The organism is uncultured Parasphingopyxis sp., assembly GCF_937129435.1.
Lineage (GTDB): Bacteria > Pseudomonadota > Alphaproteobacteria > Sphingomonadales > Sphingomonadaceae > Parasphingopyxis.
On sequence record NZ_CAKZNF010000007.1, the window covers coordinates 1 to 55,892 of the forward strand.

A 55,892-nucleotide genomic window follows, 5' to 3' on the forward strand; every position below is an offset into this window, starting at 1 on the left:
TTCCGCCAAGGACGTGAAAGAACTGCGCGAGCGCACGGGCGCCGGGATGATGGATTCGAAAAAGGCGCTGCAGGAAAATGGCGGCGACATGGAAGCCGCCGTCGACTGGCTGCGCACCAAGGGTCTCGCCGCCGCCGCCAAGAAAGCCGGCCGCACGGCGGCCGAGGGCCTTGTCGGCGTGGCCGTCGAAGGCACCAGGGGTGCAGCGGTCGAGGTGAACTCGGAAACCGACTTCGTCGCCAAGAACGACCAGTTCCAGGACTTCGTCGCGAAGGTGACCGAGATCGCGCTGAACACCGACGGTGATGTCGAAGCGCTGAAGGCCGCCGACTATCCGGGCGGGACGACGGTCAACGACAAGCTGACCGACAACATCGCGACGATCGGCGAGAATCAGAGCCTGCGCCGCGTGGCGCATGTCGCCGTCTCCAAGGGCGCGATCGTCAGCTATGTTCACAACGCCGCTGCGCCGAATCTCGGCAAGATCGGCGTGCTGGTCGCGCTCGAGAGTGATGCCGGTGCCGACGTGCTCGAACCGCTCGGCAAGCAGCTCGCCATGCATATCGCCGCCGCCGCGCCTCTGGCGCTGACGGGCGACGATCTCGACGCCGACACGATCGAGCGCGAGCGCGCCATCGCCCAGGAAAAGGCCGCCGAATCCGGCAAGCCCGACAACATCATCGAGAAGATGGTCGAAGGCGCCATCGCGAAATACCGCAAGGAAAACGCGCTGATGAGCCAGCTCTTCGTCATGGACAACAAGACAAAGATCGAGGACGTTGTCGCCGCCGCCGCCAAAGATGCGGGATCGGCCATCGTGCTGAAGGACTATGTCCGTTTCCAGCTCGGCGAAGGCATTGCGAAGAAGGAAGAGAATTTCGCCGACGAGGTCGCCGCCGCCGTTGCGGGCTGATCGACCGGCCTTATTCCCTTCTCAAGGCAATCAAATGCTTGGCAGCGGCGCGCACCCTCACTAGGGTGCGCGCCGCTTGCTTATCACCACTGAAAGTCCCGTCCGGCGATGTCCCGCCCGCGCTTTAACCGCATCCTGCTGAAACTTTCCGGCGAAGCCCTGATGGGCGACGGTCAGTTCGGAATCGACCCCGAAACGACGGCGCGACTGGCGCGCGAAGTCGCCGCCGCGCGCGACGCGGGACATGAGCTGTGCCTCGTCGTCGGTGGCGGCAACATCTTCCGGGGGCTCGCCGCTGCCGCCAAGGGCTTCGACCGGACCAGCGCCGACTATATGGGTATGCTCGCCACGGTGATGAATGCGCTCGCCGTCCAGAATGCGCTCGAACAGATCGGGCAGGACACGCGCGTCCTTTCCGCCATTCCGATGGATACGGTCTGCGAGCCCTATATTCGCCGCCGCGCTGTGCGGCACATGGAGAAGGGGCGGATCGTCATCTTCGCCGCCGGCACCGGCAATCCTTATTTCACTACTGATACGGCCGCCGCGCTGCGCGCAGCCGAGATGGGCTGCGATGCGCTGTTCAAGGGTACGAGCGTCGATGGCGTATACGATGCCGACCCGAACCAGGTCGAAGGTGCCAAGCGCTATGACAGCTTGAGCTTCAACCGGGTCCTGTCCGACAATCTCAAGGTCATGGATGCGGCTGCGGTCGCGCTGTGCCGCGACAACGATATTCCGATCGTCGTCTTCAACATCCGCGAACAGAACAACCTCGCCAGCGTGCTGGCGGGAAGCGGAACGGCGACGATCGTTCAGCAGGAAGGAGATGCCTGATGGCACAATATGACAAGGCGGAACTGGAACGCCGCATGGACGGCGCCATCGACTCGCTGAAGAGCGACTTCGGCGGGTTGCGGACGGGAAGGGCGAGTGCGTCGCTGCTCGATCCGATCCAGGTCGAGGTTTACGGGTCGAAGATGCCGATCAACCAGGTGGCGACGGTCAACGTTCCCGAACCGCGAATGATCACGGTGTCAGTGTGGGACGGGTCCAACGTCCAGCCGGTCGAAAAGGCGATCCGCGCGGCCGGGCTCGGCCTCAATCCGCAGCTCGACGGCCAGACGATCCGCCTGCCGATCCCGGATTTGACCGAGGAACGCCGCAAGGAGCTGGCCAAGCTTTCCGGGCAATATGCCGAAAAGGCGAAAGTCGCCGTTCGGAACGTCCGCCGCGACGGCATGGACGATCTCAAGGCCGACGAGAACAAGAAGGAAATCGGCGAGGACGACCGCAAGCGGTCCGAAGCCGATGTCCAGAAGCTGACCGACGACAAGATTGCCGAGATCGAGAAGATCACCGCGGAAAAAGAAAAGGAAATCCTCGAACTGTGACGGCCGAAACGGCCAGGACGGACGAGGAAGGCGGCCCGGAGCCGATGTCGGGCCGGCCCGGGGCCCCGCGCCATGTCGCGATCATCATGGACGGCAACGGCCGCTGGGCGAAACGCCGCGGCCTGCCGCGCGTCGCCGGACACCGAAAGGGCGTCGAAGCCGCGCAGGTGATCGTCAGGGCGGCGGGCGATCTCGGGATAGAGGTACTGACGCTCTATGCCTTTTCCTCGGAGAATTGGCGCCGCCCGGCGACCGAAATCGCCGATCTGATGGATTTGCTACGCCGCTTCATCCGTAGGGAACTGGGTCAGCTCGCCGAAGCGGGGATCAGGATCAAGGTGATCGGCGATTACCATGCCTTCGAGAGCGATGTCGTCGCCCTGATCGACGATGCGATTGCGCGGACGGCGGACAATCGGCGCGCCACGCTGGCCGTGGCGTTGAATTACGGTTCGCAAAGCGAGCTGGCCGCCGTGGCGCGCGACCTGGCGCGAGAGGCGAAGGATGGAACGCTCGATCCGGAGTCGATCGACGAGAGCACTGTCGCGGCGCGGCTGAGCACAACCGAACTGCCGCCGCTCGACCTGCTGATCCGGACCTCGGGCGAAAAGCGGCTGTCGAACTTCCTGTTGTGGCAGGCCGCCTATGCCGAGCTGCATTTCACCGACACACTCTGGCCGGACTTCGATGCCGACGAACTGGCAGCGGCCATTGCGGAATTCGGGCGTCGCGAACGCCGATTTGGCGGCCTGTGACCGAATCTGTGACCGATCTTGCACGGCCCAGCGAATTTCGTCACCTGCTCAAGCGAAGTGCAACGGCAGTCATCCTGATTGGTGTGGCGCTGGCGGCGCTCTACGCCGGTCGAACGCCATTCTGGGCGCTGGCCGCATTGCTGGCGCTGGTGATGACGGGCGAGTGGGCACTGCTCATGGGCGTGCGGCCATGGAAGATGGTCGTCGCGATTGCCGGCATGGCCGCTTTCCTGATCTTCGTCCAGCCGATGATCCGCCCGATCGACTGGATCAGCATCGGGGCGCTCGCGGGTGGAGCGGCAGCCGTGGCCGCCCTGAGCCTGAGTGTCCGGCTGGGCTTCGGCTTGCTCTATATCGGACTGTCGATCGTCGCGATCATGTATCTGCGGGACGTGACAGGTATTCAATTGACGTTGTGGACGCTTGCCATTGTCTGGGCGACCGATATCGGCGCCTATTTCTCGGGCAAGAAAATCGGCGGCCCCAAGCTCGCTCCTTCGCTTAGCCCGAACAAGACATGGGCGGGTCTGATCGGCGGGGTTGCGAGCGCGCTGCTTGTCGGATCGCTGATCATCGTCAATACCGAACTGCCGAACTGGCTCATACCGCTTTCCGGGTTGTTTGCGATTGTCGCGCAGGCGGGCGATCTCTACGAAAGCTGGCTCAAGCGGCGGGCAGGGGTCAAGGACGCCTCGGGCATCTTTCCCGGTCATGGCGGCGCTCTCGACCGGCTCGATGGATTGATGCCGGTCGCGATCTGCGTCGCCGCGATGGCCGCCGGAGGCGTTGTATGAGCCGCAAGAGTATAACGATTTTGGGCGCGACCGGCTCGGTAGGAAGCTCGACGCTCGATCTCATCGACCGTAACCCCGACGCATTCTCCATCGAGGCGCTGACAGCCTATCGCGACGTTGAGGGGCTCGCACTGGCGGCCCGGAACAGTCAGGCGAAACTGGCCGTGATCGGTGACGAAAGCCTATCCGGCGAGCTTGCGGACGCGCTTTCGGGCACGGGCATCGAAACGGCTAGCGGCGCCCAAGGCATTTGCGATGCGGCACAGCGCGGCGCGGACCTCGTCATGGCGGCCATTGTCGGCGCGGCGGGCATTCGCCCGGTCATGGATGCGATCGAAGCGGGATCGACGCTTGCGCTGGCCAACAAGGAATCGCTGGTCTCGGCCGGCGCGATCATGACGCGCGCGGCGAAGGAGAGGGACGTCGCGATCCTGCCCGTCGATTCCGAGCATAATGCAATCTTCCAATGTCTCGATCCGACACGGCCCGAACGGGTCGAGCGTATCGTCCTCACGGCCTCGGGCGGGCCGTTCCGGACCTGGGACCGGGAGGCGATGCGCGCGGTGACACCCGAACGCGCGGTCCAGCACCCCAACTGGTCGATGGGCGCGAAAATTTCGATCGATTCGGCGACGATGATGAACAAGGGGCTCGAACTGATCGAAGCGGCGCATCTCTTCGGCCTGTCTCCCGCACAATATGCGATCGTCGTCCATCCGCAGTCGGTCGTCCATTCGATGGTCGAATATGTCGACGGATCGGTGCTCGCGCAGATGGGCGCGCCGGACATGCGCACGCCGATCGCTCATACGCTGGCCTGGCCGGACCGAATGGAAACGCCGTGCGAACGGCTCGATCTCACAGCGATCGGCCGGCTCGATTTCGAGGCGCCCGACACCGAACGCTTTCCCGCCATCGCGCTGGCACGCGCGGCGATGGAGGAGGGCGGAGCCAAGCCCGCGATCCTGAACGCGGCAAATGAGCAGGCGGTCGCCGCGTTCCTCGCACATAATATCGGATTCCTGCAGATTACCGGCATTGTCGCGGAGGTTCTGGACCGCTACACGCCGCCGGCCCCCGGCAAGCTAGACGATGTTTTCGCGATCGATCGCGAGGCGCGACGTTATGCCGATGAGGCGATGGAGAAGCAGGCGGCATGATCGAAAGCCCGGGCCTCATCTACACCATCCTCATGTTCCTGCTGGTTATCTCCGTGCTCGTGTTCGTGCACGAGATGGGGCACTATCTCGTGGCGCGCTGGCTCGGCGTGAAATCGGATACATTTTCGATCGGTTTCGGCCGCGAGATCGCCGGATGGACCGACCGGCGCGGCACGCGCTGGAAGATCGGCTGGATGCCCTTGGGCGGCTATGTGAAATTCGCCGGCGACATGAACGCCGTCAGCCAACCCGACATCGCGGCGCAAACGCTTCCGGACGAAGAAAAGGCAAAGCTGTTCCAGTTCCGCCCCGTCTGGCAACGTTTCGCCATCGTTGCCGCCGGGCCGCTCATCAATTTCCTTCTCGCCATCGTCATCTACATGGCCGTTTTCGGCACCTACGGGATGCCGCAGAATCCTGCCGTCGTATCGGGCGTTACCGAAGACTCCGTGGCGCAAAGCGCCGGGTTCGAAGTCGGCGACCGGATCCTCAGCGTCGACGGACGTAGCATCGACCGGTTCGAAGAACTTGCCGAAATCGTGATGCTCCGCCCGGATCAATCGATGCGGTTCAGCATCGAACGCGATGGTCAAACGGTGACGCTCGAGGCAGCGCCCGAGGAAACCATCGTCACCGACCGTTTCGGAAACGAGGCGCGGATCGGCAGGCTCGGCGTCGAGGGAAACCTTCTTGAGATCGAGCCGCTCGGCATCCTGGAACTGCCGGGCGCCGCGATCGAGCGCACCGGCGCGAACCTTGAAATGATTCTCGTCGGATTGCGGCAGATCGTCACCGGGCAGCGATCGGTTCAGGAACTCGGCGGGCCGCTCAAGATCGCGCAATATTCCGGGCAAACGGCAAGCCTCGGGCTTTACGCGTTTCTTATGTTCGTTGCGATCATCTCAATTAATCTGGGATTCATCAACCTGTTGCCAATCCCGATGCTCGACGGGGGTCATTTGGTTTTCTATGCCGCCGAAGCGGTGCGCCGGAAACCTGTCGGAGCGGAGGCACAGGAATGGGCGTTTCGCATGGGCCTCGTGGTTCTGCTCGGTTTCATGATCATGGTAACGTTTATCGACTTGAGTTCCTTTGGGCTCTTCTAGCGGCTGTATGGCTTGATAGGTTCACGCCAATCGGGCAGGGCGTGCCGCAGCTTTTGCGGGATTCGCCGCCGCTCAAAGATTACGACAAAAAGGGTTTGACCGCGTGCAGATGAGTAAAAGACCGTATCCTCGCCGTCGGCTGGCAACCGCATTGATGGTGGGAACGATCCTCGGCGGTTTTGCCGCGCCCGCCGCCGCACAGGACGAAGGCGCCGAAGCGCCTGAAGCGGTCGAGCTCACGCCCCCCGCAGTGCCCGCCAATTCGCTGACGGCGCCGCCGCAACCGACCGGTGTCATTCGCGCGATTAATGTCGAAGGCTCGCAGCGCATCGAGCCCGATACCGTGCGCTCGTATATCGATCTGCAGCCGGGCCAGGAATATACCCGCGAGCAACTCGACGAAGCGCTGCGCGACCTGTTCGAAACAGAGCTGTTTGCCGATGTCGAGATCCGGGACGATCAAGGTGTTCTCACGGTGGTCGTACAGGAAAACCCCGTCATCAACCGGATTATCCTCGAGGGCAATCGCCGCATCGACGATGAAGACCTAAGCGCTGAAATCCGTCTCGCGCCGCGCCAGATCTTCACACGGTCGCGTATTCGCGCCGACGTCAGCCGGATTATCGAGCTTTATCGTCGCCGCGGCCGGTTTGCCGCGACCGTCGAACCGCAGATGGTCACGCTGGACCAGAATCGCGTCGATATCGTCTACGAAATCAACGAGGGGCCGCGTTCCAAGGTCCGGCAAATCAACGTCATCGGCAACGAGATATTCTCGGACGGCGAGCTGCGCTCGGAGATGGCGACGAAGCAGGCGCGCTTCTTCCGCTTCTTCACGTCGCGCGACACCTATGATCCCGATCGCCTGGCGTTCGACCAGCAAAGGCTCCGGCAGTTCTACCTGACCGAAGGCTATGCCGACTTCCGCGTGATCTCGGCCGTTGCCGAACTGACGCCGGACCGCCGAGACTTCATCATCACCTATGTGGTGGAAGAGGGCGAGCGCTATCGCTTCGGCAACATCGAACTCGACAGCGATCTGCGCGATTTCCGAGAGGAGCAGTTCTCGCAGTTCATCCCGATCGAGGCGGGCGACTGGTACAATGCCCAGCGCATCGAGGACACGATCGATATTCTCAACGAGACGGCGGGTTTGCTGGGTTATGCGTTCGCAGAAGCACAGCCGGAATTCGCCATCAATCGCGAGGAACGGACCATGGACGTGCGCTTCCGCATCCAGGAAGCGCCGCGCGTCTATATCGAACGGATCGACGTCAACGGAAACACCCTGACTCGCGACAAGGTCATCCGCCGCGAATTCCGCGTTCAGGAAGGCGATGCGTTCAACAGCGTCGCCATCCGCCGCTCGCAGAACCGCATCCGTTCGCTCGGCTTCTTCCAGGAAGGTTTCGAGATCGAGCAGGTTCCGGGCTCCGGGCCCGACCGCATCGTGCTGGCCGCCAATGTCGAGGAACGCGCGACCGGCGAATTGCAGATTTCAGCCGGTTTTTCGAGCATCGAGCAGTTCATCCTCAATCTCTCGGTGCGGCAGCGCAACTTCCTCGGCCGCGGCCAGGAGCTCCGCGCCGGGATCAACTATTCGAGCTATTCCAACTCGATCGAACTCGGCTTTACCGAGCCCTATCTCTTCGACCGCAATATCGCGCTGGGCGTCGACGTGTTCCGCCGCGACTTCGATTCGTTCAACTTCCTGGGGAATGAGCGCAATACGACCTATTCGCAGGTAACGACGGGCTTTCAGGTCCGTGCCGGCATTCCGCTCACCGAATATGTGACGCTCGCCGCCCGCTATGGCCTGAACCAGGAAGACGTGACACTCGACGAGAATACCTTCTTCATCAACGGTGAGTGCAGCCCGCTGCTCGCCGGGCGCTTCCTGTGCGATGCCATCGGCAACCGGATCGTTTCGACGATCGGCTATTCGCTCGTCTACAACAATCTCGACAGCAATATCCGCCCGACGCGCGGTCGGAGGCTGATCTTCAGCCAGGATTTCGCGGGTGTCGGCGGAGACGTCCACTATCTGCGTTCGCGCATCGATGCCGACCAGTATTTCAATCTGGGTTCCGGCTTCATCTTCGGGCTCAGTGCAGAGGCCGGCTATATCCATTCGTTCGACAGTCGCGGCGGCGCGGGCGTCGACGATGTCCGGCTCACGGACCGTTTCTTTCTCGGCGAACCGCAAATCCGCGGCTTCGACATTCGCGGTGTCGGCCCGCGCGTGCAGCGCATTCCCTACATTACCGGCACGAACGACCTCGTGGAGGATCGGAGGCAGATCAGCGACGATGCGATCGGCGGCCGGGCCTATTATCTCGGTCGTGCGGAGCTTGAAATTCCGCTCGGGACGGGCGCACGCGAACTCGGCTTCCGCCCGTCCATCTACGTCGATGTCGGGTCGGTGTTTGGCGTAACCGATCCTGTGCTCCAAACCTTCCCGTGTCTCGACGAGGATGGCAACACGATCGGTCAGACGCCGTGCACCAATGGTGTGCCCGGGCCGCAGCTGATCCGTATCCGCGACGCAAACGGCAATGGACTGTTCATCGGACCTGATGGACAGTTGACGCCCGATGCGGTTACGGATGGGGAGGCGAACGCGCCTGCCAATCAGGCCATCGCGCCATTCCTCGAACGCTTCGTCGGGGATTCGCCTTCGCCGCGCGTGACGATCGGCGCCGGCGTATCGTGGAACTCGCCCTTCGGGCCGTTCCGCGTCGATTTCGCGTACGCCCTCCTCAAAGAAGATGGCGACGACAACAAGATCTTTTCATTCAACGTAGGAACCCAATTCTGATGACCAAAAATCTCGCCCTGATGGCCGGGACCGCTCTGGCGGCCGCCGTCCTTCCCACCGCGGCCTCGGCGCAGCAGCTTCCGCCGGCGGTTATCGCCGTGGTGGATTCGGACCGTATCTTCAGCGAATGCACGGCCTGCGTCGCCGCCAACAGCCAGCTCCAGGCTCAGGGACAGGCGCTGCAGACGCGCTCGCAGACCCTAGCCGCGCCGCTCGAGACCGAACAGCAGGCGATCGCGCAAGCCGTGCAGGCCGCCGGCGGCAATCCGGATGCGGCTCTGCAGCAGCGCATTCAGACCTTCCGCACGAACCAGCAGAATGCACAGCAGGAAATCGGCCAGCAGCAGCAGACGATCCAGCGCAACATCGCCTATGTCCGCCAGCAGATTTCCGAGCGCCTGTCACCGATCATCCAGCAGCAGATGCAGGCCCGCGGCGCCAATGTCGCGATGGACACGGCGGCCACCTATGCGCACGCCCAGCCGATCGACATCACCGACAGTGTGCTGACGGCGCTCAACGCCGCACTGCCGAGCGTCAACGTAACGGCTCCGCCTCCGCCCACGCCGCCGGCACCCGCCGGTTCGACCGAAGGCCGATGAGCGAAAACGAAACGAAGACGGACACCGCCATGACCGCGCTGGATATCCGGCAGGTCATGGCGGCTATCCCGCATCGTTATCCGATGCTGCTCGTCGACCGGGTCGAGGAAATCGTCCCCGGTGAATCGATCACGGCCGTAAAGGGCGTGACGATGAACGAGCAATTCTTCCAGGGGCATTTCCCCGACCGCCCGATCATGCCGGGCGTGATGATCGTGGAAGCGATGGCACAGACGGCCGCGATCATGGCCGTCAACGAGCTCGACCTGCTCGACAGCGGCAAGCTCGTCTATTTCATGGCGATCGACAACGCGAAGTTCCGCGCGCCGGTCGAACCCGGCTGCATGCTGACCTTCAAGGTACGCTATTCGAAGAAGCGCTTCCCGGTCTGCAAGTTCGCGGGCGAGGCCTGGCTCGGCGACAAGCTGGCCGCCGAATGCGAATTTACGGCAATGATCGCCGATCCGCCTGAGAGCTAGATCCGATTCCAGCCGCTCGCATTGCGAGCAACCGAAAAAACATCGCCGATCAGTGCTTCCGTCCCGGCATCCGCCGGCGGCGCATCGCTCACTATTCGGCCACGATCCATGACGATCAGCCGATCGGCATGGGCGAGCGCCAGATCGAGATCGTGAACCGAAATCAGCGCCGTCTTTCCTGATCGGACATAGTCCCGCAGGCATTCGACAACCCCGACCTGCCAATAGGGATCGAGGTTCGAGCAAGGTTCGTCGAGAAGGATGACATTCGGCTCGGCGACAATCGCCCTTGCCAGCATCACGCGGCTGCGTTCGCCGGTTGAAAGCCGATCGATCCGGCGAGACCCGAATTTCTCAGCCGAAAATCTTTTCAGTGCCCGCTCGATACGGTCATGATCACTCCGGCTTGTCAGCCCCAGCGCGACATAATCGCGTGCACGCAGCGGCCATCGGACATCGCGTGACGCTCCGGCGAAAGCCAGAAGCCGGGATCGTCTGGCCGGCGACACCTTCCGCAATGGCGTTCCCGCCAGCACAATGTCTTCGGCGTCACCCTCGATGCCTGCCGCTGCGCGCAACAGGCTCGTCTTGCCCGCGCCATTGGGGCCGACGAGGATAGCCAATTCGCCCGACTTGAGCCTCAGATCCGTCGGCTCCAGACGACCGGCGATCAAAAGCCCCTGCGCGCGATACAAAACCGTCATGGGCCTGCCCTCCACCGCATCGTCGCGATCAGCCAGAGGAAGAAGGGCGTGCCGATCATCGCCGTGAGGACGCCGACCGGGATGGTTCGATCCGGCGGCGCAGCGCGGATCGCAAGATCGGCGGCGAGCAGCAATATCGCGCCGATCATCGCCGCCGGTACGATCGCGCGGCCCGGATGTCCATCCACGAGGCGCCGGGCGATGACCGGGCCGACCAAGCCAATAAAGCCGACGGCGCCGCAAACGGATACCGCGGCACCAACGCCGATCGCCGTTGCAGCGATGATCATAACGCGCATCCGAACGATGCGATATCCCATGGCTTCGGCCGCGTCCTCGCCGAGCGCCAGCCTGTCCAGCGCAGGACCCTGCAAGGCCAGCCAGATGGTGACGAGCGCGGCGGGGATGGCGACGAAGGCGAGCTGCGGCAGGCTCCGGTCGATGAGCGAACCCATCAGCCACTCATAGGCGTCGTAAAAGGCGAAGGGGGAGGGGGCGAGCGCCAGCGCCAACGCCGTCGCCGCCCCGGCAATGGTGCTGATGGCGATCCCCGCCAGGAGCAGCGTCGCGGTTTCGGCTTTCGGTCCGGCGAGCAGCAACAGGGCGGCGAGTCCCACCGAAGCCCCTGCAATGCCGCCGACCGCGAGCCAGAAGGGCGATGCCAGCCCGAAAATATAGGCGAACAGCACAGCGCCCAGTGCCGCCGACCCGGTCGCGCCGGTTATATCGGGCGAGGCGAGGGGGTTCGCAAACAGCGCCTGGATGGCGGCACCCGATGCACCGAGCACAAGGCCGTAGAACAGCGCGAGCAGCGAGCGAGGCAGCCGAAGCTCCACAAGGATGATGCGGGCCACGTCGGGATCGTCGGCCCAAAGGTCGAACAAGCCCTGCGCCGGCACGGCCAGCGATGCCGCCAGCAACAGTGCAGTGAGCAAAATCAGCGCAAGGGCAAGTCGCATCGTCATCCCGCCAGCGCCGCCCGCAATCGCCGGATTTCAGGGATCAGCGATGGCCCCGCGCATGTCCAGCGACGGCCATCGGTCGCGATCTGTCGCACCGCCAACCGGCGCAAGATGCGAAAGCCGGGCCAAAAATTGCCGCGCGACGTCTGGTTCCGGCGATAATCGCTGCGGATCACGAGGCCGGGCGGATCGCGCAGCAATTGCTCGGCCGTCATCCGAAAGCCCTGATCGTCCGGCTGGTCCACCCCGGCAAGCGACAGCCATTGGTCCGCAATGCCGCCCGCCGCCGCGCTCTGCCCGCCACCACTCAGGAAGACGCCCTCGGTTTCGACCTCGGGGCGTGTCCGCATCAAGGCGCCGAATTGGCGCAGGACGCGCCGGCCGCGTGCCGGTTGCTCCAGCCGCGCCGCAACCGTTCCGATCGCTTCTTCGATCGCCGCCAAATCCTGCGGAAAGGGGATCACGACGAGCTCGGCATCGATAGCGCGAGCCAGTCTCTGCTGGTCGCGTCCCGTGCCACCCATCGTCAGAATGATGTCGGGCTGATCGGCGGCGACGGAGGCCACGCTTCCGTCGTTCGCCGTATAAAGCCTTGCCGAACGCCACCAGGGGAATTCGTGCCGGTCCTGCGCCAGATGGGTCACCGAAACGATCTGTTCCGGTTCGGCCAGCAGCAGCACAAACTCGTCGGTGCACAGGTTGAGCGAGGCGACGCGCGGCGCGCGCGCGTCAACATCGCCCGGCCCGGCCGGCGCGGCACTAGCCGCCGAAGCGCAGACGCACGCCGCCATAAACCGCCATACCCGGCGTCGCATAACCGACCACATCCTGATACTCCTCATCGAACAGGTTTTCGCCCCGGGCGAAGATCTCGACTCCCTCCGTCACCTCATAGCCGATCCGGGCCGAGGCCAGGAAATAGTCGTCGAGCGTCACGGTCTGGGACGGGAACAGGTCGAAATCGGTGTCTCGGCGATCGCCGACATAGGCGATGGCCCCGCCGATCGTGAGCGGGCCGGATCTGTAGTCGAAGCTGATATTCGCGCTGTGTCGCGGCCGCCGGACCTCGCGCAATTCGGCGCCGCCGGCGACTTGCTGATCGTCGGCATCGAGATAGGTGTAATTCGCATCGATCCGAAGACCGGGCAGGGGTGTCGCTCCGATGGCCACCTCTATTCCCTGCCTGCCGCTTTCGCCCGTGGCGTTGGCGACCGACGAGAGAAATGTCGTCGAATCGAACACCGAAACGATTTCGTTCTCGAGTTCGGATCGAAAATAGGTGACGGAAAGCGCGACATTTTCGCCCCGCCATTGGCCGCCGATCTCATATCCTGCCGAACGTTCGGGCCTCAGTGCAGGGTTGCCGACGAAACTGCCCGGGAAAAAGCCGAAAAGATCGAAGAAGGTCGGTTGCGCAATGCCTTCGCCATAGGAGGCGAAGACGGACAGACCCGGGGAAAGCTCGGCACTGGCGAGTGCACGGAACGTCGTCGCATCGGCAAAGTCGCTGAAATCGTCATGGCGCACCGTGATATCGGTGGTCAGGATATCGGCCCACTCGGCGCGCCATTCGCCGATATAGGCCGTGCGGTTGCGCGACCGGTCCTGATCGGTCGCGCCGCCGAATTCCTGATCGCGCGCCTGAAAATTCTCGTCCTCCTGCTCGATCGCCGCGATCAGGTTATGCCGGGTGCCGCCAAAAGACAGCCGGCGTTCGACCTGGCCCGATACCCTGAAGCGATCGCCGCTCGTGCGATTCCGGGGAGCTGCATTGAGAAAATTCCGGTTCGATGAGTCGAGATACTGCGCCTCGGCATGGATCGACCAGGGCATGGCCGGATCGACCCCGAGCGTTGCCCATCCGCGAATACCGAACGTCTCCGCGTCAGTCGTATCGGCCGTGTCGGCGCGCAGGAAGGTCACCGGGTCGGAGCCGTCGAACGCGATTTCCGCGTCGATATAGCGTGCGGAAACGCCGATTTCTCCATTGGGCGCCGGACGGATCTTGCCGACAAGTCCGACAGTGCGATTGGTGTACCCGTCACGGTCGCCGGTTCCGCCGCCGAGAATGTCGATCCCGTCGCTTTCGGAGCGGCTCGCGGTCAGCGTGAGGCCATGGCGATCATCGCCGAAGGTACCGGAAAGTACGCCGCGCAGACTGTCCCGCGATCCGTATTCGCCGTATCCGGAAACGCGCGTCCCGCCGAGTGGGTCGGGGCTGTCCAGCGCGATCACACCGCCGATCGCTTCCGAACCCCAGAGCGCCGATTGGGGCCCGCGAACGATTTCGATCCGGCCGAGCCCGCCGGCCAGGATATCTTCGAATCGCGGCTCATTGCCAGTCGTCGGCGCGTTGAACGAAATGCCGTCGATAAAGAGCAGCGTGTGGTTCGCCTCGGCGCCGCGGATCCGGAGCTGCGCCTGCGTTCCGCGCCCGCCCGAGACGGAAATCGCCGTCCCGGGTGTCGTGCGCAGATAGTTGACCACCTGATCTTCGCCGCGCGATTCGATGCGCTCTTCGTCGATCACGGTCGAGGACACGCCGCTGTCATTGGACTCGACCGGGACACGAGCCGCCGTCACGAGGATCGGATCGGGAACGGACAGGGGAACCGCCTGTGCGGCGGCGATCAAAACAATACTCATCGATAAATCTCCTTCGCAATCGACACACAAATGTCGTCACGAAGGGCGCCGGAAGGCTCCCCATGCGATCGGCTGGTCCCGGCCGGGCATGGACGACGGCGAAGGCAGGTCTCCTGACTCGCGGTGTATCGCCGATCCCCGCCTTCCCGGACGCACCGCATCCAGTGGCTGTGAGGGGGAGGGCGCACCGCTTACAGTTGCGGGCACAGCGCCGGATTCGCACCGGCTTCCCTTTTCACCACCCATGCCGGGCGGCACCTTTGCCTGGAAAGGCCGCTAGGGCCGGTGATGCGCCCTTGTCAAGCGCAGGCGCAGTCGCTAGATGCGCGCCTTCGCTTGGAGGCTGGTCGGAAACCAGCCGCAAAGAAAGCCGATTCAATGAAAACCGATACCCATCCCGATTATCACATGATCACGGTCAAGATGACCGATGGTTCCGAGTTCCAGACCCGTTCGACCTGGGGCGCAGAGGGCGAAACGCTCAACCTCGACGTCGACCCGAAATCGCACCCGGCCTGGACCGGCGGCAGCCGCAATCTCGTCGATACAGGTGGCCGGATCGATCGCTTCAACAAGCGGTTCGGCGGGCTTTCGCTCAAGAAGAAATAGGCGGCGCGCGACGCTGTTCGCGCTCCTACTGCTACCGTTGATCGTCCTGCGTCATCGCCCGCAGGCGCTGATAGGCCATGGATGCATGGCGCGGCGGCGGCCCGTCCGGATCCAGCCGCCGTTCCAGCTCGTCCAGCTTTTCGGCGATATCGATGGCGACCCGCATCAGGCGGTACCGTTCGCGCGCATAAGCGTCATCGACACGGATCTGTTCGCGTTCGTCAACCAAGGCTTGCCGTCTCCCGAAATACCGGGCGGCGCCTATCACAGGCCGCGCGATGCCGCGTCGCCAGAATGATCCATTTTCATTGTTGTTGTGGTTAAGCGCGGTACACTGGCCGACGGTGGGGCCGCACGACTTCAAACCATGTTCCTGCTACCAATGCGGCCAGCACGGCATAGGACCAGAATATCAATCCATGGGCGTAAGCCATGGGTGTCGGCACGCCGCCGACATAGACGGCCAGATGCGTCGCGAGGCCCGCCAGATGGAAACCTGCCGCCCATAACGGCCAGAACCGGTCGGCCCTCAAGGAGAGGACGATCAACGCGACGAGTACCAATATGTCGATGCCCGACACCCAGGACTCGAATTTCGAAAAGTCGGCGCCAACGAGCAACCGAACCACGCCCGTGACATGCGATGCGACGAACAACATCGCAATGCCAACCCGTTCCGGCCATCGTCCGTACAGACCGGCAAAAAGGCAAGCGCCCAAAAGAACAGTGTTGTACATCACGGCGTAAAGCATGCCTTGACCGGACCACATGAAAGTGGCCCGGTCAAGGTGGCCTCCATCACGCGGGATCGATGCGCTAGGCGGCCTGACCGACGATGCGAAGTTCACCTTCGCCCGACGGTTTTCCGGTAGTGTCGCCAAACGCCATATGGCGAAGACCGATCTCGGTTTTGGTCACCTCAAGGCGATCGTGCGCGGTGACCAGATGTTCGCGTGCCTCTGCAAGCTTGGGGAGCATGTTGGCGGCACACATAAAGGCTTCCTGTCCGACACAGGCGGCGAGATTGGCACCGCGCCGCGCATTCGGAATCGAAGCGGCGAGTTCGGCGGCGCGGGCAATCGCCACATCCAGTGCAGCTTCAGCCTCGAAAAGTTTGTCGGCAACCTCACGGGCCGCGGCGATACGTTCGTTACGCATAAGTTCCTCCCTTCGCGCAAGCGCAGCTTGCACGTTGTTCCCGCCAAATGACGTTTGACGTTCAGCTCAATCGTGAGAGAGCATCGAGACCTGCGAGAATGGCACCGAATGCGAGCGCGGAACCGAAGGCGATAGCCATGATTACCGCAAGCCGTTGCCATGCGTTGAGGTCGTTATGTCCCCTCGAACGGGGGGGCTCCGCCTCGCCCTCCAGTCCGCTTCCGGCAGCAAGCTCTTCGTGAGCACTGCCTTGAGCGACCGGAGGGTCCGCATCGACCCCGTCGTCCTGAGCCCTGTGTGCAGCCTTTCCGGCGTGCCCGGCAATGTCCGGAGAGGGGTATACCAATCCTTGGTATGACGTGCCGGCCTGTTCGGCTTCGCTCTCACCAAGCAGGCGAGCCGCTTCGGCGCGGCTTTCTACGCCGAGAGTGCGGATTGCTACCTTGATGCGTTGATCCACCGTATGCGGCGAAATATCGAGATCGCGGGCAATTTCCTTCGACGTCTTGAGCTGCGACACGAGGCGCAGGCACTGTTTCTGGCCTTCCGAGAGCCGGCTGATTCTCTCGCCGTCGTCCATATTTCCCCGATGTCGTTGCGCCCTGTTGGCGGCCATACATAGTTGGACATCCCGGAAAATACAGCAGCGAAGCGCGAATTCTTCCGTATCGGACCGGAAGTTCGAAAAGAGTTTCAATCTGCCAGTTGGCGAGAAACCCCTTTTTTAGTGGCGGAAGGGGTGGGATTCGAACCCACGGATGCTTGCACATCGCCGGTTTTCAAGACCGGTGCATTCGACCACTCTGCCACCCTTCCGTTGCGCGATGCGCTCATCCTGCTATCGCAACTTGTACGGAAAGTTCAACGCGCAAACCTGTCTACAGGAGGTGCGCGATGCGAGGTTGCGGAGAGACATGACCATGAAATTTCGCGCTTTGATAGTGGCCATCGCGACGATTGCGGCGACATTGAGCGCTGGCGCGGCCTCGGCGCAGAGCGCGGCAGGCTTTCGCGACTATCTCGAACAGTTGCGCCCCCGCGCCCAGGCCCAGGGGATCACACAAAGCACCCTGAATTCCGTCATCCCGACGCTGGAATTCACCGAAAGCGTGATCCGCATCGACCGCGAGGCGAGCGGCGGTGGAGGTACGGGGCCGATTCCTCGCTTCACCGGCTCCGACGAACAACGCGCCGCGATAGGCAAGGCGCCGCAAGGTCGCGAGCTCGCCGCGCGCTGGCGTACGCTGTTTGCGGAAATTCAGCGCGAATATGGCGTTCCGGCGGGTGTGATCCTCGCCATCTACGGCAAGGAAACCAATTTCGGCGGCTATATGGGTCGCTCCGACGTGCTCAGCGCGCTCGCGACGCTCGCCTATGAAGGACGCCGGCGCACGCTGTTCGAATCGGAGCTGATCGCGGCAATGCAGATGGTGCAGAACGGCGTTCCGCGCTACCGCCTGACCGGCAGCTGGGCCGGCGCGATGGGCCGCCCGCAATTCATGCCGTCGGTCTATCTGCGCCTGGCGCGCGATGGCGATGGCGATGGCGAGGCGAATATCTGGGACAGCGAAGCCGACGCGCTGTTCTCGATCGCGCATTATCTGCACCAGTCGGGATGGCGGGGCGATCAGCCCTGGGGCATCCCCGTGGCGCTCCCGCAGGGCTTCAATCGCGCCGCAGTCGCCAACCGTACCACCCCGACCCGGTGCCCCCGCGTGTTCGAAAGGCACAGCCGCTGGATCACCATGGCGGAATGGCGGGCGATGGGTGTGCGACCGGTCGGACGGACGCTGGGCGACGACGTGCTCGCGACGCTGCTCGAGCCCGATGGCCCGGGCGAAACGGCCTATCTGCTGACGCAGAATTACCGCGCTATCCTCGATTACAACTGTTCCAATTTCTACGCGATGGCGGTGGGGCTGCTTTCCGATGAAATTTCGCGCTAGCCTGACGGCCGCGAGTCTCGCCGCGCTCACAGCCTGCGCGGGCGGTGGCGGTCTCGACCGGTTGCCTCCGGCGGGGTCGGGCGAGATGGCATCGGTCGCCGCCGTTTCCGACATGCCCGTGCGCGTCGGCCCGCCCTATCAGGTCGGCGGCGCCACCTATACGCCGCGCGACGAACGCTATGATCAGACGGGTCTTGCCTCCTATTATGGCAACGAGCTCGCCGGACGACAGACGGCCAATGGCGAGCGCTTCGATCCCGCGCGTATCTCTGCCGCGCACCGCACTCTTCCACTGCCATCCTATGTCGAAGTCACGTCGCTCGACACGGGCCGGACGATCCTCGTCCGGATCAACGATCGCGGGCCATTCTCGCCGGACCGGATCATCGACCTGTCTTATGGCGCCGCACAACAGCTCGGCATCATCGATCGCGGAACCGCGCCCGTTCGCGTCCGCCGCGTCGAACCGCCAGAGGCCGATCGCGCCGCGCTGAGGAGCGGGCGGAGCGCTGGCGATCGCATGAACGCTTCGCCGCAATTGCTGGCCGCGCTACGCGACCAGTTTCAGCGCGGTGGCGGGACGATTCCCGATGCCGCGCCACCGTCCGGCGCCAATGCGGCAAACAGCGCGCCACCGGCAGCGACCAGCCGCCCACCGCCCACTTTTTCCGCGACCAGCCAGAATAGCGGCGTCACGTGGCAAACGCGCGAGCCGATCGAGGAAGTGGCCGGGTCGCGGCCCACGCCTTCAGCGCGCCCCGCTCCCGTGGCGTCGGGCAGCGGCTATTTCGTCCAGCTCGGGGCCTTTTCGAATGCCGCCAACGCGGATCGTCTGGCGCGCCGCGCGGCACAGCTCGGTAATGTCGTTGTCGACACGTCGGGATCGGTCCGGCGCGTTCGCATCGGCCCCTATGCGAATTCCACAGAAGCGCAGCAGGCCCTCGCGCGGGCGCGCTCGGCTGGCTATAGTGACGCCCGCATCTTCCGCGACCGCTAATTCAACCGGAAAATTGTCATGTTTCGAGTATCCGCATTTTTCGCCCTGATCGGGGCGCTTTTCCTTGTTCCAGCGGCCAACGCCCAACGCCCTTCCTATGACGACGGCGCACCGGTCGCATTCCTCTACGATATGACGGCAGGTGCGATACTTTTCTCGCGCAACGCCGATCGCCGCATTCCACCCGCCTCGATGGCGAAGATGATGACGGCGCATGTCGCCTTTGACCTGATCGACGAGGGCGAGATCACGCTGCAGCAGAATTGCACGGTCCGCCCCGAAACCTGGCGCGAATGGCACGGGCCGAGCGCGGGATCGACGATGTTCCTGTCGCCCGGAGAACAGGTCAGCGTCGAAAACCTGCTCTACGGTATCGTCACGGTGTCGGGGAACGATGCGAGCGTTGTTCTCGCCGAATGTATTTCGGGTACCGAGACCGCCTTTGCCGCGCTGATGAATCGCAAGGCCGAGGAACTGGGACTGAGTAACAGTAATTTCGGCAACGCGACCGGCTGGCCCGACGAGGGACGCAGCTATGTCAGCGCCCGCGACCTCGCCCGGCTCGCCGCCGCGACGATCCGCCGCTATCCCGAAATGTATGCGCAATTCTACGGCCGGCGCGATTTTACCTGGGGTGAGACGATGGGCGGAGAGCCGATCACCCAGCCCAACCGCAATCCGATCATGGGTTCGGTCCGCGGCGCCGACGGCCTCAAGACGGGGCACACCGAGGAGGCCGGCTATGGCTTCACCGGATCGGCCGAGCGGGACGGGCGCCGTCTCGTGATGGTCGTGGCGGGCCTCGACTCCTATAGCGGCCGCATCGCCGAATCGCGCCGTTTCATGGAATGGGGCTTCAACGCTTGGCAGCTTCGCCCGCTTGCGAATCGTGGAGCCCGGATCGGATCGGCGCAGGTGCAGCTGGGCGGTGCAGGCGAGGTCGGCCTCGTCGCACCGCGCAATCTTTCGCTCGCCGTCCCGCAGGGCGCCGGCGATATCGAGAGCGCGACGATTGTGTATCAAGGCCCGGTGCGCGCGCCGATTGCACAAGGCCAGCATATCGCCGACCTTGTCATCCGCACGCCGGATATGCCGCCGCAGCGCATTCCGCTGGTTGCCGAGGAAGCGGTGGCCGAAGCAGGCTTTTTCGGCCGCGTCTGGGCCGGGCTGATGTCGCTTCTGGGGCTCGCGTGACCGGGCACTTCGTTACGCTGGAAGGCGGCGAAGGCGCCGGCAAGTCGACCCAGGCGCGCAAACTGGGGGAATGGCTCCGCGAACAGGGCGAAGAGGTGGTCGAAACGCGCGAGCCGGGGGGAACGCCCGGTGCCGATGCGATCCGCGCACTGATCCTCGATCCGGATACGCCGCTCTCCGCGCTATCCGAAGCGTATTTGTTTGCCGCAGCGCGCGCCGACCATGTCGAAAACGTCATTGCGCCCGCTATCGGCGACGGAAAATGGGTGGTCTGCGACCGCTTCATCGATTCTTCGCTCACCTATCAGGGCGCGGCCGGCGGATTGGGCGTCGAACGGGTGCGCGCGATCAATGCCGATGCGATCGGCGACCACATGCCCGACCTTACAATCCTGCTGGCAACCGATGTCGACACCGGAACGCGCCGCGCCGCGCAGCGCGATGGCGAGCAGGATGACCGCTTCAGCGTCCGCGATGCGCAGTTCCACGAGAAGGTCGCTCAGGCCTTTGCCGAACTTGCCGAGACCGAGCCCGATCGCTTTGCCGTCATCGATGCCAGCCAGCCGATCGACGATGTGGCCGAACGGATCCGCGCTACTGTGCGCGAGCGGCTCCTATGACGCTGTTCGGCCATGACGAGGCGATCGCCGCCTTCGCCGCCGCGATGCAGGGCGACAGGCTCCATCACGCCTGGCTGCTGACCGGCCCGCGCGGCGTCGGTAAGCGGACCTTCGCCGATATGGCCGCGCTACGCTTGCTGGCGGAAGCGGCCGGACCGCCGCCGCAGGGGCCGGGCCTCGAGGTCGCTTCCGATCACCGTATCGCCAAGCTGATCCACGCGCACAGCCATCCCGACTATCGCTGCCTCACGCGACCGCCCAAGGACAAGAAGGAGCGGTCCAAGCCGCTCGACGAACGCGATCCCGATGCGGAGCTGGCGCGCAACATCCCGATCGAATCGGTCCGCGCGCTCCAGCCGCTTCTCGGCTCGACGCCATCGCTTTCCGATCGCCGCGTCATCGTCATCGACGCCATCGACGATATGGAGCGATCAGCAGCCAATGCGCTGCTGAAGAACCTCGAAGAGCCGCCGGCGAAATGCGTCTTCCTGCTCGTCAGCCACAATCCGGGCCGGTTGCTGCCGACGATTCGTTCGCGGTGCCGCCCGCTGCGCTTCGGCCCGCTCGACGATCAGGCGATGGCCGCCGCGTTGCGACAGGCCGAGCCCGATCTGTCACCCGACGACATCGCCGAATTGATCGGAACCGCAAACGGGTCACCCGGCAAGGCACTGGAATTCGCAGGGCTCGATATCGGCGATCTCGAACGAACCATCGATGACATCGTCGCCTATGGCGATGCGGATGGGAGCAAGCGTTCGAAACTGGCGCAACAACTGGCGCTGAAAAAGGCGCAGCCCCGCTACGAAGCGTTTTTGTTGCGCGCGCCGCTGGCCATCGCCCGCCATGCACGCCGGCAGCGAGGCAGGGCACTCGCCCGCTCGCTCGACGCATGGGACGAAGCCCGCCATCTCGCCGGCAGCGCCGGCCCGCTTTCGCTCGACCCGCAAAGCACCGTGTTCACGCTTGCCGGAATGCTCGCCTCGCTCCATGAACCCCGACCATGACCAAGCCGTTCTACATCACCACCGCGATCAGCTATCCCAATGGCAAGCCGCATATCGGCCATGCCTATGAAGCGATCGCGACCGATGCCATCGCCCGCTATCACCGGCTCGCGGGACGCGACGTGCGTTTCCAGACCGGGGTCGACGAGCATGGCCTGAAAATGGTCAAGACGGCACGTGACCGCGGCGTCGAGGTGCGCGACTTCGCCAATGAAATGACGCCGTATTTCATTACGATGTGCGACGTTCTTGACGTGAAATATGATCGTTTCATCCGCACGACCGAAGAGGCGAACCACGCCGCCGCCCAGGCGATCTGGCAGCGGATGAAGGACAGGGGCGACCTCTATCTCGATCGCTACGAAGGTTGGTATTCGGTCCGCGACGAGGCCTATTACGACGAAAAGGAGCTGGTCGAAGGGGAGGGTGGCGAGAAGCTGTCGCCCGAGGGAACGCCGGTCGAATGGACGGTCGAGGAAAGCTGGTTCTTCAAGCTCTCCAAATATCAGGACAAGTTACTGGAATTATACGAGAACAATCCGGACTTTTTGAAACCCGGCGGCCGCCGTAACGAAATCGTCCGGTTTGTCGAAGGCGGATTGCGCGACCTTTCCGTGTCGCGGACGAGCTTCGACTGGGGCGTGAAGGTGCCCGGCGACGAGGCGCACGTCATGTATGTCTGGGTCGATGCGCTGACCAATTATCTCACCGGCCTCGATTTCCCCGATGAAAGCGGTCTCTACGCCAAATTCTGGGGCGAGGGCGCCGAAAGCGTTCACATTATCGGCAAGGATATCGTCCGCTTCCACACGGTTTATTGGCCGGCCTTCCTGATGAGCGCGGGATTGCCGTTGCCGTCGAAGGTCTTCGGCCATGGCTTCGTACTCAACAAGGGCGTCAAGATGTCCAAGTCCGCCGGCAATGTCGTCGACCCGATGGAGCTGGCGACGCGCTATGGTGTCGATCCGTTCCGCTATTTCCTGCTGCGCGAAGTCAGTTTCGGCCAGGACGGGAGCATCAGCGACGAGGCGCTGGTGACGCGCTGCAATGCCGATCTCTCCAACGATCTCGGCAACCTGGCGCAGCGCACCCTGTCGATGATTGCCAAGAATTGCGACGGCAAAGTCCCGGAAATCGGCGCTTCCACGGCCGAGGACGACGCCTTGACGTCACTTCTGGCGGACATCCCGGCGCAGGTCGATGACGCCATGACGTCATTCGCCCTCCATAATGCGCTCGAGGCGATCTGGCGCGGGGTCGGGGAGGCCAATCTCTATATTTCCGAGCAGCAGCCCTGGTCCGTGCGCAAGGAGGATCCGGACCGTGCGGACGCCATCCTCTATCGCTGCGCCGAAGCGGTACGCCGGCTCGCGATCCTTGCGCGATGGGCGATCCCGTCCTCGGCCGACGCCTTGCTCGACCAGCTGGGGCAGGGCGACGACGCCCGCGATTTCGTGGCGCTCGAGACGCCGCTGAAGCCGGGAACGGCGCTTCCGCAACCGCAGGGCGTCTTTCCACGGCTGGAACTCGTCGAAAGCTAGGGTGACAGAGCGGGACGGGACACCTATCTCGGGCCCATGTTCGTCGACAGCCATTGCCACCTGAATTACGAGGGCCTGGTCGAGCGCCAGGACGACGTGCTGCAAAGCGCGCGGAATCGCGGCGTTTCGACAATGCTCAACATCTCCACACGCGAGCGCGAATGGGACGACATCATCGGCACGGCGGAGCGCGAAGGCGATGTATGGGCCTCGATCGGCATTCATCCGCACGAAGCCGATGCCCATCCAGACGTCGATACCGCCAAGCTCGTCGCGAAGGCCGATCACCCGCGCGTCGTGGCAATCGGCGAAACGGGGCTCGACTATTATTACGAGCATTCGGATCGCGAACAGCAAAAACGCAGCTTTCGCAGCCATATAGCGGCATGTCGTGAGACGGGATTGCCGCTCATTGTTCATACGCGCGATGCCGAAGAGGATACCGCCGAGATCCTGACCGAGGAAATGGGGAAGGGCGATTATAAAGGCGTCATCCACTGTTTTACCGCGAGCCACGAATTCGCCGACAAGGCGCTCGATCTCGGCTTTTACATCTCGATTTCAGGCATTGTGACGTTCAAGAACGCAAAGGACCTGCAGGAAACGGCCGCAAAACTGCCGGCGGACCGGCTGCTGATCGAGACCGATTCTCCGTTCCTGGCGCCGGTTCCCAATCGCGGGAAGACGTGCGAGCCGGCCTTCGTGGCCGACACCGCCGCGTTTCTGGCGGATTTGCGTGGTGAATCCGTTGACGAGCTGGCCGCCTATACGACCCGCAATTTTCACACGCTGTTCGACAAGACGGCGTGAAGGTCACGATCCTAGGATGCGGCACATCGTCGGGCGTCCCGCGCATCGGCAATGACTGGGGTGCGTGCGACCCGAACGAGCCGAAGAACCGCCGCCTGAGATCGTCGATCCTGATACAGGCCGACAACACGCATATCCTCGTCGATACCGGTCCGGACCTGCGCCAGCAGCTGCTGAGCAACGATATCGGCCGGGTCGACCATGTCATCTGGACGCATGAGCATGCCGACCATTGTCACGGCATCGACGAGCTGCGGCAGCTCTATTTCGCACTGGGCGGCCCGGTGCCGTGCCATGCGCGCCGCCCCGCATTGCGTGAGATCACCACGCGTTTCCCGTTTGCGTTCGAAGGGAAGGGGCCATATCCCGCCTATGCACAAGCCTTTGAGCTCAGCGATCATGCGGCGCTCGGCAGCGTGCGGTTGCGCGTCGCCGACATGCCGCACGGGCCGATCACTTCTGCTGCGTTGCGCTTTGAATATGCCGGTCATTCAATCGCTTATACAACGGACTTTACAGCACTTCCCGCTCAGGCGCGTGCGTGCGTCGCCGGGGCCGATATCTGGGTCGTCGATGCGCTGCGGCGACGCGAACATCCGACGCATCCGCATCTCTCCCAGGTCCTGGGCTGGATCGACGAGGCAAGGCCGGGGCGGGCGATCTTGACGCATATGGATCACTCGATGGACTATGCGACGTTGGTGGGAGAACTGCCCAAGGGCGTAGAACCCGGATTTGACGGGATGGAGATCGAAATTTGAGCGGAAATGAGGGCGTCGGGCTGATCTGGGGCATCGGCGCCTTGGTGCTCGTCGTCAGTGCGCTGGGCGCGCGGCGGATGCCCTGGGGCCAGACGATCAAGATGGCGCTGGCCTGGATCGTGATTTTCGCGGTCGGCCTGACCGGCTATGCCTTTCGCAACGATATCAAGGCCGCAGCGCTGCGCGTCTGGCACGAAATCGATCCGCCCGAAGCCGTGGCCGAGGGCGAAACGATGCGCATCCGCAAATCGGCCGACGGCCATTTCTGGGTCAATGCGACCATCGATGGGCATGAGGAACGTTTCCTCGTCGATAGCGGCGCGTCCATCACGGCGCTGTCGATCGGCGCAGCGCGACGCGCCGGCATCGAGACCGATAACGGCTTTCCGATGATTATCACGACAGCGAATGGCCCGATCGAAGCGTTCCGCGGTCGCGTTGCCGATTTTCGCGTCGGCACGATCCGGCGCGAAGATCTCGGTATCATCGTCGCCGAGGAATTCGGCGGCATGAACGTCATTGGCATGAATTTTCTTTCGTCCTTGTCGAGCTGGAGCGTCGAGGGGGACTGGCTCGTCCTGACGCCATGAATGCAATTAAATTTAACATAATGTATATTATCGGGATTATATGACAAAGCCCCCCGGAGCCCCCTCGGCCGCGGAAGAGCTGGCGAAACGCCATGATAACGCAGGCGGCGCATTGCTCGCGCTTGCCGATATCATGCGGGCGTTGCGCGATCCGGAAACGGGCTGTCCATGGGATGTCGCCCAGGATTTCGGGACGATCGCGACTTATACGATCGAGGAAGCCTATGAGGTCGCCGATGCGATCGAACGCGGCGATATAGACGCGCTCAAGGACGAACTTGGCGACTTGCAGCTCCAGGTCGTCTTCCACGCGCGCATGGCCGAAGAATCCGGTCATTTTTCGCTGGCCGACGTCATCGACGCGATCAACGGCAAGATGGTCCGGCGCCATCCGCATGTGTTCGGCAACGGAGACGCGGCGCCGGGCTGGGAGGCGATCAAGGAGCAGGAGAGGGCGGAGAAGGGCAGTGACAGCGCGCTGGATGGGGTGGCGAGCGCCCTCCCCGCCCTGCTCCGCGCCGAAAAGCTTCAGAAACGCGCCGCCCGTACCGGCTTCGACTGGCCCGATGCCGACGGCCCCAGGGCAAAGATCGCCGAAGAACTGGACGAGATCGCCGCTGCGAAGTCCGAGGCGGAACATATTGAAGAAATTGGCGATCTTCTCTTCGCTGTCGTCAACTATGCGCGCCATCTCGGCGTCGATGCGGAAGCGGCACTGCGATCTGCGAACGCCAAGTTCGAACGCCGTTTCAAGTCCATGGAAGATCAGGCCGGCGATGCCTTTGCCGGCTTGTCACTCGAGGAAAAGGAAGCGTTGTGGCAGCGCGCCAAGCAACCTCGCTAGACGGCGATTCGCCCCTGAAAGCGTTCCCAGTCGATCTGCGAGAGCTTGACGTCGATGTGCAGCGTATCGCCGTCGACATCCTGCGCGAGAACATTGCCGTTGCGGTGCAGCCAGGCGAGATTCTCGCCATCCGCCAGCGGCAGGTCGACATGATGCACGGCGCTGCCGAGATCGAGCGTCGCAGCCATCAGCTCGCGTAGCGGATCGACACCCTCCCCGCTCAGCGCCGACACCATCGCGATATCGCGCCGGTCCTCCGCCATGTCCTCGAGCAGCTTGCGGTCGCTTTCGTCGAGCCGGTCGATCTTGTTCCAGACCTCGATCATCGGCGCGCTATCCCCCTCCCCGATCGCACCGATTTCGGTGAGGACATTTTCGACATCCGCCTTCTGCGCCTCGCTCTCGGAATGCGAGATATCGCGGACATGGACGATCAGATCCGCGGCATTAACCTCTTCGAGCGTCGCGCGAAACGCGGCCACAAGCTGCGTCGGGAGGTCGGATACGAATCCCACCGTGTCCGACAGGATCGCTTTGTCGAGGCCGGGCAGGGAAATCTCTCGCATCGTCGGGTCGAGCGTTGCGAAGAGCAGGTCTTCCGCCATGACGTCACTTCCCGTCATCCAGTTAAAAAGTGTCGATTTTCCGGCATTGGTATAACCGACCAAGGCGATCACCGGCCACGGCGCCTTCTGCCGCCTCGCCCGGTGCAGGCTGCGTGTCTTACGCACCTGCTCCAGATCCTTACGGAGCTTGGCCATGCGATCCCGGATCATCCGGCGGTCGGCCTCGATCTGCGTTTCGCCCGGGCCACCGAGAAAGCCGAAGCCGCCTCGTTGCCGCTCGAGGTGCGTCCATGACCGCACGAGCCGGCCCGCCTGATAATCGAGATGCGCGAGTTCGACCTGCAACCGCCCTTCGGCCGTCGCGGCTCGCTCGCCGAAGATTTCGAGGATCAATCCGGTTCGGTCGATGACCTTGGCCTTCATCTCCTCTTCGAGCGTCTTTTGCTGGATCGGCGTAATCGCCGCGTCGATGATGACCAGTTCGGCCTCTGCGGCGCGCGCCGTTGCGGCGAGACGCTCGACCTGGCCCTTGCCCATCAGACTGGCCGGGCGGACCTGCCGGACGGCGACTGCCTCGCGCTCGACGACATCGATCCCGATCGCTTCGGCAAGACCGGCGGCCTCGTCGAGCCGCGCTTCGGCGTCGCGTGCATGATCAGATCCCAGATCGGGATAGATCAGGAAGGCGCGCGCACCGCGCGCAAATCCTTCGTCATCACCGCGTTCGAAAAGGCTCACTCGTCCTCGGCAGGCTCTGTCGACCCGAGATCGACCGGATTGTCCGGCTGGATCGTCGAAATCGCATGTTTGTAGACGAGCTGCGACTGGCCGTCGCGGTTGAGCAGAAGGCAGAACAGGTCATAAGCCGCCACTTCGCCCTGCAGCATCACGCCGTTGACGAGGAACATCGTAACAGGATCCTCCTCGCGCTTCACAGCATTGAGAAAGATCTCCTGCAACAGGCTGGGCTTCTTGTTGTTTTTGATGCCGTCGGCGATCTCCGACATGTCGAGCGGCCCGCCTGGCATCACCGTCGAGATGGCGTGCTTGTAGACGAGCTGCGACTGCCCGTCCCGCCGAAGCAGCACGGAAAAATTGTCGAACCAGGTGATGATACCCTGCAATTTCACACCCTTGACGAGAAACATCGTCACCGGGGTCTTGTTCTTTCGCAGCGTGTTGAGAAACAGGTCCTGAAGGATGTTCACTTTGTCAGCCATTGAAGCGGCTCCTGTTATTGGCGGGTCGCGGCCCGCGGGGCATCGTTGATCGACGTCTTTCGATCAGGCACATCCGCGCCTGCCCGACAATCTAGGTGCACTGCAGCGTAAGCGCAATCAGCCGTCGCTTTTCTTGCTTTCGTTCAGTCCGAGCGACTTGAGTTTGCGGTGAAGCGCAGAGCGTTCCATCCCGATAAACGTCGCAGTGCGCGAGATGTTTCCCGAAAAGCGGCGAATCTGCACACGCAGATATTCGCGTTCGAACGTCTCGCGTGCCTCGCGCAGCGGCGTGCCCATGATCTGGGCCGCATTGGCATTGCTCGCCATGGGTACCTGATCGTCGACGATCTCGGGTGGCAGCATATCGACATCGATCCGTGCGATCCTATCGCCCGGCGCGAGGATGATCGTCCGCTCGACGATATTGCGGAGCTGGCGGACGTTGCCCGGCCATTCATAGGCCTGCATGGCGGCGATGGCCTCGTCCGAAATTTCCGGATTCGGCACCCGCCTTTCCGACGCATAGCGCGCGGCGAAATGTTCGATTAGCGCCGGAATATCCTCACGCCGCTCCGCCAGCGGCGGGAGATGTACCGGCACGACATTCAGCCGGTAGAACAGGTCTTCGCGAAACCTGCCTTCGGCGATCTCTTGCTCCAGATCCTTGGCGGTGGCCGACACGACACGCACATCGACATTCACCATCCGCTGGCCGCCGACCCGGGTAAAGCGCTGATCGGTCAAGACACGGAGCACGCGCGCCTGCGTCGTGAGCGGCATGTCACCGATCTCGTCGAGAAACAGCGTGCCGCCATGTGCCTGTTCGAGAAGGCCGGGACGCGGCCCCGATTCGTCTTCGGCGCCGAACAGTTCCTCTTCCATCCGCTCGGGCGTCATGCGCGCCGCGCTGACGACGATAAACGGCGCGTCGGCGCGCGAGCTCCAGCTGTGGAGCAATCGCGCGGCGACTTCCTTGCCGACGCCCGCGGGCCCGGTGATCAGCACGCGGCTACCTGTCCCGGCGACGCGCTTCAATGTCGCTCGCACGCCGTTGATCGCACTCGAATTACCGTTGAGTTCGTCTTCCTGCCCGACGCGCGCTTTCAACGCCTCATTCTCGCGCCGAAGCCGATCGGTTTCGGTGGCGCGCGACACGAGATGCAGCAGCCGCGCCGCCTCGAACGGCTTTTCGATGAAATCGACGGCGCCGCGCCGGATCGCGGCAACGGCGGTGTCGATATTGCCGTGGCCCGAGATCATCAGGACCGGCAGGGTCGGATCGCGCCGCTTGATCTCGTCGAGCAGGTCGAGACCGTCGAGCTTCGATCCCTGCAGCCACACATCGAGCAGGACGAGCGAGGGACGGCGGTCGTCCATCGCCGCCAGCGCTTCGTCGCTGTTCGTCGCGGTGCGCGCCTCATAGCCTTCGTCTTCGAGCACGCCGGCCACAAGCTCGCAAATGTCGCGTTCGTCGTCGACGACGAGGATTTCGAGCGCCATGATCAGTCTTCCTCTTTGGGTTTACGGGTCAGGCGGGAGAGATTCGTATCGTCCTCCCCTTCCCCGCCATCGCCCCCCGTCAGCGGTGCGAGCGTCGCGAGATCGAGCATGATGCGTACACGCGCGCCGCCGCCCGGACGATCGGTGAAGGCGATCGTGCCGAAATGCTCCTCGACGATCTTCTTGACGATCGCCAAACCCAGCCCCGTGCCACTTTCGCGCGTCGTCATATAGGGTTCGGTCAGACGCTCGCGCTCGGCGGGAAGGCCGATGCCATTGTCCGCCACTTCGATACACAATCGATGATCGTCCGCTTCGGCCGTCAGCGTAATCGTGCCACCCGACTCCCCTTCCCCATATTTCTGCTCGACCGCCTCGACGGCGTTCTTGACGACATTGGTCAGCGCCTGACCAAGCTGGCGGCGGTCGCAGACGAGTGAGGGCAGATCCTCCGGCGCATCGAGCGTGAAGTCGATCTCCGGATGCGCGACCTCGTGAAGGAACAGCGCCTGCCGTGCGAGATCGAGCACCGACTCCTCCCGGAACACGGGCTTGGGCATCCGTGCGAAGGACGAAAATTCGTCGACCATGCGCCGAAGATCGCCGACCTGGCGGACGATCGTCCCGGTCAGTTTCTCGAAGACGCCTGCCGCCTCGGCATCCTCATGCTGGCCGAACCGCCGCTGCAGGCGTTCGGCGGCGAGCTGGATCGGCGTCAGCGGGTTCTTGATCTCATGCGCGATACGGCGCGCGACATCCGACCAGGCGGCACGGCGCTGGTCGAGAAGCTGCTGCGTGATGTCGTCGAATGTCAGCACATGGCCGCCCTGATCTGCGACCACGCGCACCGCGAGCGTCCGCGGCTCGCCGTCGACGGCAAGCTGTATGATCTGCTGGCCGGCACCCGCATCGAGAAGCTTGTCGAGTTCGGGCGCGACATCGGCCAGCGCCGCGTTCATCAACTCCTCCTCCCTCGCACGGAGTTTCTCCGCCGCCGAGCTGTTGACGAGACGGATCCGGCGTCCACCATCGACCGAGACGACGCCTGCACTGACACTGGAGAGAACCGCCTCGGTAAAGGCGCGGCGGCTGTCGAGCTGGTCGTTTGCGGTGACCAGTTCCGCCGTCTGGCCCTCCAGCGTCCCCGTCATGCTGTTGAACGCCGTGGCGAGCGTGCCGATCTCGTCCTGCCGGGCAACCTCGGGGACGCGGGTCGTGAGGTCGCCGCCCGCAACCTTGCGCGCGGCTTCGACGAGCGCGCTTACGGGCCGCACGAGGCGATCCGCGACATTTAGCGCGATCCAGATGGCCGCGGCAACGATCAGCAAGGAAATGACGAGCAAGGCCGCGTTGAACCGCAATTGCATGGCGCGGCCTTGATCGATCAGCTGGTCGTAATCGCTCAGAATCGCCTGGGCGCGTTCGGTCTGCAACTGCATCTGCGGGTCAGAAGCACGCGAGGCATAAATCAGATATTCTGGGTTTCCGCCGAACTGGGCGATTGCTTCAAAGCGGTTGCCCGCATCATTGTGCGCCGACTCGCTTTCGGCATCGACCAATCCGATGAGCGCCGCGGTAAGGCGCGGTTCAAGCGATGCTTCGTCGGGATTGACAAGAGCAACGGTCTGGATCGCTCCGTCTTCATCAACGGTGAAGATCGTGGCGTCGGACAGTTCCCGTGCATAAACTTGGAACGCGAAATTGTCTTGGAATTCAGGGCTCTCAAATGAAAGTCTTTCGGCCAATGGAGCCAAGTCCATACCCATTGTGACGGTCTCGGCCTCCACCTCCTCCAGGCTCTCGATGTAGAAATCCTGGGCGAGGCTGCCGGCATTTTCCAGCGTGTCGCGCGCGCGTTCGGAAAACCAGAATTCGACGCCGTACTGGAAGAGGATCGAGGCGAAGATCACGACCAGAAGCGTGGGCACGGCGGCAATCGCCGAAAAGAGCGCGACGAGGCGCACATGAAGCCGCCCCTTGCCGCCGATCGGCGATCGCGCCGCCCTTCCCTGCGCGATGCGCCGCGCGATCAGCACCATCAGCAACATGGCCGGAACGAGGATCGCAACGAGCAGCGCCGCCGTAAGGAACGGCGTCAGCAAGACGTCGGTCGAGCCTTGTCCGGTCAGGATGAAATAGGCGGCAACGCAAATGCCGATCAGGATCGCGGACGTCGCAACCTCGATCGACGGAATAAACCATGGCCGCGCGCGCAAGCTGGCGAAAACGCCCTCTTCCTCAGCATCGATCTGCGTCGCCTCGCTCGCCATCGTGGCGCGCGTATCACAGAGGCGTTGCGGAGAAAACACAGTTTCGCTGCAAACGGGCAACAGTGCGGCGCGCTGGACACTCTGTCCGGCGCAAATCCGGCTGCATCAGGCGGCTTCGCGGGTCATCCAGGGGCCATAGAAATCCGCAAGCATCTGCCGGACAACCGCGGGATCGCCCTCCTGATTGGCCTTGTTGCGGAATTCCGCGGAGCCGTGCAGCCCCTTGGTATACCAGCCGAGATGCTTGCGCGCGAATTTTACGCCAACGTCCTCGCCATAATGGTCGAGCATCTCGCAATAATGCGCGTCGATGGCCTGATATTGTTCGTCGAGGCCCGGATCGGGGCGGCGTTCGCCGGTCGCAAACCAGTGCATCATCTGGCTGAGCAGCCATGGTTTGCCATAGGCGCCGCGGCCCACCATCACGCCGTCCGCACCCGACTGTCGCAACGCCTCTTCGGCATCCTCGATCGAGCAGATATCGCCGTTGACGATGACGGGAATGTCGACCGCTTCCTTGACGCTCGCCACGAACGACCAGTCGGCATGGCCCTTGTACATCTGGCAGCGGGTGCGGCCGTGCACCGTCACCATCCGCGCGCCGAGATCCTGCGCGATCCGCGCCAGTTCGGGCGCGTTGCGGCTGTGATCGTCCCACCCGGTCCGCATCTTCACAGTCACCGGCACATCGACCGCCTTCACGGTCGCATCGATCAGCGCGGCAGCGAGCTTGGGCTCGCGCATCAGCGCCGATCCGGCGTCGCCATTGACGACCTTGCGGACGGGACAGCCCATATTGATGTCGATGATTGCCGCGCCGCGCTCTTCGTTCAGCCGCGCGGCTTCCGCCATGACGTCGGGCTCACGGCCGACAAGCTGCATCGAGACCGGATCCTCGATCGGGTCCCATAGCGACTTCTGCACCGCCTGACGCGTCTCGCGGATCATCGCCTGACTCGCCACCATTTCGGTGACGTTGAGACCCGAGCCATAGCGCCGCACCAGCCGGCGGAACGGCCGGTCGGTGACGCCGGTCATCGGCGCGAGGATTACCGGGCTGGAAATCGTCACGGGGCCGATCTGGATGGGCGCAAGGCGTGTCATGATGCGCGCGCATCTAGGGAAAAAGCCGGTGGCGGGCAAGGTGCGGCTCGGCTAAGCGCATCCCATGTCTGCCGAACAACCTGTGGTGGCCCTTATCGTCGCGGCCGGGTCGGGGAGCCGTGCCGGCGCGGGCGTTCCCAAACAATATCGCGAGATCGACGGCAAGGCCGTGCTCGCTCATGCCTTCGACGCGCTCGCCGCTCACCCGGCCATCGATCAGGTCCGGGTCGTCATCGGCGCGGAACAGGAAGACCGTTTTGCAAAAGCCCTGTCCGGGCGCCCCCTCGCCCCGCCCATCACCGGCGGAAATACGCGTCAGCAGTCGGTGCGGCTCGGGTTGGAGGCGATCGCCGAAAGCGGCGGCGCCGACCTTGTCCTGATCCACGACGCGGCACGCCCGTTCCTGCCTGCAGCCGTGGTCGACCGGCTGATCGAAGCCTGTGCGGAAAACGCCGCCGTTATCCCTGCCCTCCCCGTCACCGACAGCCTCGCGCGGTCCGATGGCGGCGGTGCGCGGCGAGAGGATTTCGTCGCGGTGCAGACGCCGCAAGCCTTTCGCTTCAACGAGATACTGCGTGCGCACCGGTCACCGGATCGGCCGGAGCACGCGACCGACGACGCCGAAATCGTCCGCGCCGCCGGGATTTCGGTCGCGATCGTCGAAGGCGACCGCTCGCTCGACAAGCTGACGTTCGAGGAGGATTTCGCGGGGCGGGAGGCAATCAGGCCCGCAACGCGCGTCGGTATGGGCTATGACGTCCACGCTTTCGCGCCGGGCGACAGCCTGTGTCTCGGCGGCATCGAAATCGCCCATGATCGCACGCTGGCCGGCCATTCGGATGCGGACGTTGCGCTGCATGCGCTGACCGACGCGATTCTCGGTGCGCTCGGTGAAGGCGATATCGGCACACACTTCCCGCCATCCGACCCTCAATGGCGCGGCGCGCCGTCGCATCGTTTCCTTTCGCACGCGGCATCGCTGGCCGCCGCAGCCGGCTATGCGATCGCTCATTGCGACGTGACAATCATCTGCGAAGTACCGAAAATCGGCCCGCATCGGGATGCGATGCGGGCGCGGATTGCCGACATATTAAGCATCGATGCGAGCACCGTCAGCGTGAAGGCGACGACGACCGAGGGCTTGGGCTTTACGGGGCGGCGCGAAGGCATCGCCGCACAAGCTGTCGCGACCCTGTCGGCGAAGAATTGACGGAAGCGCACTGGCCAATCGGATACAGGCCGGGCAAATGGCGGCGATGAGCGATATTGAAACCTTGCTTCCGGCCAAGATCGTCGCGACCGCGCGGCGCGTCATCGAAGCCAATCGCAAGGCCGGGCTTCGCATTGCGGCGGCCGAAAGCTGCACCGGCGGGCTGGTCGGTGCGGCGTTGACGGAAATTCCTGGATCATCCGATGTTTTCGAGACCAGCTTCATCACTTATTCTAACGACGCCAAGCGTGACATTCTCGGCGTCCACCAGGATCTGCTCGCGACATTCGGTGCGGTCTCGCCTGCCGTTGCCTGGGCGATGGCGGTCGGAGCGCTCGAACACAGCGGGGCAGATGTCGCGGTGTCGATCACGGGCGTCGCCGGGCCCGGCGGCGGCAGCGAAAAGAAGCCCGTCGGAACGGTCGTCTTTTCAAAAGCGCGGCGCGGCGACGATCCCGAAAACGTCGTCGCCGATCAGAAGCAATTTGCCGACAATGGCCGCGGCGGCGTGCGCGCTCAGGCGACGCTTTGGGCGCTCGAATTGCTGATGCCCGACGCGCGCGTCGATGAATTGCCGTAGAGTTCATTGGCGCGCGCTTCGAAGGCGCTTGTCATCTTGCGAAGCGCCTTGTCGAAAAACTGGCCCGCGAGCGATTCGAACACCCGGTTCTTGAACGCGAAATCGACGGTGAAGCCCAGCTCGCAGCCCGTTTCGGTCGGCGTGAACACCCACTCGTTATGCAGGAATTTGAGCGGGCCATCGATATAGTCGACCGCGATCCGTTCGGGCCGCGCTTTCTGGACCTTCGACGTGAAGGTCTCGCGCAGCGATTTGAATCCGACGATCATGTCAGCAAGCATTTCGGTCTCGCTGTCGCTGCGAATGCGCGTCGCGACCACCCAGGGCAGGAATTCGGGATAGCGCCCGACATCGGCGACGAGGCCGAACATCTGCTCGGCCGTATAGGGCAGCTTTCGCGTTTCGCTGTGTCGCGGCATCGTCAGGCCCGGGCGAGCCTTTCTTCGCGCGCCGCGCGGAGCCGTTCGAAATCGTCACCGGCATGGTAGCTCGATCGGGTCAGCGGGCTCGACGCAACCAGCAGAAAGCCCTTGGCGCGGGCAATGCCGGCATAGGCGTCGAACGCCTGCGGGCTCACGAAATCGGCAACCTTGGCGTGCTTCGGCGTCGGCTGGAGATACTGGCCCATGGTCAGGAAATCGATATCGGCCGAGCGCATGTCGTCCATCACCTGATGGACCTCCATCCGCTCCTCGCCAAGGCCGAGCATGATACCGGACTTGGTGAAGATCGACGGGTCGTGCGCCTTTACGTCCTCGAGCAGCCTGAGCGAGGCATAGTAGCGCGCGCCGGGCCGAATCGTCGGATAAAGCCGCGGCACGGTTTCGAGATTGTGGTTGTAGACGTCGGGCCGGGCCTCGACGATGCTCTCGACCGCCGCCCGCGCCTTGTTGCGGAAATCGGGCGTCAGGATTTCGATCGTCGTGTCGGGGGTTGTCGAACGCAACGCCTCGATCACCTTCACGAACTGCGATGCGCCGCCATCGGGCAGGTCGTCGCGATCGACCGAGGTGACGACGATATGCTCAAGGCCGAGTTTCGCCGCCGCATCGGCGACATGCTGCGGCTCGCTGGCATCGACGGTGCGCGGCATCCCGGTCTTCACATTGCAAAAGGCGCAGGCCCGCGTGCAGACATCGCCGAGGATCATCACCGTCGCATGCTTTTTCGACCAGCATTCGCCGATATTCGGGCAGGCGGCCTCCTCGCACACGGTATTGAGGCTCAACTCGCGCATCAGCTTGCGCGTCTCGCTGAACGTCTGGCCCACCGGCGCCTTGACGCGCAGCCAATCGGGCTTGCGGGTGCGGCGCGCCGGCGGCATGGACGGGTCGGCAACGGGCAGTTCGGTCATGCGCGGGAGATAGCGATGCCGAAGCCCTCTTGCTACCCCCGCCATGCTCTGCCAGCAGGACATCCATGACGCTATTCACCGATCTGATCGCCGGTTACCGGCGCTTTCGCGACTCTCACTGGCAGCGCGAGCGCGCGCGCTGGTCCGAATTGGCCGAGGGGCAAAGCCCCAAGGTCATGATCATCGCCTGTTCCGACAGCAGGGTCGATCCGACGCAGATATTCGATGTCTCTCCGGGCGAGATCTTCGTCGTCCGGAATGTGGCCGCGCTTGTGCCGCCCTTCGAGACGGGCGGGGGGCGCCATGGCGTTTCGGCCGCGCTCGAATTCGCAGTGACCCAGCTCGAGGTCGAGGAAATCGTCGTCATGGGGCACGGCATGTGCGGCGGCTGCCAGGCCGCGCTGACCGCGAATTTCGCCGATGCGGCGCCGGGCGAAGGCGGCTTCATCGCGCACTGGATCGACCTGCTCGACGAAGCGCGCGAAACCGTGATCGCCGAACATGGTTCCAAGGGCGATACCGCCGTCCACGCGATGGAGCATGAGGCGATCAAGGTCAGCCTCGCCAACCTGCGCAGCTTTCCTTTCGTGACCGATCGGGAGGCCGACGGACGGCTCAAACTGCACGGCGCCTGGTTCGCGATTTCCAGCGGGATGCTGCACACGCTCGACGAAGAGACAGGCGCCTTCTCGCCTGCCTGACGGGACGGACGATTTTTCGATTGCGCTGTGCCCGCCGTCGCGGCAACAAAGCGCGGGCACAATGTATCGGTGTTCTAAGCCCGGGTCGCTTTACCGCGGAGTTGGAACATGAGCCGCAATACCTTCTGGATCATCGTGATCTTCGTCGCCGCCATCGTGGGTGCCATGCTCGGCCCGACGATCCTGGGCGACCTGGACCCCGAAACGGTGATCATCATCGCCATTGTCTTCCTCGCCGTCTTCATCGGCATCATCGTTTATTCGCTTTCGGCCAACAAGGCGCCGCCCAAGGCCTCGGCCGAGCAGATTGCCGCCACGCGCTCGCCCCCTCCAGCGGGAAAGGGGCGCATCTACATCGTTCGTCGCGGCCTTGTCGGTGCGGCGCAGGGGATGAACGTCGCGATCGACGGGTTCGGATCGAGCCAGCTCAAATCCAATCGCTTCGTCATGGCCGAAGTCGATCCCGGCACGCATCATATATCGGCCAATATGGCGCGAGGCGGCAAGAAGTCGGCGGCCGCAATGGATGTGGCCGTGGCTGAGGGAGAAAGCGTGTTCGTCGACGCCATGCTCGAAATGGGAATGATGCGCGGCACCACGGTCCTCACGATCATCGACAAGGGACAAGCGCAATCGAAGCTGGAAGGTGCAAAGATGCTGAGCTGGAAGCCGGCCTGACCTGAGAACTCGGCACTCTCCCCTGCCCTAGCCAATCGCCGGTCGCCTGCTATGAGGCGGCGATGCCGACCGGACAGTTGATCACCCTCTCGCTCTATTTCGTGCTGATGCTTGGCATCGGTCTCTATGCATGGCGCAAATCGACTGACAGTAGCGAAGGCTATCTGCTGGGCGGGCGGCAGCTTTCACCGGCCGTGGCGGCGCTTTCGGCCGGCGCGTCGGACATGTCGGGCTGGTTGCTGCTTGGCCTGCCGGGCGCGCTCTATGCGGCAGGGCTGGTCGAGGCATGGATCGGTATCGGGCTATTTGCCGGTGCGCTGGTCAACTGGATCGTGGTCGCGCCGCGGCTGCGCGAGCAGACCGAGCGGCTTGGCAATGCCCTGACCATCCCCGAATATCTCGCCAACCGCTTTCCGGACGCCGCCCTCGCGCTGCGCGTCGTGAGCGCTCTCATCATCGTCATCTTTTTCGCGGTTTACACGGCATCCGGTCTGGTCGCCGGGGGCAAGCTGTTCGACACGAGCTTTGCCGGCCTGTTCGGCGATGTCAGCGGGATGAGCGACTATATGCTGGGGATATGGCTGACGGCGGGCGTCGTGCTCGCCTACACCATGGTGGGCGGGTTTCTGGCCGTCAGCCTGACCGATTTCGTTCAAGGCTGCATCATGGTCGTGGCCCTGGTGCTGATGCCGCTTGTGGTGATGTTCGGCCCCGGCGGTAGCGCGGGCGAATCGCTGACGCAGGTGCAGCCCGGTTTTCTCGATATCGGCTTCAACCTGACGACGATCGGGTTTCTTTCGGCAGTGGCTTGGGGGCTCGGCTATTTCGGCCAGCCGCATATCATCGTCCGCTTCATGGCGATCCGGAGCGTGAAAGAGGTTCCGGCCGCGCGCAATATCGGCATGGCCTGGATGTTCGTCTGCCTGTTGGGCGCAATCGGCGTCGGGCTGGCGGGGCGCGCCTATGCCGTGCGAAACGGCATCGCGGTCGAAGATCCCGAGACGATTTTCATCGTCCTTGCCGAACTGCTTTTCCACCCCCTCATCACGGGCTTCCTTCTCGCCGCACTGCTTGCCGCCGTCATGTCGACGATCAGTTCGCAGCTGCTCGTGTCGTCGAGTTCGCTGACCGAAGACTTCTACAAGCTCTTCCTCCGCAAACAGGCGAGCGAACGCGAAAGCGTGACGGTCGGCCGGATCAGCGTGCTGCTCGTCGCGCTCGTCGCCATCTGGATCGCCAGCGACCCAGAAAGCGAAGTGCTGGGGCTCGTATCCAACGCCTGGGCCGGATTCGGCGCCGCCTTCGGACCGCTGATCCTGCTGTCGCTGACCTGGGGCCGGATGACCGGCGCGGGCGCGGTGGCGGGGCTTGTCACCGGCGCGGGCGTGGTGATCGCCTGGATCGTGCTGGGCTGGAATAGCGCGTTCCTCGGCGGCGACGGCGTCTACGAGATCATTCCCGGCTTCCTCGCCGCATTCATCGCAATCCTCGCCGTCAGCGCCATAACGCAAAAGCAGGAAGCGGCCGACGCCAGCTAGCGAGCAGCTCTCTCGCTCTTCGCAATGCGTCTCGATGCTGTTATTCTGACGCGCGGAGATTGTGATGGCGCGACGCGGCATGAGCAAAAGCAGGACAACCTTCTACACTGGCCTTGTCATCATCGTTACATTCGGAATCACGATCTACGCTCAGTGGAATGAAATCTCGGACGCCTTTGGCTGGAACGAAGCCGAATATGTGACCTATGCCGAAGGCGACCCGGTCGTGCATTTCGTCAACAGCCGGGATCGTCCGGCTTCCGCGCAGAACGCCGCCCGGTTCATCCCCTTCGAATTCGACTATCCCGCCAGCTGGGACGACTGGCCGGGCCGCGAAGGAACCACCGTCTTTCTGACGGGACCCAAATATCGCGGCGCCGACACGCGTATGTTGATGATCGCGCCGGTCATGCTGACGCGTCCCGGCGCGCAGGGCGAACAGCGGCGCGAATCGATCCGCGAGGTCATGGACCAGATCGCGACAAGCTTCGGGGGGAGCAGCCAGGATTTCCAGCTACTCTCGTCCGGCCCGCAAATGCTGGGCGACCGCGAAACGACAGGATTCCGATTCGCCTATCTCGAACGGCCCGATCCCGGCGAAGGCGGCGATCCCATGCGGTTGTTCGGGCGCGGCGATATCGTTTTTCCCGCCGAGGGAGACCTTGGTATCTACGTGATCGCGCTCGGCACGGAGGCGGCACCCGAATTCTTCACCTCGGCCGATATCGACGATGATCCGGGGTTTACGCTGGTCTTCGATACGTTGCGGATCGGAGAAGCAGAGCTGGGCCACGGAAAGGCGGCGGAATAGCGCGGTTGCCCCTGTTCGACGCACGTCCGGCCCGCTAGGACGCGGGCATGGCACGCGAAAATCATGGCGATAATCCGAACATCGCCCTTCTCATCGACTCCGACAATGCGTCGCACCAGGGCATTGACCCTGTCCTCACCGCCTTGGCCGAGCTTGGCACGGTCAATATCCGCCGCGCCTATGGGAACTGGCGCAAACAGTCGCTGAAGGGCTGGGTCGATATCCTGCACAAATACGGGATCGAGCCGCAGCAGCAGTTCGATCTGACGCGCGGCAAGAACGCGACCGACATGAAGATCACCATCGATGCGATGGACCTGCTCTATTCGCGCCGCGTCGACGGCTTCGGCATCATGAGCTCGGACAGCGATTTCATGCCGGTAGCGATGCGGATTCGGCAGGATGGCCTGCCCGTTTACGGCTTCGGCGCGGCCAAGACCCCCGACGGGTTCAAACAGGCGTGCACGCGCTTCATCGACGTCGATGCGCTGATCAAGGCCGAAAAGGCCCAGCACAGCGACAACGGCAAGAGCAGCAGCGACGGCGTAATTGACGACGAGCTCATCGCCCTCCTCGCCGACGCCTACACGGCCAGCAAGCGCGACGATCGCGGCTATGCCAGCCTGTCCGCAGTGGGCCAGCGCGCGGGCAACCGGTCGAGCTTCGACGCCCGCAATTACGGCTTTTCGACTTTGTCCGAGATGTTCGAGGCTGCGCCCAATTTCACGACCGAACGCCGCGACAACGGCCAGATCTTCGTCAAACGCGTTCGATAGCCATACCGCCTTTGTGCGTCGGGCGCTTTTCAATCCCGCCCGAACTGGCTAACCCCTGAATTGCAGGGGTCGCGAATGTTTCGAAACTATTCGCATGAGGGGAATAAACATGAACGAATATCTGACTTTCGACAAATTCATCACGCCGATCTTCATCCAGATCATCTTCTGGCTCGGCGTCGCAGCCATCGTCATTTTGTCACTGTTGAGCATCGTCAACGGCGCTGCCCTTCCCGGCCTGCTCATGCTGATCATCGGCCCGCTCGTCTGGCGTATGTACACCGAACTGATGCTCGTGATCTTCAAGATCAACGACAACCTCTCCGCCATCCGCAAGCGCGGCGAAAATGAGGGCGCCTTCAAATAGGAGGGGGCCTCCAAAGAGAGAAAGGGGGGCGGGTCGCCGATGGCGCCCCGTCCCTTTTCATTTGGCCGCGGCGTCAGGGCTCGCACTTTGGCAGGCGGCGCCGGATATGCGAAACCGACACGATGATCGCCCGCCGTCTCGAAATCCATGGCCGCGTCCAGGGCGTTTTCTACCGCGATTGGACCGTCAAAAGCGCCCGTGAGCTCGGCCTTGCCGGTTGGGTCCGCAATCGCCTCGACGGCACGGTCGAAGCGGTCGTTCAAGGTGAAGCAGATGCCGTTGAGCGGATGATTGCCCTGGCGCAGAATGGCCCGCCAGCGGCGAATGTCGACCGTATCGATGTCGCGGAAACGACCGTCGGGGCGATCACGGGTTTCGAGAAGCGGTCGACCCGCTGAAAACTCCGCGCCGCGCGACCCTCTGGAACGCGGACGGCCCTCCACACATTGATATGGTGAAGGAGATCATCATGACCAACACCCGCACCGAAACAGCCAAACGCCATGACGACGGCGATCTTGTGGACCAAGCCGAAAACGCTCCCGATCAGCAAGGCCGCGCCGGCGGCGACAAGAGCAAGTCCGTCGGCACGCGCGACGAACACAAGCGCGTCGACGATCCCGACACGACGACCGGCGTCGACAAGGCCGACGACCGTGCGGACGTGAAGCCCAATGAGACGGGTGGGAATGCTTAGCGGGTAAGCTTCTTGTAGCTCATCCGGTGCGGCCTGTCGGCTTCGTCGCCCAGCCGCCGTCGCTTGTCCTCCTCATAGGCCTCGAAATTGCCCTCGAACCATTCGACATGGCTGTCGCCTTCGAAGGCGAGGATGTGGGTCGCGAGGCGGTCGAGGAAGAAGCGATCGTGCGAGATGACCACGGCGCAGCCGGGGAAATTTTCGATCGCCTCTTCGAGCGCACCGAGGGTTTCGACGTCGAGGTCGTTGGTCGGTTCGTCCAATAGAAGAACGTTTCCGCCCTGCTTCAGCATCTTCGCCATATGGACGCGGTTGCGTTCGCCGCCCGATAGCTTGCCGACATTCTTCTGCTGGTCCTGGCCCTTGAAGTTGAAGGCGCCGACATAGGCGCGCGTCGACACGTCGTGACCGTTGACCTTCATGTAATCGAGCCCGTCGGAGATCTCCTCCCAAACGTTCTTCGAGCCGTCGAGATGCGCGCGGCTCTGGTCGACATAGCCGAGGCGAACCGTGTCGCCGATCTCGATCTTGCCGCTATCGGGCTCTTCCTGGCCGGTGATGATCTTGAACAGCGTCGACTTGCCCGCGCCGTTTGGGCCGATGACACCGACGATGCCGCCCGGCGGCAGCATGAAATCAAGATCCTCGAACAACAGCTTGTCGCCATAGGCCTTGGTCAGCCCTTTCGCCTCGATCACCTGGCCGCCAAGCCGCTCGGGCACCTGGATCACGATCTGCGCCTTGCCGGGCTTGCGATCGAGCTGTTCGTCCTGGAGCTGCTCGAACTTGCGGATACGCGCCTTCGACTTGGTTTGCCGCGCGGCGGGCGTTTGCCGGATCCATTCGAGTTCGCGGGCGAGTGCCTTCTGGCGGCCGCTTTCCTCGCGGTCCTCCTGCGCCATGCGCTTGGCCTTCTTCTCGAGATAGGTCGAGTAGTTGCCCTCATAGGGATAATAGGAGCCGCGATCGAGTTCGAGAATCCAGCCAACCACATTGTCGAGGAAATAGCGATCGTGCGTGATCATCAGCACGGCGCCCTCATATTCCTTGAGGTGATTTTCGAGCCAGGCGACGCTTTCGGCGTCGAGATGGTTGGTCGGCTCGTCGAGCAGCAGGATGCGCGGCTTTTCGATCAGCAGCCGCGTCAGCGCCACGCGGCGCTTCTCGCCGCCCGACAGGGTTTCCACGCTCATGTCGCTCGGCGGACAGCGCAGCGCGTCCATCGCAATTTCGAGCTGGTTGTCGAGCGTCCAGCCATCGACCGCATCGATCTTTTCCTGGAGCGTGCCCATTTCCTCCATCAGCGCGTCGAAATCGGTGTCGTCCTTGGGATCGCCCATTTCCGCGCTGATCGCGTTGAACCGCTCGACCATATCGGCGGTCTCGCGCGCACCGTCCTTTACGTTTTCGAGCACGGTCTTGTCGGGATCGAGTTCGGGCTCCTGCGGCAGATAGCCGACGGTGATGTTCTCGCCGGGCCAGGCCTCGCCGGCGAAATCGGTGTCGATTCCGGCCATGATCTTCATCAGCGTCGATTTGCCCGCGCCGTTGGGGCCGACGATGCCGATCTTCGCGCCCTGATAGAATTGGAGGTTGATGTTGCTCAGCACCGGCTTGGGGGCGCCAGGGAAGGTCTTGGTCATGTCCTTCATCACGAAGGCATATTGCGCGGCCATCGGTCGTTTCGTCCTTGGAATAGCGATATTGGAAGTCGCCGTGCATCTAGAGATCGGGGGGCGCGTTGGCAAACGCCTTTGCCCCGGTTAAGGCCCATGGCCATGAACAAGCTCCCCCTGCTCCTGATCGCCGCCCTCCCCTCGCTCGCCAACGCACAGCTCAGCGACGAACGGATCGCCGAATTGCGCGACCAGGCACTCGCCGAAGACGAAATCGCCTGGGACATCGCCGCAGGCCTGTCGACCGAAGTCGGCCAGCGTATGGCGGGGACGGAGGCCGAGGCGCGAGGACGCGCCTGGGCTGTCGAACATTTGCGCGAATACGGCTTTTCGAATCCGCGCATCGAAACCTACCAGATGCCGACCTGGGTGCGGGGCGAGGAGCGTGCGCGGATCGTCTCACCCTTTCCTCAGTCCTTTCATGTGACGGCCCTGGGCCGCAGCGCCGCGACGCCGCGCGAAGGCATTACGGCGGAGGTCGTCGGCTTCGATAGCGTCGCAGCCTTGCAGGCGGCCGAGCCCGGCAGCCTCGACGGCAGGATCGCCTATGTGACGCACCACATGGAACGGACGCAGGACGGGTCGGGCTACGGCTTTGCCGGGCCGGTGCGCTGGATCGCACCGTCGCTCGCCGCCGAACGCGGCGCGATCGGCATTGTCATCCGCTCCGTCGGCACCGACGATCATCGCAACCCGCATACGGGCGGTACCAATTGGGCCGACGGTGTTGAACCGATTCCGGCGGGTGCGCTCTCCAACCCCGATGCCGACAATCTCGATCGCATGCTGTCGACCGGCGAAACGATCACGATGAACCTCGTGCTGACCCCGCGCGACCTGGGGCAGCAGGAATCGGGCAATGTCCTCGCCGAAGTACCGGGAAGCGACCCCGATGCCGGTATGGTGGTCGTCGCCTGCCATCTCGACAGTTGGGATCTCGGCACGGGCGCAATCGACGATGCGTCGGGCTGCGGGATTGTGACGGCGGCCGCGCATCGTTTCCTTGAGCGTGGAATGCGACCCCGGCGGTCCATCCGGCTCCTATGGGCCGGTGCCGAAGAGGTCGGACTGTTCGGCGCGCGCGCCTATTTCGAGGCACATCGGCAGGAATTCCATGCGCTTGCCGCCGAATCGGATTTCGGCGCCGACCGCGTCTGGCGCGTCGAGTTCGACCTTCCCGACGGCGCCGAGGAGGACGCAGCGCGGCTGACGCGGCTGCTCGCTCCGCTCGGCATTCCGCGCGGATCGTCCCCTGCCACCGGCGGCGCCGATATTTCACCGCTCGTCGCCGACGGCACTTGGGTGATCGACCTGCAACAGGACGGCACGCGCTATTTCGATCTGCATCACACGCCCGATGACACGCTCGACAAGGTCGACCCCGTCCAGCTGCGCCAGAATGTCGCCGCCTGGGTAACCATGCTGGCGGTGATGGCGAACAGCGACGCCGATTTCGCACCGCCAGCCCGGTAAAGAGCAGGATACGCATGCCGATCGAGTCGATGAACGGCCGTTAATCTACCGTTCATCAAATCAGCCAGTTCGATGAACTGTGCGTATTTCAAGTTGACGCGCTGTGTGGCGGCGCTATGGCAGCGCGCTGGATCGGGCAGGACCCGAATCCTGCAATGCTATGGGAGCACATTAATGAGAAAGCTTACTGTTGCGCTCGCGACCGCGAGCATGTTCGCGCTGGCCGCTTGCGGTGGTGCCGAAACCGCCGACGAAGGCGCTGAAGAAACCGCCACCGAAGAAGAGGCCCCGGCCGAAGACGCGATGGCTGAAGACACCATGGCCGAAGACGGCATGATGGAAGAAGGCATGGCCGAAGACGGCGCGATGGCTGAAGACACCATGACCGAAGATGCCCCGGCTGAAGAAGAGCCGGCGATGTAATTCGGCCCGCCGGGTTCGCCCGGTGGATTGTCTTAGAAGAGGGCGTCCCGATCGGGGCGCCCTTTTTCTTTTTGAGCTTGAAAGGATGTGCGTGGGTTTCATGTGCCGGCAACATCCTCGCAGCATAGCTGCTCGGAATTTTCAAGCCGCACGTCCCCCGGAGGAGCTCTAAAGACCTGAAAACTGGTCGGGGAGACAGGATTCGAACCTGCGACCCTCTGCTCCCAAAGCAGATGCGCTACCGGGCTGCGCCACTCCCCGCCTTTGCCAAAGGCTTCGGCGGGCAAGCCCGCCATGTCAACGCCGATGAAGCCACGCTGGCTTGCCAGTCGAAGCTGCGTCAGCAGCGAAGGCTGGTGGGCCCGGCAGGACTCGAACCTGCAACCAAGCCGTTATGAGCGGCCGGCTCTACCATTGAGCTACAGGCCCCACCGATCAGCGGCGCAGCCCTGCCAAAGCACCTTGCGCTTGGCAAGCGTTACCGGGCGGCACGGGCCGCATCGACAAGTTCCGCCCCGGTCGTTGCCGTCACGCCATGCCGGGCGAAGAGATCGAACACCCCTTCCCACCAGCGATAGAAATCCTTCAGGTCCGCTGCATCGCGCACATAGGGCGTGTGGCCCGGCACGACCGAGGGCGAATGAAAGGACAGGTTGAAGATCCGCAGGCCCTGGTCGAGCAGCTGTTCGATCGCCTCGAGCGCTTCGCCCAGCGGATAATCTTCCGGTGTCAGCGACACGCGCCGCAACATGCCCGACCGCGCCAGTCCGCCGCGCAGGAACGGAATTTTCTCGCTGAGCCCGTACAGCTTGTTCCCGGCGGCGCGCAGCGACCCGACATAGGTTGCTGTCAGCGGCAGCTCGAGAAGCTCGCGGCTCCGGCCGGCCCAGAAGGCGCTGGTGCCGAACCCGGAAAAATCGGGGCCCGACTGCTCCGAATAATCGAACAGCGCCCTGACCGAACTGTCGAGCCGATAACCCGCCTCTTCGAGCAGGTGCGAACTGACTTCGCCGATGCCGTATCGGCCGGCACGATAGATCGTCGGTCGGACGCCGACCCGCTCCTCGATCCGTTCCGTGAGCGCGATCAGCTTCGCGCGCTGAAGCTCGACCGGCAGATTCCCCGTAAAGCTGTTCTTCGGCGTCACCTTTTCGTCGAAGGGCGGATTCACCCAGGGATGAAGCTGCGTCCCGATCTCGCATCCGTCGCGCGCGTGCATATCAGCGATGGTCGCGGCCGGGAGATCCTGATCGACGATCGGATAATCGACGACATAGATCGGCTTGGCGCCCGCCTCGCGGAAGAAATCCTGCGCTCCGGGAAGGCCCTCCATCGCCGTCGTGCCGACATTTTCGCGCGCCAGCGGCCGCTCCCAATCGAACTCCTCCTCGGTATCGCAGAAGATCAGGAAGCGGCGGCCGAAATCGTCGGGAAAAGCGGCGTGGGCGCGGGGATCGGGCGGTGTGTCGATACGGCCCACCCGGCGTTCCGGACCGGAAAACCCCGCTTCCTCGCGCCCACCCTGTTCAGTGTCTCTGTTCACCCGACAGGGCGCTAGCATCTTTTGCCGGAAGGTGCAGGACAAATTCGTCCTTCTCGATGTCGAGCCTGCCGTCCGCCTCCTGCGCGATATTGCCGACGAGGCGCAGCGCGAAACCGAGGCCCAGCGCGGGCGCGTCCGGCCAGTCTCCTTCCGGAGAATAGCCCGGGTCGAGCAGTTCGTCCTCGCTGCGGCCCGCAAGCAGAGCCGGACGTTTAAAGCGGAAGACGATCCGGTCTGCGGTCCGGTCCCGCTCACACAATATGGCAATCCGCTCGCCATGGCGCGCCAGGCCAACGGTCGAAGACAGCAGCCGCTCGAGCATCCGTTCCGCGGCAATGGGATCGACGGCGAGATCCGGCAGCTCCGGCGCGACCCGTATGGCGAGATCGACGCCGCGCGCAGCGGCCGGCGGCGCATGCGCGCGGTCGAGGCGATCCATCAATTCGTAGACCTGTACGGCCTCCGGTTCGAGCGACAGCCGGTCGGTCTCGGCACGGGCCGCCGTATCGATATCGTCGACCGATCGCAGCAGGCGCACGGCTTCGCCGGCGATCGCCGAAGCGCGCTCGCGATAACTTTCGGCGACGGGGCCGAGCAGCTGCTTCTCGATCATCTCGGAAAAACCGATGATCGCGTTGAGCGGCGTGCGGAGCTCGTGGATCAGCTGGCGCAGCGAATCGGGTGCGAGGCCCGATCCGAACAGCCCCTGTTCCGGCGCTGCCTCTTCGTCGCGGCGCGGACGCCTCGCCATGCCGCGATAGCCGGCGAATCGCCCATCGCTGTCATTGAAGAAAGGTACGGCGGAAATCCGCCAGCGTCCCGAGGCAGGCCCCTCCCCCGCTACGACGAGGCGCGCATCGCGAAACGGCGCGCGCTGGCGAAAGGCCCCGGCAGCATGGCCGTCGACACCGAAATCGAGCGCATCCGCGCTGAACGCGATCGTCTGTCCGATCAGCGGTTCGCGCGGCGCGCCCTCCACCCAGCAGATCACACCGTCAGTGCCAGCCTCGAAGCGAAAATCCTCGATCCGGGCCGCTGCCGGCGAAATGCCATATGCCTGGCGCTCGCGCTGAAAATTCTCGATCCGCGCCACGAGCTCCTTGATCTGGGGATTGCCGGCCGGTGCATTCTCGGGCTCGGGCTGCGGTTCGTCGCGGCCCTTCTCTTGCGAGTCCCCAAGCGACACAGATTCTCGTCTGCCCTCCAAGATCATGTCGGCGGCGCCGTAGCGGTCGAGCTGATCGACCACTTCGGCGGGAAGGTCGCGCCGGTGTCGCAGGAGCGCGCGCGAGCTGGGGCGCGTGGCAGGCAACAAGGCGATCCAGTCCTCGGCCGACAGATCCGCGCCAAGAAGCACCGGCGAGGCGATTTCGGGGCGTTCCTCAGCAAAAAAGGCCATCAGCCACGGCGCGATCCTGCGACCGCGCAATGCGTGCGCCGCCGCGATCCTGTCGGCATCGGGTACATCGGCCCTGAGTTCGTCGAGCAGCGAAAGCGCATCGATATGCTGGGGACTGGCCGCCACATCGTCGCGCTGCGCCAGGAGGTCGACAAGCTGGCGCCAGACGGCAATGCGCGCCGCAGCGGTCGTGCGCGGTTGCGCGAGGACCGTCGCCAGCATATCGTCAAACCGCATTGGCGCCCTTCTTCACAGAAAATTCCAGTCATCCGCGCGGAACGTTCGGATAGCCTGCGCTATTGGTTAACGAAAGCTGTTAATCCCCGACGTACGAAAGTGGGACAATTGCTTTTTGGCGAAATATAATTATAGTGATAAGTCGATTCACGAAGGAAAAGACTATGGCATCGGGGTCACCCGCACTGGATGATATCGATCGGTTGATTTTGTCGACCCTGCAGGACGAGGGGCGGATCACCAATGTCGAGCTTGCGCGCCGTGCGGGTCTCACCGCACCGCCCTGCCTTCGCCGCGTCCGTTCGCTCGAGGAAAGCGGCGTCATCGACAGCTATCACGCGAAGCTGGAACCTCGCGCGCTAGGCTATGGAATTACCGTGTTCGCGATGGTCAGCCTCAAGAGCCAGGCCGAGGAGGATTTGCGGAATTTCGAGTCCCACATCGCTTCGCTGCCGCTCGTCCGCGAATGTCATATGCTGAACGGAGAGATCGACTTCATCCTCAAAATCGTCGCGCGCGACCTGCAGCATTTTCAGGATTTCCTGACCTCGCACCTGACGACGATCCCCAATGTCGAGAGCGTCAAGACGTCATTGACGATCCGGACGGCGAAATCGCTTCCCGGCGTGCCGGTCGATCTCGACGAGGAAGACTAGCCGCCCGTCGCATTATCGGACGTGGAGACGGCTGCCGGGGTCATGACCGGTGCCTGCGCCGGGCGTGTATTGGCGAATACCGTCCAGTAACGCGCCACGCCGCCGAGCGGCCCTGTCACCCCGTTCAGCGTCGTGCGTGCGGTCGCAACATCGCCTGCCTGCGACAACGCTATTCCCAATCGCAAATTGGCGCGCTGGGCGTCGATCCCGCCCTTTTCGACAGCCAGGCGATAGAATTCCGCCGCCTCGGCAAACTGGCCGAAATCCAGATAAGCGTCCGCAACGGCCATGGCCTCTGCGCCGGTCGCCGCCGAACGCGCCGCCGTCGCCCGCGATTCGAGCCGCCCGCGAAGCGAGGATGCCGCCTGCCCCGTCGTGCGCGCCAGCGCGGCAATCTCGGCATTCCGTCCGTCGAGCATGCTGTTGCCGCGACCGGCTTCGATCGCGCGGGTCGCTTCGCCGGGGTGCTCTGCCGAATTGGCCGCCTGCGCGAAGGCCAGATAGTCCCCCTCCCCCGTCAGTGTTTCGGTCGCGGCCTGCAGCCGCCAGAGATCGAATACCGCCTCGGGATCGGCGGCCATTGTCGTGCGATAATGACGCAACGCGTCGCGCCAGTTGCGCACTGTCGGATAAGCGGCCAGCAGCGCATAATACCACTGCGCCACCTTGCCCTGATCGCCGACACGCTGGGCGATATCGATCGCCCGCCGGTACCAGTCCTCCGGAATCGGAACGGCCGCCGTCTGCTGAAGCTGGAACGCCTGGTCCACCGCCGCCAATGCACCGGCATTGTCGCGGGCTTGTTGCAGGAGACTGGCCAGCGCCACATAGGTTCGCGGATTGGTCGAGCCGCGCTGCACTGCCGTTTGCAGCGACGACTGTGCGGCATTGTTGTCGCCCGAATTATAGGCGATCCGGCCACGGTGATAATATAGTTCGGCGCGTTCGCTTTCGCTTACCATCGGGCTGGCAATCAGCGCATCGATCGCCGCGACCTGCGCAGCCTGGTTGAAGGTACGATTGGCGACATCGAGCTGCATCGTCGCGATGACATAACGGTCGCCGTCATTCTGTACGGCGGCACCCGCCTGATTCAGCGCGGCGCTCGCAGCGGCAAAGTTGTTTTGCGCGATGGCCAGTTGCGCCTGTTGGGCCGCCTGGCGAACATCGCGGGAGAGCTCGTATGAGGGCGCAGCTGCCTGCTCCTGCGCGGCGGCGGGCATCGCAAGACAAATGCCCGACATAAGCGAGGCGGCAAGACCGGCCGTTCGAAACATACGCATCCTCAACACTCCGACCTAGAAGGGGCGCTCACGGCGCCCCGTTTTCTCTGCGCCACATACAAAAAGGGGTGCGGCAAGACCAGCCTGCCGCACCCCGCTTATTCACCCTATTCCGTTGCGCTCTCGGCCGGGGCTGCAGCCTCCGCTCCACCTTGCTGATCGAGCCATGCCAGCCAGAACTTGGCGAGCGTTTCGCGCGAACCCGTTACCGATTCGAACGCCTGACGCGCCTGGGCGGTCTGATTCTGCGCATAAAGAGCAGCGGCCATGCGCAGGTCCACCGGGCTGGTGTCGATACCGCCCTTCTCCTTGGCGAGGCGATAAAGCTCCATCGCGGGACCGTATTCGCCATAGCCGACATAGGCATCGGCCGTGTTCAACGCGACCATGCCATTGGCATCGCTGGCTGCCGACGCCCGCGCCTCGCCAAGCGACGACCGGTCGGAACTCAGCCGGCTCTGGACTTCCGAAGTCGTTTCACCGTCAAAGGTCACGCCGGCAGCCTGGCCTTCTTCGATCACGCTCTGCGCTTCGCCGGGATAACCGCGGCGGAGCGCCAGATTGGCGTATTCGGTATAGGTCGCCTGATCGAGCGCGTTGGCGGCCCGCAGCAGCCGCATCACATCGAGCGTCGCCTGGTCGTCGAGCCGCGCCGCCGATGCATAGCCGAGGAGCGTCTGGCTCCAGACCGCCGGCGTCGGCTCGATGCTGACGAGCAGCGGGCCGTAGGTCGAAATCCGCTCGACATCGCGTGCCTGGATCGCCGCATTCAGCGGTACCGTTACCCAGTTTGCCGGGATGTCGGTGCCGGCTTCCTGCGCGGCGGCAAAAGCCCGGTCGGCGGCTTCATAGCCCGCCGCATTGTTGTTGCTGCGGAACTGGGCAAGCGCGAGCTGGATCGCGGCATCGGCGTTGTTCGGATTGTAACGAAGGGCTTCGGTATAGGCCTCGATCGCTTCGGGCCAGTTCTCGGCCTGGTTCGCCATATTGCCAAGGAAACCGTAATAGGTCGAACGCTGGGCCGTCGGCAGCAGATTGCTGTCGACCGCAAGCCGAAGACCGCGGCCCTGCACGGTCTGGACCTGATCGGCGGGCTGGCCGGCCTGTTGCATCTTAACTCCGAGCTGAAGCATCAGCTGGCCGACGATGAAGCGGTCGTCATTGTTCTGGATCGCGCCGGCAGCCGTTTCGAGCTGTGCGCGGACAGCGGCGAGATCGGTCCCCTCTTCCTGCAGCGCCGTCTGCGCAGCCGCGACCGGGCCGCGAACGGCCTCGCTGATATTGGCGGCGTTGAACTGTGCGGCCTCTTCCTGCGCGCTGGCCGGCGCCATCGGTACGACGGCTGCCATGCCGAATGCCATTGCGGTGGCGAGGGTGAATTTCGAAACGAATTTCATTGGTGCTTGTCTCCCAAACAGATTTGCGCAAAAGAGCTTTGCGTTCCCGATCCTGCTAATAACGGATGAAAGGCGGCACAAGTTGCGCGTCGATGGATTATGTATCGCATGCGTCCGCTGAACGCGCGTTGAACCACCGCAAAGGCGTGGAACGGGCTTTTGACGACTATCGGCCAACTCGCTAACGCATCGCCCATGCTAGCACTGATGTCCCCCGCCAAATCGCTGGACTTCGACAGCGAAATTTCACCGCCTACGGCCACCGAAGCGCGCTTTCCCGAGGAGACCAAACGTCTCGTCACCGCCGCATCCAATCTCACCAAACGCAAATTGCAGGAGGTGATGCCGGTATCCGACAAGCTGATCGAGCTCAATTACGGCCGCTACAAGGATTTCTGGTCGCAGCCAGAACGCCCGGCAATCTACGCCTTCAATGGCGATGTCTATGCGGGTTTCGAGGTGAAAAGCCTCGACGACGAAGCCATTCGCTTCGCGCAGGACCATGTGCGTATCCTGTCAGGGCTTTACGGCCTCTTGCGCCCGCTGGACGAAATTCGCCCCTATCGGCTCGAAATGGGCACCAAATGGGCGCCGCGATACAAGAAGCTCACCGATTTCTGGGGGACGAAGATCGCAGGGCTGCTCGCCGAAGATCTCGAGGAAGATGGCTCGGGCGTGATCGTCAATCTGGCGAGCCACGAATATTGGGCCGCTGTCGAAGGATCGCGCACGACCAAATCGGCCCGCGTCATCGCCATCGATTTTCGCGAGAATGGCCCCAACGGGCTGCGCTTCAACAGCTTCGAGGCGAAGCGCGCGCGCGGCATGATGGCGCGCTATATCTGCGAACACCGGCTCGAGGATCCCGAAGCGCTCAAGAATTTCGACAGCGACGGCTATGCGTTCACGGAAGAAGGGGCGGACGAGAATAGCTGGCGCTTCGTTCGCGGCTGAGCGGAAAGCGCCGCAACGCGATGTCCAGTGCGATCGTGATCGGCGCTTCGGGCGGAATTGGCGGCGCTGTCGCCGACACGCTCGACGACGAGGATCAGTTCGATCACGTCATCCGCCTGTCCCGCTCGGGAAGCGGCGAGGCGCATATCGATATCGAGGACGAGGCGAGCATCGCGGCGGCAGCGGCCCGGATCGACGGCGAACCCTCGCTCGTCTTCGTCGCAACGGGCCTGCTGCACGATGGCGAGCGTCAGCCCGAAAAATCGATTGCCGAACTCGATCCGCGCTGGCTGGCCCGCAATTTCGCGGTGAACACCATCGGCCCCGCCCTTGTCGCCAAGCATTTTCTGCCCTTGATGCCGCGCAGCGAACGCTGCGTCTTCGCGGCACTCTCGGCGCGCGTCGGAAGCATTTCAGACGACAGGATCGGCGGCTGGTACGGCTATCGCGCCTCGAAAGCCGCGCTGAACATGATGATCCGCAATCTCGCCATCGAACAGAAACGCAAGAACGATCGGTCGATTATCGTCGCGCTTCATCCCGGCACCGTCGACACGCCGCTCAGCGAACCGTTCCAGCGCAATGTGCCCGCAAAACAGTTGTTCGACCGCGAAAGAGCGGCGCTTCAGCTGCTCGACGTCATCGACGGGTTGAAACCGGCCGACTCAGGTCGCATCTTCGCTTGGGACGGCGAGGAAATCGCGCCCTGAACCATGGGTCGGCAACTGTGGATAAAGCGGGCCTTTCGATGGCCCTTTCGCCAGCATTTTGCTAGGCTGCGGCCACATCATCCATTGCGGAAAAACCAGTTTTGAGCGAAGACGAAACGGCCCTCGCGGCCCCATCCGATATCAGTCCCGTCAGCATCGTCGACGAGATGAAGACGAGCTATCTCGATTACGCGATGAGCGTGATCGTGAGCCGCGCGCTGCCCGATGTGCGCGACGGCCTGAAGCCCGTCCATCGCCGCATCCTCTATGCCTGCGACGAAGGCGGTTTCGTCGCCGGGCGACCGTATCGCAAATCGGCGAAGATCGTCGGCGACGTCATGGGCAACTATCACCCGCATGGCGACAGCGCGATTTACGACGCGCTCGCGCGGATGACGCAGGACTGGTCGATGCGCGTGCCGCTGATCGACGGTCAGGGCAATTTCGGATCGATGGATCCCGATCCGCCGGCCTCCATGCGTTACACCGAAGCGCGCATGGCCAAGGTGGCGATGACGCTGCTCGACGATCTCGACAAGGACACCGTCGATTTCACGCCCAATTACGATGGCTCGCGCAGCGAACCGCAGGTGCTCCCCGCACGCTTCCCCAACCTGCTCGTCAACGGGGCGGGCGGCATCGCCGTCGGCATGGCGACGAACGTGCCGCCGCACAATCTGGGCGAAGTGCTCGATGCGTGCCGCGCCTATATCGATAATCCGGCGATCACGAGCACCGAACTCATGGAAATCGTGCCTGCGCCGGACTTCCCGACCGGCGCGCTGATCCTCGGCCGTTCGGGCGCCCGCGCGGCCTATGAGACGGGTCGCGGCTCGATCATGATGCGATCGCGGCACGAGATCGAGGAACGGCGCGATCGTCAGTCGATCGTGCTGACCGAAATCCCCTTCCAGGTCGGCAAGTCGGGACTGGTCGAGAAGATCGCCGATGCGGCCAAGGAAGGTCGGATCGAGGGCGTCTCCGACATCCGCGACGAATCGAACCGCGAAGGCGTCCGCATCGTCATCGACCTCAAAAAAGCAGCGTCACCCGAAGTCACGTTGAACCAGCTGTGGCGCCATACGCCGGCGCAGGCCAGCTTCCCGGCGAACATGCTCGCCATCCGCGGAGGCCGTCCCGAAACGCTGACGCTGCGCGACATTATCGAGGCGTTCGTCAAATTCCGCGAAGAGGTCATCACCCGGCGCGCGAAATACGAGCTGCTCAAGGCCCGCGAGCGCGCGCATATCTTGCTCGGCCTCGTCGTTGCCGTCACCAATATGGACGAGGTGGTGCGGATCATCCGCGCTTCCGCCAATCCGGCAGAAGCCCGCGCCTCGCTGCTGGCCCGCGAATGGCCGATCGCCGAGATCCGTTCGTACATCCAACTCGTCGAGGCCGTCGAGGCGGAGATCGAGGGCGATATCTACAAGCTTTCCGAGACCCAGGTGAAGGCGATCCTCGACCTGCGCCTCCACCGCCTGACCGCGCTCGGTCGCGACGAGATCGCCGGCGAACTGCGCGAGCTTGCCGCGACGATCGAGGAATTGCTCGCCATCCTCAGCGACCGTGCGAAACTCTACCAGGTAATGCGCGAGGAATTCGACGAGATCACCGAACAATATGCAACGCCGCGCAAATCGGAAATCACCGCCGGTGACTTCGATATCGAGGATGAGGACCTGATCGCGCGCGAGGAAATGGTCGTCACGGTCACCCATGAAGGTTATATAAAGCGCACCCCGCTCGGGACCTTCCGGGCGCAGCGGCGCGGCGGCAAGGGCCGCGGCGGTATGGCGATGAAGGACGAGGATGTCGTCGTCCGCCTCTTCGTCACCTCGACTCACACCCCGGTGCTTTTCTTCTCTAACAAGGGCCAGGTTTACCGGCTCAAGGTCTGGAAACTGCCCGAAGGCGGACCCGCGACGCGCGGACGGCCGATGCAGAACCTGCTGCCGCTCGAAGAGGGCGAATATATCCGCACCGTGCTGCCCCTGCCCGAAGACGAGGCGGAATGGGAAAAGCTGCACGTCATGTTCGCCACCGCAAAGGGCAACGTGCGGCGCAATTCGATGGATGCGTTCGAGAACATTCCGTCGAACGGCAAGATCGCGATCCGCTTCGACGAGGACAGCGACGACAAGCTGATCGGCGTTGCGCTGTTGGGAGAGAATGACGACGCGCTCCTCGCGACGAAGAACGGCAAGGCGATCCGCTTTGCTGCCGAGGCGGTCAATCCGGTCAAGAGCCGCACTTCGACCGGCGTGCGCGGCATAAAGCTCAAAGGCGACGACGAGGTGATCTCGCTAACGGTCATGGGCGCCGCCGACACGTCGATCGAGGAACGCGACGCTTATCT

57 protein-coding genes, 3 tRNA genes and 1 riboswitch (1 of these 61 running past the window's edge) are annotated in these 55,892 nt (G+C 63.4%); of the genes, 37 read left to right on the plus strand and 23 right to left on the minus strand.

Annotated features, from left to right (window positions below; genetic code table 11):
* Window positions 1-13 precede the first annotated feature (13 nt).
* The 10 genes from tsf (at window position 14) to fabZ (ending at window position 10,021) form a co-directional block, all read left to right on the plus strand.
* Window positions 14-913, plus strand: coding sequence for a translation elongation factor Ts (tsf, locus tag Q0139_RS01695; protein WP_298016568.1), 900 nt, complete (start codon window positions 14-16; stop codon window positions 911-913).
* 108 nt (window positions 914-1,021) lie between these two features.
* Window positions 1,022-1,750: a UMP kinase gene (pyrH, locus tag Q0139_RS01700; RefSeq protein WP_298016348.1), complete on the plus strand. Its 729-nt coding sequence runs from the start codon at window positions 1,022-1,024 to the stop codon at window positions 1,748-1,750.
* On the plus strand, window positions 1,750-2,307 hold the full coding sequence (frr, locus tag Q0139_RS01705; RefSeq protein WP_298016351.1) for a ribosome recycling factor: 558 nt from the start codon (window positions 1,750-1,752) through the stop codon (window positions 2,305-2,307). The genes pyrH and frr overlap by 1 nt, the downstream gene beginning before the upstream one ends.
* Before the next feature lie 44 nt (window positions 2,308-2,351).
* Window positions 2,352-3,062 (plus strand): isoprenyl transferase, encoded by a 711-nt coding sequence (locus Q0139_RS01710; RefSeq protein ID WP_298016571.1) that lies wholly within the window; start codon window positions 2,352-2,354, stop codon window positions 3,060-3,062.
* On the plus strand, window positions 3,059-3,856 hold the full coding sequence (locus tag Q0139_RS01715) for a phosphatidate cytidylyltransferase (RefSeq protein ID WP_298016354.1): 798 nt from the start codon (window positions 3,059-3,061) through the stop codon (window positions 3,854-3,856). Before Q0139_RS01710 ends, Q0139_RS01715 begins: the two co-directional genes overlap by 4 nt.
* Window positions 3,853-5,016, plus strand: a complete 1,164-nt coding sequence (locus Q0139_RS01720) for a 1-deoxy-D-xylulose-5-phosphate reductoisomerase (protein ID WP_298016357.1) — start codon at window positions 3,853-3,855, stop codon at window positions 5,014-5,016. Before Q0139_RS01715 ends, Q0139_RS01720 begins: the two co-directional genes overlap by 4 nt.
* On the plus strand, window positions 5,013-6,122 hold the full coding sequence (gene rseP, locus Q0139_RS01725; protein ID WP_298016360.1) for an RIP metalloprotease RseP: 1,110 nt from the start codon (window positions 5,013-5,015) through the stop codon (window positions 6,120-6,122). Before Q0139_RS01720 ends, rseP begins: the two co-directional genes overlap by 4 nt.
* A 154-nt stretch (window positions 6,123-6,276) precedes the next feature.
* Window positions 6,277-8,940: an outer membrane protein assembly factor BamA gene (gene bamA, locus Q0139_RS01730; RefSeq protein WP_298016363.1), complete on the plus strand. Its 2,664-nt coding sequence runs from the start codon at window positions 6,277-6,279 to the stop codon at window positions 8,938-8,940.
* Complete coding sequence (locus tag Q0139_RS01735; protein ID WP_298016365.1) at window positions 8,940-9,542, plus strand: OmpH family outer membrane protein; 603 nt, start codon at window positions 8,940-8,942, stop codon at window positions 9,540-9,542. The genes bamA and Q0139_RS01735 overlap by 1 nt, the downstream gene beginning before the upstream one ends.
* Complete coding sequence (fabZ, locus tag Q0139_RS01740; RefSeq protein WP_298016368.1) at window positions 9,539-10,021, plus strand: 3-hydroxyacyl-ACP dehydratase FabZ; 483 nt, start codon at window positions 9,539-9,541, stop codon at window positions 10,019-10,021. The genes Q0139_RS01735 and fabZ overlap by 4 nt, the downstream gene beginning before the upstream one ends.
* Here the strand turns inward: fabZ and Q0139_RS01745 are convergent.
* From Q0139_RS01745 to Q0139_RS01760, 4 genes are read right to left on the minus strand one after another with little or no spacing between them, the layout of a single operon-like run.
* Window positions 10,018-10,725, minus strand: a complete 708-nt coding sequence (locus Q0139_RS01745; protein ID WP_298016372.1) for an ABC transporter ATP-binding protein — start codon at window positions 10,723-10,725, stop codon at window positions 10,018-10,020. The genes fabZ and Q0139_RS01745 overlap by 4 nt on opposite strands.
* A complete protein-coding gene (locus Q0139_RS01750) occupies window positions 10,722-11,684 on the minus strand; it encodes an iron ABC transporter permease (RefSeq protein WP_298016375.1) in 963 nt (320 codons plus the stop codon). Before Q0139_RS01750 ends, Q0139_RS01745 begins: the two co-directional genes overlap by 4 nt.
* 2 nt (window positions 11,685-11,686) lie before the next feature.
* Entirely contained in the window at window positions 11,687-12,478 is a 792-nt protein-coding gene (locus tag Q0139_RS01755) for a hypothetical protein (protein ID WP_298016378.1), read from the minus strand.
* A complete protein-coding gene (locus tag Q0139_RS01760) occupies window positions 12,447-14,333 on the minus strand; it encodes a TonB-dependent siderophore receptor (RefSeq protein ID WP_298016381.1) in 1,887 nt (628 codons plus the stop codon). The genes Q0139_RS01755 and Q0139_RS01760 overlap by 32 nt, the downstream gene beginning before the upstream one ends.
* Before the next feature lie 85 nt (window positions 14,334-14,418).
* Window positions 14,419-14,610: riboswitch (cobalamin riboswitch) on the minus strand.
* Window positions 14,611-14,711: 101 nt separating this feature from the next.
* On the opposite strand from Q0139_RS01760, the gene rpmE reads away from it, so the two are divergent.
* The gene (gene rpmE / locus Q0139_RS01765) at window positions 14,712-14,942 is read left to right on the plus strand and encodes a 50S ribosomal protein L31 (protein ID WP_298016384.1); all 231 of its coding nucleotides are present in this window, start codon (window positions 14,712-14,714) and stop codon (window positions 14,940-14,942) included.
* Window positions 14,943-14,973: 31 nt separating this feature from the next.
* Here rpmE and Q0139_RS01770 read toward each other — a convergent pair whose 3' ends face one another.
* The 5 genes from Q0139_RS01770 to Q0139_RS01790 form a co-directional block, all read right to left on the minus strand.
* Window positions 14,974-15,171: a hypothetical protein gene (locus tag Q0139_RS01770; RefSeq protein WP_298016387.1), complete on the minus strand. Its 198-nt coding sequence runs from the start codon at window positions 15,169-15,171 to the stop codon at window positions 14,974-14,976.
* A 91-nt stretch (window positions 15,172-15,262) separates the two neighbouring features.
* Window positions 15,263-15,694, minus strand: a complete 432-nt coding sequence (locus tag Q0139_RS01775) for a hypothetical protein (RefSeq protein ID WP_298016390.1) — start codon at window positions 15,692-15,694, stop codon at window positions 15,263-15,265.
* Window positions 15,695-15,758: 64 nt separating this feature from the next.
* Entirely contained in the window at window positions 15,759-16,133 is a 375-nt protein-coding gene (locus tag Q0139_RS01780) for a hypothetical protein (RefSeq protein ID WP_298016393.1), read from the minus strand.
* Between the two features lie 28 nt (window positions 16,134-16,161).
* Window positions 16,162-16,680, minus strand: coding sequence for a helix-turn-helix transcriptional regulator (locus tag Q0139_RS01785; RefSeq protein WP_298016396.1), 519 nt, complete (start codon window positions 16,678-16,680; stop codon window positions 16,162-16,164).
* A gap of 148 nt (window positions 16,681-16,828) precedes the next feature.
* Window positions 16,829-16,916 (minus strand) — tRNA-Ser (locus Q0139_RS01790).
* 104 nt (window positions 16,917-17,020) lie between these two features.
* On the opposite strand from Q0139_RS01790, the gene Q0139_RS01795 reads away from it, so the two are divergent.
* Genes Q0139_RS01795 through mazG form a run of 10 tightly spaced genes read left to right on the plus strand, consistent with a single transcriptional unit; the run spans window position 17,021 to window position 26,410 of the window.
* Window positions 17,021-18,046, plus strand: coding sequence for a lytic transglycosylase domain-containing protein (locus Q0139_RS01795; protein WP_298016399.1), 1,026 nt, complete (start codon window positions 17,021-17,023; stop codon window positions 18,044-18,046).
* Window positions 18,030-19,043, plus strand: coding sequence for a septal ring lytic transglycosylase RlpA family protein (locus Q0139_RS01800; RefSeq protein WP_298016402.1), 1,014 nt, complete (start codon window positions 18,030-18,032; stop codon window positions 19,041-19,043). The genes Q0139_RS01795 and Q0139_RS01800 overlap by 17 nt, the downstream gene beginning before the upstream one ends.
* 18 nt (window positions 19,044-19,061) lie before the next feature.
* A complete protein-coding gene (locus Q0139_RS01805) occupies window positions 19,062-20,237 on the plus strand; it encodes a D-alanyl-D-alanine carboxypeptidase family protein (RefSeq protein ID WP_298016405.1) in 1,176 nt (391 codons plus the stop codon).
* Entirely contained in the window at window positions 20,234-20,857 is a 624-nt protein-coding gene (tmk, locus tag Q0139_RS01810) for a dTMP kinase (RefSeq protein ID WP_298016408.1), read from the plus strand. The genes Q0139_RS01805 and tmk overlap by 4 nt, the downstream gene beginning before the upstream one ends.
* The gene (locus tag Q0139_RS01815; RefSeq protein WP_298016410.1) at window positions 20,854-21,864 is read left to right on the plus strand and encodes a DNA polymerase III subunit delta'; all 1,011 of its coding nucleotides are present in this window, start codon (window positions 20,854-20,856) and stop codon (window positions 21,862-21,864) included. The genes tmk and Q0139_RS01815 overlap by 4 nt, the downstream gene beginning before the upstream one ends.
* Entirely contained in the window at window positions 21,861-23,405 is a 1,545-nt protein-coding gene (gene metG / locus Q0139_RS01820) for a methionine--tRNA ligase (RefSeq protein ID WP_298016413.1), read from the plus strand. The genes Q0139_RS01815 and metG overlap by 4 nt, the downstream gene beginning before the upstream one ends.
* A gap of 36 nt (window positions 23,406-23,441) precedes the next feature.
* Entirely contained in the window at window positions 23,442-24,215 is a 774-nt protein-coding gene (locus tag Q0139_RS01825) for a TatD family hydrolase (protein WP_298016416.1), read from the plus strand.
* Entirely contained in the window at window positions 24,212-24,976 is a 765-nt protein-coding gene (locus tag Q0139_RS01830) for an MBL fold metallo-hydrolase (RefSeq protein WP_298016418.1), read from the plus strand. The genes Q0139_RS01825 and Q0139_RS01830 overlap by 4 nt, the downstream gene beginning before the upstream one ends.
* Window positions 24,973-25,566 carry a TIGR02281 family clan AA aspartic protease gene (locus Q0139_RS01835; protein WP_298016420.1) on the plus strand — a complete coding sequence of 198 codons (594 nt, stop codon included), beginning with the start codon at window positions 24,973-24,975 and terminating at the stop codon, window positions 25,564-25,566. The genes Q0139_RS01830 and Q0139_RS01835 overlap by 4 nt, the downstream gene beginning before the upstream one ends.
* Before the next feature lie 40 nt (window positions 25,567-25,606).
* The gene (gene mazG / locus Q0139_RS01840; protein WP_298016423.1) at window positions 25,607-26,410 is read left to right on the plus strand and encodes a nucleoside triphosphate pyrophosphohydrolase; all 804 of its coding nucleotides are present in this window, start codon (window positions 25,607-25,609) and stop codon (window positions 26,408-26,410) included.
* Here the strand turns inward: mazG and hflX are convergent.
* The 5 genes from hflX to dusB all read right to left on the minus strand — a co-directional run bounded on the left by hflX (window position 26,407) and on the right by dusB (window position 33,070).
* Window positions 26,407-27,714: a GTPase HflX gene (hflX, locus tag Q0139_RS01845; protein ID WP_298016426.1), complete on the minus strand. Its 1,308-nt coding sequence runs from the start codon at window positions 27,712-27,714 to the stop codon at window positions 26,407-26,409. The two genes, mazG and hflX, sit on opposite strands and share 4 nt — an antisense overlap.
* On the minus strand, window positions 27,711-28,196 hold the full coding sequence (gene hfq / locus Q0139_RS01850) for an RNA chaperone Hfq (RefSeq protein WP_298016428.1): 486 nt from the start codon (window positions 28,194-28,196) through the stop codon (window positions 27,711-27,713). Before hfq ends, hflX begins: the two co-directional genes overlap by 4 nt.
* A 117-nt stretch (window positions 28,197-28,313) precedes the next feature.
* Window positions 28,314-29,696: a sigma-54 dependent transcriptional regulator gene (locus tag Q0139_RS01855; protein WP_298016430.1), complete on the minus strand. Its 1,383-nt coding sequence runs from the start codon at window positions 29,694-29,696 to the stop codon at window positions 28,314-28,316.
* 2 nt (window positions 29,697-29,698) lie between these two features.
* Window positions 29,699-31,966, minus strand: a complete 2,268-nt coding sequence (locus tag Q0139_RS01860) for an ATP-binding protein (protein WP_298016433.1) — start codon at window positions 31,964-31,966, stop codon at window positions 29,699-29,701.
* Between the two features lie 105 nt (window positions 31,967-32,071).
* A complete protein-coding gene (gene dusB, locus Q0139_RS01865) occupies window positions 32,072-33,070 on the minus strand; it encodes a tRNA dihydrouridine synthase DusB (protein ID WP_298016436.1) in 999 nt (332 codons plus the stop codon).
* A 64-nt stretch (window positions 33,071-33,134) separates the two neighbouring features.
* On the opposite strand from dusB, the gene Q0139_RS01870 reads away from it, so the two are divergent.
* On the plus strand, window positions 33,135-34,280 hold the full coding sequence (locus Q0139_RS01870; protein ID WP_298016439.1) for a bifunctional 2-C-methyl-D-erythritol 4-phosphate cytidylyltransferase/2-C-methyl-D-erythritol 2,4-cyclodiphosphate synthase: 1,146 nt from the start codon (window positions 33,135-33,137) through the stop codon (window positions 34,278-34,280).
* Between the two features lie 46 nt (window positions 34,281-34,326).
* Complete coding sequence (locus tag Q0139_RS01875; protein ID WP_298016442.1) at window positions 34,327-34,860, plus strand: CinA family protein; 534 nt, start codon at window positions 34,327-34,329, stop codon at window positions 34,858-34,860.
* On the opposite strand, the gene Q0139_RS01880 is transcribed toward Q0139_RS01875, so the two are convergent.
* Both Q0139_RS01880 and lipA read right to left on the minus strand, forming a co-directional pair.
* Complete coding sequence (locus tag Q0139_RS01880) at window positions 34,797-35,279, minus strand: type II toxin-antitoxin system RatA family toxin (protein ID WP_298016445.1); 483 nt, start codon at window positions 35,277-35,279, stop codon at window positions 34,797-34,799. The two genes, Q0139_RS01875 and Q0139_RS01880, sit on opposite strands and share 64 nt — an antisense overlap.
* Window positions 35,280-35,281: 2 nt before the next feature.
* The gene (gene lipA, locus Q0139_RS01885) at window positions 35,282-36,214 is read right to left on the minus strand and encodes a lipoyl synthase (protein WP_298016447.1); all 933 of its coding nucleotides are present in this window, start codon (window positions 36,212-36,214) and stop codon (window positions 35,282-35,284) included.
* 65 nt (window positions 36,215-36,279) lie between these two features.
* Here lipA and Q0139_RS01890 point away from each other — a divergent pair, with 65 nt between their 5' ends.
* The 8 genes from Q0139_RS01890 to Q0139_RS01925 all read left to right on the plus strand — a co-directional run bounded on the left by Q0139_RS01890 (window position 36,280) and on the right by Q0139_RS01925 (window position 41,782).
* Complete coding sequence (locus Q0139_RS01890) at window positions 36,280-36,915, plus strand: carbonic anhydrase (RefSeq protein WP_298016450.1); 636 nt, start codon at window positions 36,280-36,282, stop codon at window positions 36,913-36,915.
* Between the two features lie 108 nt (window positions 36,916-37,023).
* A complete protein-coding gene (locus Q0139_RS01895) occupies window positions 37,024-37,593 on the plus strand; it encodes a hypothetical protein (protein WP_298016452.1) in 570 nt (189 codons plus the stop codon).
* Window positions 37,594-37,655: 62 nt separating this feature from the next.
* A complete protein-coding gene (gene putP / locus Q0139_RS01900) occupies window positions 37,656-39,131 on the plus strand; it encodes a sodium/proline symporter PutP (RefSeq protein WP_298016454.1) in 1,476 nt (491 codons plus the stop codon).
* 79 nt (window positions 39,132-39,210) lie between these two features.
* Window positions 39,211-39,942 carry a hypothetical protein gene (locus tag Q0139_RS01905; RefSeq protein WP_298016457.1) on the plus strand — a complete coding sequence of 244 codons (732 nt, stop codon included), beginning with the start codon at window positions 39,211-39,213 and terminating at the stop codon, window positions 39,940-39,942.
* 47 nt (window positions 39,943-39,989) lie between these two features.
* A complete protein-coding gene (locus Q0139_RS01910) occupies window positions 39,990-40,718 on the plus strand; it encodes an NYN domain-containing protein (RefSeq protein ID WP_298016460.1) in 729 nt (242 codons plus the stop codon).
* A gap of 109 nt (window positions 40,719-40,827) precedes the next feature.
* On the plus strand, window positions 40,828-41,085 hold the full coding sequence (locus Q0139_RS01915) for a DUF4282 domain-containing protein (protein ID WP_298016463.1): 258 nt from the start codon (window positions 40,828-40,830) through the stop codon (window positions 41,083-41,085).
* A 122-nt stretch (window positions 41,086-41,207) separates the two neighbouring features.
* Window positions 41,208-41,483: an acylphosphatase gene (locus Q0139_RS01920; protein WP_298016466.1), complete on the plus strand. Its 276-nt coding sequence runs from the start codon at window positions 41,208-41,210 to the stop codon at window positions 41,481-41,483.
* A 71-nt stretch (window positions 41,484-41,554) separates the two neighbouring features.
* The gene (locus Q0139_RS01925) at window positions 41,555-41,782 is read left to right on the plus strand and encodes a hypothetical protein (RefSeq protein ID WP_298016469.1); all 228 of its coding nucleotides are present in this window, start codon (window positions 41,555-41,557) and stop codon (window positions 41,780-41,782) included.
* Here the strand turns inward: Q0139_RS01925 and ettA are convergent.
* On the minus strand, window positions 41,779-43,458 hold the full coding sequence (gene ettA / locus Q0139_RS01930) for an energy-dependent translational throttle protein EttA (protein WP_298016493.1): 1,680 nt from the start codon (window positions 43,456-43,458) through the stop codon (window positions 41,779-41,781). The genes Q0139_RS01925 and ettA overlap by 4 nt on opposite strands.
* A gap of 102 nt (window positions 43,459-43,560) precedes the next feature.
* On the opposite strand from ettA, the gene Q0139_RS01935 reads away from it, so the two are divergent.
* Window positions 43,561-44,931, plus strand: a complete 1,371-nt coding sequence (locus tag Q0139_RS01935) for a M28 family peptidase (protein ID WP_298016496.1) — start codon at window positions 43,561-43,563, stop codon at window positions 44,929-44,931.
* 174 nt (window positions 44,932-45,105) lie between these two features.
* Complete coding sequence (locus tag Q0139_RS01940) at window positions 45,106-45,354, plus strand: hypothetical protein (protein WP_298016500.1); 249 nt, start codon at window positions 45,106-45,108, stop codon at window positions 45,352-45,354.
* 184 nt (window positions 45,355-45,538) lie between these two features.
* Here the strand turns inward: Q0139_RS01940 and Q0139_RS01945 are convergent.
* The 4 genes from Q0139_RS01945 to Q0139_RS01960 form a co-directional block, all read right to left on the minus strand.
* Window positions 45,539-45,615 (minus strand) — tRNA-Pro (locus Q0139_RS01945).
* 93 nt (window positions 45,616-45,708) lie between these two features.
* Window positions 45,709-45,783 (minus strand) — tRNA-Ile (locus Q0139_RS01950).
* A 49-nt stretch (window positions 45,784-45,832) separates the two neighbouring features.
* Entirely contained in the window at window positions 45,833-46,897 is a 1,065-nt protein-coding gene (locus tag Q0139_RS01955) for a polysaccharide deacetylase family protein (protein WP_298016503.1), read from the minus strand.
* A complete protein-coding gene (locus tag Q0139_RS01960; protein ID WP_298016505.1) occupies window positions 46,881-48,533 on the minus strand; it encodes a histidine kinase dimerization/phospho-acceptor domain-containing protein in 1,653 nt (550 codons plus the stop codon). Before Q0139_RS01960 ends, Q0139_RS01955 begins: the two co-directional genes overlap by 17 nt.
* 164 nt (window positions 48,534-48,697) lie before the next feature.
* Between Q0139_RS01960 and Q0139_RS01965 the strand changes: the two genes are divergently transcribed.
* Window positions 48,698-49,189, plus strand: coding sequence for an Lrp/AsnC family transcriptional regulator (locus Q0139_RS01965; protein WP_298016508.1), 492 nt, complete (start codon window positions 48,698-48,700; stop codon window positions 49,187-49,189).
* Here the strand turns inward: Q0139_RS01965 and Q0139_RS01970 are convergent.
* Both Q0139_RS01970 and Q0139_RS01975 read right to left on the minus strand, forming a co-directional pair.
* Window positions 49,186-50,472 (minus strand): hypothetical protein, encoded by a 1,287-nt coding sequence (locus Q0139_RS01970; protein ID WP_298016511.1) that lies wholly within the window; start codon window positions 50,470-50,472, stop codon window positions 49,186-49,188. The two genes, Q0139_RS01965 and Q0139_RS01970, sit on opposite strands and share 4 nt — an antisense overlap.
* A 107-nt stretch (window positions 50,473-50,579) precedes the next feature.
* Complete coding sequence (locus Q0139_RS01975; protein ID WP_298016514.1) at window positions 50,580-51,869, minus strand: tetratricopeptide repeat protein; 1,290 nt, start codon at window positions 51,867-51,869, stop codon at window positions 50,580-50,582.
* Between the two features lie 195 nt (window positions 51,870-52,064).
* On the opposite strand from Q0139_RS01975, the gene yaaA reads away from it, so the two are divergent.
* From yaaA to gyrA, 3 genes are all read left to right on the plus strand, one after another.
* Window positions 52,065-52,823, plus strand: a complete 759-nt coding sequence (gene yaaA, locus Q0139_RS01980; protein ID WP_298016517.1) for a peroxide stress protein YaaA — start codon at window positions 52,065-52,067, stop codon at window positions 52,821-52,823.
* 20 nt (window positions 52,824-52,843) lie between these two features.
* A complete protein-coding gene (locus Q0139_RS01985) occupies window positions 52,844-53,533 on the plus strand; it encodes an SDR family NAD(P)-dependent oxidoreductase (RefSeq protein ID WP_298016520.1) in 690 nt (229 codons plus the stop codon).
* A 101-nt stretch (window positions 53,534-53,634) separates the two neighbouring features.
* Window positions 53,635-55,892, plus strand: partial view of a DNA gyrase subunit A gene (gene gyrA / locus Q0139_RS01990; protein WP_298016524.1) — the 5' portion only. It continues 448 nt past the right edge of the window; only the first 2,258 of its 2,706 coding nucleotides appear in the window; the start codon lies at window positions 53,635-53,637; its stop codon lies off the right edge, out of view.

Excerpts from the sequence above, each read along its gene's own strand:
- Q0139_RS01910 (WP_298016460.1), top strand. The coding sequence starts at position 39,990 with ATGGCACGCGAAAATCATGGCGATAATCCGAACATCGCCCTTCTCATC.
- Q0139_RS01745 (WP_298016372.1), bottom strand. The coding sequence starts at position 10,725 with ATGACGGTTTTGTATCGCGCGCAGGGGCTTTTGATCGCCGGTCGTCTG.
- Q0139_RS01755 (WP_298016378.1), bottom strand. The coding sequence starts at position 12,478 with ATGGCGGCGTGCGTCTGCGCTTCGGCGGCTAGTGCCGCGCCGGCCGGG.
- Q0139_RS01720 (WP_298016357.1), top strand. The coding sequence starts at position 3,853 with ATGAGCCGCAAGAGTATAACGATTTTGGGCGCGACCGGCTCGGTAGGA.
- ettA (WP_298016493.1), bottom strand. The coding sequence starts at position 43,458 with ATGGCCGCGCAATATGCCTTCGTGATGAAGGACATGACCAAGACCTTC.
- Q0139_RS01795 (WP_298016399.1), top strand. The coding sequence starts at position 17,021 with ATGAAATTTCGCGCTTTGATAGTGGCCATCGCGACGATTGCGGCGACA.
- mazG (WP_298016423.1), top strand. The coding sequence starts at position 25,607 with ATGACAAAGCCCCCCGGAGCCCCCTCGGCCGCGGAAGAGCTGGCGAAA.
- Q0139_RS01965 (WP_298016508.1), top strand. The coding sequence starts at position 48,698 with ATGGCATCGGGGTCACCCGCACTGGATGATATCGATCGGTTGATTTTG.
- Q0139_RS01905 (WP_298016457.1), top strand. The coding sequence starts at position 39,211 with ATGAGCAAAAGCAGGACAACCTTCTACACTGGCCTTGTCATCATCGTT.
- Q0139_RS01890 (WP_298016450.1), top strand. The coding sequence starts at position 36,280 with ATGACGCTATTCACCGATCTGATCGCCGGTTACCGGCGCTTTCGCGAC.
- Q0139_RS01960 (WP_298016505.1), bottom strand. The coding sequence starts at position 48,533 with ATGCGGTTTGACGATATGCTGGCGACGGTCCTCGCGCAACCGCGCACG.
- rseP (WP_298016360.1), top strand. The coding sequence starts at position 5,013 with ATGATCGAAAGCCCGGGCCTCATCTACACCATCCTCATGTTCCTGCTG.
- bamA (WP_298016363.1), top strand. The coding sequence starts at position 6,277 with ATGGTGGGAACGATCCTCGGCGGTTTTGCCGCGCCCGCCGCCGCACAG.
- Q0139_RS01805 (WP_298016405.1), top strand. The coding sequence starts at position 19,062 with ATGTTTCGAGTATCCGCATTTTTCGCCCTGATCGGGGCGCTTTTCCTT.
- Q0139_RS01880 (WP_298016445.1), bottom strand. The coding sequence starts at position 35,279 with ATGCCGCGACACAGCGAAACGCGAAAGCTGCCCTATACGGCCGAGCAG.
- pyrH (WP_298016348.1), top strand. The coding sequence starts at position 1,022 with ATGTCCCGCCCGCGCTTTAACCGCATCCTGCTGAAACTTTCCGGCGAA.
- Q0139_RS01975 (WP_298016514.1), bottom strand. The coding sequence starts at position 51,869 with ATGAAATTCGTTTCGAAATTCACCCTCGCCACCGCAATGGCATTCGGC.
- Q0139_RS01800 (WP_298016402.1), top strand. The coding sequence starts at position 18,030 with ATGAAATTTCGCGCTAGCCTGACGGCCGCGAGTCTCGCCGCGCTCACA.
- Q0139_RS01875 (WP_298016442.1), top strand. The coding sequence starts at position 34,327 with ATGAGCGATATTGAAACCTTGCTTCCGGCCAAGATCGTCGCGACCGCG.
- putP (WP_298016454.1), top strand. The coding sequence starts at position 37,656 with ATGCCGACCGGACAGTTGATCACCCTCTCGCTCTATTTCGTGCTGATG.
- Q0139_RS01915 (WP_298016463.1), top strand. The coding sequence starts at position 40,828 with ATGAACGAATATCTGACTTTCGACAAATTCATCACGCCGATCTTCATC.
- Q0139_RS01925 (WP_298016469.1), top strand. The coding sequence starts at position 41,555 with ATGACCAACACCCGCACCGAAACAGCCAAACGCCATGACGACGGCGAT.
- Q0139_RS01760 (WP_298016381.1), bottom strand. The coding sequence starts at position 14,333 with ATGAGTATTGTTTTGATCGCCGCCGCACAGGCGGTTCCCCTGTCCGTT.
- Q0139_RS01710 (WP_298016571.1), top strand. The coding sequence starts at position 2,352 with ATGTCGGGCCGGCCCGGGGCCCCGCGCCATGTCGCGATCATCATGGAC.
- Q0139_RS01935 (WP_298016496.1), top strand. The coding sequence starts at position 43,561 with ATGAACAAGCTCCCCCTGCTCCTGATCGCCGCCCTCCCCTCGCTCGCC.
- Q0139_RS01750 (WP_298016375.1), bottom strand. The coding sequence starts at position 11,684 with ATGCGACTTGCCCTTGCGCTGATTTTGCTCACTGCACTGTTGCTGGCG.
- Q0139_RS01920 (WP_298016466.1), top strand. The coding sequence starts at position 41,208 with ATGATCGCCCGCCGTCTCGAAATCCATGGCCGCGTCCAGGGCGTTTTC.
- lipA (WP_298016447.1), bottom strand. The coding sequence starts at position 36,214 with ATGACCGAACTGCCCGTTGCCGACCCGTCCATGCCGCCGGCGCGCCGC.
- Q0139_RS01985 (WP_298016520.1), top strand. The coding sequence starts at position 52,844 with ATGTCCAGTGCGATCGTGATCGGCGCTTCGGGCGGAATTGGCGGCGCT.
- hfq (WP_298016428.1), bottom strand. The coding sequence starts at position 28,196 with ATGGCTGACAAAGTGAACATCCTTCAGGACCTGTTTCTCAACACGCTG.
- Q0139_RS01735 (WP_298016365.1), top strand. The coding sequence starts at position 8,940 with ATGACCAAAAATCTCGCCCTGATGGCCGGGACCGCTCTGGCGGCCGCC.
- frr (WP_298016351.1), top strand. The coding sequence starts at position 1,750 with ATGGCACAATATGACAAGGCGGAACTGGAACGCCGCATGGACGGCGCC.
- fabZ (WP_298016368.1), top strand. The coding sequence starts at position 9,539 with ATGAGCGAAAACGAAACGAAGACGGACACCGCCATGACCGCGCTGGAT.
- Q0139_RS01940 (WP_298016500.1), top strand. The coding sequence starts at position 45,106 with ATGAGAAAGCTTACTGTTGCGCTCGCGACCGCGAGCATGTTCGCGCTG.
- Q0139_RS01870 (WP_298016439.1), top strand. The coding sequence starts at position 33,135 with ATGTCTGCCGAACAACCTGTGGTGGCCCTTATCGTCGCGGCCGGGTCG.
- Q0139_RS01860 (WP_298016433.1), bottom strand. The coding sequence starts at position 31,966 with ATGGCGAGCGAGGCGACGCAGATCGATGCTGAGGAAGAGGGCGTTTTC.
- rpmE (WP_298016384.1), top strand. The coding sequence starts at position 14,712 with ATGAAAACCGATACCCATCCCGATTATCACATGATCACGGTCAAGATG.
- Q0139_RS01785 (WP_298016396.1), bottom strand. The coding sequence starts at position 16,680 with ATGGACGACGGCGAGAGAATCAGCCGGCTCTCGGAAGGCCAGAAACAG.
- Q0139_RS01825 (WP_298016416.1), top strand. The coding sequence starts at position 23,442 with ATGTTCGTCGACAGCCATTGCCACCTGAATTACGAGGGCCTGGTCGAG.
- Q0139_RS01775 (WP_298016390.1), bottom strand. The coding sequence starts at position 15,694 with ATGCTTTACGCCGTGATGTACAACACTGTTCTTTTGGGCGCTTGCCTT.
- dusB (WP_298016436.1), bottom strand. The coding sequence starts at position 33,070 with ATGACACGCCTTGCGCCCATCCAGATCGGCCCCGTGACGATTTCCAGC.
- Q0139_RS01970 (WP_298016511.1), bottom strand. The coding sequence starts at position 50,472 with ATGCGTATGTTTCGAACGGCCGGTCTTGCCGCCTCGCTTATGTCGGGC.
- Q0139_RS01815 (WP_298016410.1), top strand. The coding sequence starts at position 20,854 with ATGACGCTGTTCGGCCATGACGAGGCGATCGCCGCCTTCGCCGCCGCG.
- Q0139_RS01895 (WP_298016452.1), top strand. The coding sequence starts at position 37,024 with ATGAGCCGCAATACCTTCTGGATCATCGTGATCTTCGTCGCCGCCATC.
- metG (WP_298016413.1), top strand. The coding sequence starts at position 21,861 with ATGACCAAGCCGTTCTACATCACCACCGCGATCAGCTATCCCAATGGC.
- yaaA (WP_298016517.1), top strand. The coding sequence starts at position 52,065 with ATGCTAGCACTGATGTCCCCCGCCAAATCGCTGGACTTCGACAGCGAA.
- Q0139_RS01855 (WP_298016430.1), bottom strand. The coding sequence starts at position 29,696 with ATGGCGCTCGAAATCCTCGTCGTCGACGACGAACGCGACATTTGCGAG.